Source organism: Plantibacter sp. T3, from assembly GCF_902506515.1.
Classification (GTDB): domain Bacteria; phylum Actinomycetota; class Actinomycetes; order Actinomycetales; family Microbacteriaceae; genus Plantibacter; species Plantibacter auratus.
Genome location: NZ_LR733286.1, coordinates 3,294,055 through 3,351,074, shown reverse-complemented (window position 1 = coordinate 3,351,074; position 57,020 = coordinate 3,294,055). Strand labels below are relative to the sequence as shown.

The following is a 57,020-nucleotide window of genomic DNA, read 5'->3' as shown; positions in this document are numbered from 1 at the left end:
GGTGAACCGGCTGCGTGGCGTCGCGCTCGGTACCGGCCCGGCCGGTCAATTGGCGTCAACGCTCTCCCGCTTCGGCGGGATCGAGGCGGCCGCGCTCCTGCCGGAGGACCAGCGGGTGGTGGACGCCGCGGTGATCGCGGGGAGGAGCCTCCGCGACCAGGCCCCGCGCGGGGCGCTTCCCGTCGCGTTGCGACGGTTCGTGTCCACCGTCCTCGACCAGGAGCCGGCGCCGGTGCGGGACCGCTCGCGGCGCTCGGCGGGTGGAGCACGCGGGCGTCGTGCGCGGAGTCGGTCACGCCGAGCGGAATAGTCTCGACGGAGTCATTCAATACAATTGGGTGATCAACCGAATATGCACTTGCTCGCCGATATATGCATCTGCATTCTTCTCCGACGCATCGCTATCCGTTGGGTGATGAATTACTCCGGTATCGTGTCGGTATTCAAATTCGCTTGGTGGTGTTCGATATGATCGGATAACCGTCGGACCCACCACGGATATCTTCAGGAGGACCCCCCCATGGCTCAGAAAGTCATCACCACATACATCGACGATCTCGACGGCAGCGAACTCGCTTCCGGTGCAGGAGAGACCGTACGGTTCGCGATCGACGGAACCGAATACGAGATCGATCTCGGGGCAGACAATGCGAAGAACCTCCGCGAGTCGCTGAAGCCCTACATCGGAGCCGGACGCCCGGTCAAGCGTGGGCGCCGCACCTCGAGCACCAGCACCCGCAACAGCGCCGAGAACCTCGCCGCGATCCGCGAGTGGGCCGCGAAGAACGGGCACGCCGTGTCGTCGCGCGGACGCATCCCCCAGGCGGTCCAGGACGCCTACCGCGCAGCCAACTGACCCATCACGTCCGGCGACGGCGCTCAGCGGCCCCCCACGGGCCGCTGAGCGCCGTCGCCGTTCCACGCCTGCCTGACAGTGGTCGTCAGGGCACGCTCGGCGCACTCGGTGTCGGCCGGCCGAGCCTAGACTGGAATCGTGTCGACGCTCAGTGATCTCGTTCTCGCCCAGGGCCGCTCCAGTGCGGCCGACGTGGAGTGGCTGCACATGCTGCTCGCGGACAGCCAACTCCTCGCGGATCTGGCGTTCGCCGATATCGTCATCTGGGTACCGACCGATTCCGGCAGTTTCATAGCGGTCGCGCATTCGCGTCCGTCGAGTGCCGCGACACTCTTCTATCGCGACTTCGTCGGGCAATCCATCAAGCAGGAATGGCGCAAGCAGGTCACCGACTGTTTCGAGAGTGGACGGATCATCGAGTCGTCAGCACCGGACTGGTACGAAGAGACCCCGACCAGGGTTCGTGCCGTACCCGTCGCCCGGCGGATATCTCCGACCGAGACGACCAATGCCGACGGACCGATCGCGGTCATCACCCGCCACACCAATCTCGGTGAGGCTCGGACGCCCAGCCGCCAGGAACTCACGTTCAACGACTGCGCGAGCGACCTGTTCGAGATGATCGCGGTCGGCGACTTCCCGGATCTCGGAGCGCCGACCGGACCGCGCCGGGGTGCGCCGCGCGCGAGCGACGGCCTGATCCGTCTCGATGTCGACGGCACCGTCACCTTCGCCAGCCCCAACGCGCTCTCGGCCTTCAACCGGATCGGATTCGCCGAAGAACTTGAGGGCGAGTCGCTCGCGGACGTCACGACCCATCTGCTCTCCGGGACGGGGACCGTCACCGTCGACGAGTCCCTGCCACTCGTCGTCACCGGTCGGGCGCCGTGGCGGACCGACATCGAGGACAAGGGCGTGACGGTCTCCCTCCGGGCGATCCCGTTGCGGAGCCGCGGCGAGCGGGTCGGCGCGATCGTGCTCTGCCGCGACGTCAGCGAACTGCGTCACCAGGAGCAGGAACTCATCACCAAGGACGCGACGATCCGCGAGATCCACCACCGGGTGAAGAACAACCTCCAGACGGTCGCGTCGCTCCTGCGGATCCAGGCCAGGCGGACCCACTCGGAGGACGCCCACGACGCCCTCACGCAGGCCATGCGGCGCGTGGCCGCCATCGCGGTCGTGCACGACACGCTGTCCGAGGGGCTCAATCAGAACGTCGACTTCGACGAGGTCTTCGAGCGCGTGCTCCTGCTCATCGCCGAAGTGGCGAGCTCGCACAACACCACGGTCCGCCCGAAGTCCTCCGGCTCGTTCGGCGTGCTCCCGAGCGAGTACGCGACGCCACTCGCCCTCGCGCTCACCGAACTCGTGACCAATGCGGTGGAGCACGGCCTGAACGGCCGCGACGGCGACGTGGAGATCACGGCCGACCGCACGGACGAGCTGCTGAGCGTGCAGGTCCGCGACAACGGCGTCGGGCTCCCGGAGGGGAAGGTCGGGTCCGGTCTCGGCACCCAGATCGTGCGGACGCTCATTCAGGGTGAACTGGGCGGGACGATCGACTGGCACACGCTCATGGGGAGCGGAACCGAGGTCACGATCGCGATCCCGATGCGCTGGGTCGCCAAGAGCTGAGGTCCTGGTCCGTCACGAACGGCCGCAGACGTGCGAGAACCCCGGGGCCGTTCGGCACCCGGGGTTCTCGTCTGCGACTAGGAGGCGCGGCGAGCGCGAGCAGCGCGACGCTTGAGGGCGCGACGCTCGTCTTCGCTGAGGCCGCCCCACACGCCGGAGTCCTGGCCGGTCTCGAGCGCGTACTGGAGGCAGAGCTCCGTGACACTGCAGGTGGCGCACACGGCCTTCGCCTTGTCGATCTGATCGACCGCCGGACCGGTGTTCCCGACCGGGAAGAACAATTCCGGGTCGACGGTCAGGCAGGCAGCTTTATCGCGCCAATCCATAGGGGAGCTCCTTTTATTGCATGGTGAGATTTCTTCAACCGAGTGAGGGGTCTCGGGAAGCGAAAGCCGAAATGCGAGGGGGATGATCGTCCGGGATTCGGGATCTGTCCACACCCTCGTGGACCTCATGTCGGCCTCAAACATGGTTTCATATCGGTAAGAGCAAATCAATAGTCAAGTTTGGGTGAACCCTGTGAGTACCGATCGAAACGCCGCCTCCGCTCCGAACCCGGAGGAGCGTCGTCGTCCGGCGGTGCTGGCCTTCATCGTCCTGCTCGTCGCCGAGGCGCTGCTCATGATCGGTCTCTCGGCCTGGTTCCTCTTCGAGCTGGTCGCGGCGACGCCGGCATCGTTCACGAGCGCGCTGGCGATCTTCGTGATCCTGCTCATCGCCACGGCGTTCGTCACGGCGCTCGCCCTCGGCGCGATCCGCGGACGGAGCTGGATCCGCGGGGGAGCGGTCACCTGGCAGCTCGTGCAGATCGCCGTCGCCGTCGGCGCGTTCCAAGGGGTCTTCGCGCAACCCGCGATCGGGTGGTTCCTGCTGCTGCCGTCGCTGGCCGTCCTCGGGCTCCTGTTCACGCCCGCGGTCGCCGCCGTGACCCGACGCGAGATCTGAGCGCGACGGGTCGGTCGTGATGGTCCAGCAGCGACGCGTCAGGCGTCGAGGCCGAGGGCCTTGCGGAGGCTCTTCACGTGGCCGGTGGCCTTGACGTTGTACCGGGCGAGGGTGAGGGTGCCCGTCTCGTCGATGATGAACGTCGAGCGGAGGACCCCCGTGACGATACGTCCGTACGAGTTCTTCTCACCGTAGGCTCCGTACGCCTGGTGGACCGTCAGCTCCGGGTCGCTGAGGAGCGGGAACGTGAGCCCGTCCTCCTCCTGGAAGGCCTTGAGCTTCTCGACGGAGTCCTTCGAGACGCCGAGCACCACGTACCCGGCACCGCCGAGCGATGCGAGGTTGTCGCGGAAGTCGCACGCCTGGGTGGTGCAGCCGGGCGTCATCGCGGCGGGGTAGAAGTAGAGGATCACCCGTCGTCCGGCGAAGTCGGACAGGGACACGCTGGCGCCGTCCTGGTCGGTGAGGGTGAACGCGGGGGCCGGGTCGCCGGCGGACAGACGGAGGGGTTCAGGCATACCCCAAGCCTAGTCAGGAGTACTGGTCGGCTTTGATCGTCGCGAAGGTGCCCAGCAGCCGCTGGAGCGAGTCGAGGCGTGCCGGGCCGTTCTCCCCGAGCCGTCCCTCGGCGACGGCCTCGATGATCGCGCAGTCGGGCGCGTCGGGCAGATGGGTGCAGCCACGCGGGCACTCGAGGGCGATCTCCGCGAGGTCGGTGAACGACTTCAGGATGTTGGCGGTGTCGACGTGTCCGAGACCGAACGAGCGGACGCCCGGGGTGTCGATGACCCACCCGGACCCTCCGGGCGCCTCGATGCGCAGCGAGACGGTCGAGGAGGAGGTGTGGCGCCCGCGCCCGGTGACGACGTTCACATGCCCTGTGGCGCGCTCAGCGGTCGGGACGAGTGCGTTGACCAGGGTGGACTTGCCGACGCCCGAGTGGCCGACGAAGACCGTGTCGTGGCCGATGAGGGCCTCAGTGATCTCGGTGAGCGGGACGTCGTCCTCCCGGCTGCGGAACACGCGCAGGCCGAGCCCGGCGAAGTTCGCGAGGAACTCGTCGGGGTCCTGGAGGTCCGTCTTCGTGATGCAGAGGATCGGGGTGATCCCCGCGTCGTAGGCGGCGACGAGGTAGCGGTCGACGAGTCGGGCCCGAGGCTCGGGGTTCGCGGCGGCGACGACGATGAGCATCTGGTCGGCGTTGGCGACCACGACGCGCTCCATGGCGTCGGTGTCGTCGCCACTGCGGCGGAGCAGCGTCGTGCGCGGCACGATCCGCACGATGCGCGACAGCGTGCCCTCGGCACCCGAGGTGTCGCCGACGACATCGACCCGGTCGCCGGTCACGATGGCCTGCTTGCGGAGTTCACGAGCGCGTGTCGACGTCAGGACGCGCTCCTCGGGCGTGCCCTCGTCGAGGAGCACGGTGTAGCGACCGCGGTCGACCGCGAGGACGCGTGCGGTCAGTGCATCGAGGTGCTCGGGCCGCGTCTTCGTCCGAGGGCGGTTCGCCTTCGGGTTCGGCCGCATCCTGATGCTCGACTCGTCGAGTTCCGGCTCGTCGTCGTCGACGCCGTCGTCCCACCAGCTCATCGGCTCAGCCCCCGAGCATCGCGTGCCACAGTTCGGTGAACTGTGGGAGCGTCTTCGCGGTCGTGGCGACGTTCTCGATGGTGACCCCGGGCACGACGAGACCGAGGATCGCTCCTGTGGTCGCCATGCGGTGGTCGTGGTAGCTCGACCACTCGCCGCCGTGGAGGGGGCGCGGCTCGATGCGGAGGCCGTCCGGCAGCTCCGTGACGGCGCCCCCGAGCTTGTTGATCTCCGTCGCGAGGGCCGCGAGGCGGTCGGTCTCGTGGTGACGGATGTGCCCGATGCCCGTGATGGTCGACGGTCCGTCGGCGAGTGCCGCGAGCGCGGTGAGGGCGGGCGCGAGCTCGCCGCCGGTGGTCAGGTCGAGGTCGACCGCGGTGATCCGCTCGCCGCCGGTGACGGTGAGGCGGTCGCCGTCCAGGGTGACCGTCGCGCCGAAGCGGGGCAGGAGGTCCGCCAGGTCGGCACCGACTTGCGTGGTGGAGGTGGGCCAGCCGCGGAGCGTGACGCTTCCGCCGGTGACGAGCGCCGCCGCGAGGAACGGTGCGGCGTTGGAGAGGTCGGGCTCGAGGTCGACGTCGAGCGCGGCGATCGTGCCGGGGGCGACGACCCACTCACCGACAGCCGGTTGTTCCACGGTGACCCCGCGGGCCGCGAGGGCCGCGATGGTCATCTCGATGTGTGGCAGGCTCGGCAGACGCTCGCCCTCGTGGACGAGGTGGAGACCCTGCTCGAAGCGGGCCGCGGCCAGCAGGAGGCCGGACACGAACTGGCTCGACGACGACGCGTCGATCGTGAGCTTGCCACCCGCGACCGTGCCTGTGCCGTGCACCGTGAAGGGGAGCGCCTTCCGCCCGTCGTCGCTGATGTCGACGCCGAGCGCCTGGAGCGAGCCGATCATGGTGGCCATCGGCCGGTTCCTGGCCGAGGGGTCGGCGTCGAACACGGTCGGCCCGAGGGCGAGGGCGGCCAGCGGCGGGACGAACCGCATGACGGTGCCGGCGAGCCCGCACTCGACGGTCGTGCTGCCGAACAGCTCGCCCGGCGTGACGAGCCAGTCCTTGCCGAACGCGCCCGACGCGGGTCGCTCGACGATGGTGGTCCCGAGTGCGCGGAGCGCCTCCACCATGTTGGTGCTGTCCATCGAGTGGAGCGGAGCACGGAGCAGCGACGGTCCGTTGGCCAGGGCGGCCAGGACGAGCTCGCGGTTCGTGAGGGATTTCGAGCCCGGGAGGGACACGGTCGCATCGACCGGCCCGTCCGCGACGGGCGCCGGCCAGGCGGCGTCGTCGTGCTCGGGTTCGGCATCGCCGTACACGTCGAAATCTGGTGCGGAATACGGATTGGTCAACATTGGTTCCAACAGTAGTCGGGGTCGAGAGCAGAAGGAGGAGCGGATGTCCACAGCGGTACTGGAACGACCGGTGACGGAGGCCGATCACGGCCGTCTGGCGCTGGCCGTAGACTGGCCGGTGATGACCTCCGTCGACCCAGAAGCCCTTCCGGCCGAGCCGGACCCCCGATCACTGTTCGAAGCACAGGCACTGCCGTTCATCGATCAGTTGTACGGCGCTGCCATGCGCATGACGAAGAACCCGTCGGACGCTCAGGACCTCGTCCAGGAGACGTTCGTCAAGGCCTTCGCCGCGTTCGCGCAGTTCGAACAGGGCACCAACCTCAAGGCGTGGCTCTACCGCATCCTCACGAACACGTACATCAACACGTATCGGAAGAAGCAGCGCGAGCCGTACCAGGGCACCATCGACGACCTCGAGGACTGGCAGTTGGGCGGCGCCGAGTCGATCAGCGCCACCTCCAGCCGCTCGGCCGAGGCCGAAGCGATCGATCACCTGCCGGACAGCGACGTGAAGAACGCGTTGCAGGCCATTCCGGAGGACTTCCGCCTCGCGGTGTACCTCGCCGACGTGGAGGGCTTCGCCTACCAGGAGATCGCCGACATCATGAAAACGCCCATCGGGACCGTGATGAGTCGTCTGCACCGTGGCCGACGACTCCTCCGCGACCTGTTGGCCGACTACGCCGAGTCCCGGGGGTTCACCGTGACGAAGCAGGGGAGCAAGAAATGAGCGACTGCGGCTGCGACAAGGCCAAGAAGGACCTCGAGGAGTACCTCCGTCACGAGGTGTGCACGACCGAAGCGGCCGACATCCGCGAGCACCTCGCGAACTGCCCGGAGTGTCAGAACGAGGCGCTCGTCGCGCAGACCCTCACCGAGGCCGTCCAGCGGGCGTGCAAGGAGACGGCACCCGAAGACCTGAAGAACCAGGTCCTGGCGTCGCTGCGGGCCACCCAGGCCACCCACGAGAGCGCCTGACGACGGACCGACCGCGTCACCCTGCGCCGTCGAGGCGTGACTCCTCGACGTCCAGCATCCGCTGCGCCTTCGCCAGCACCTCGGAGGAGTAGCTGCCGGTCGCCCGCGCATCGAGGAGCGCATCGCGTTCGGCGTCGAGCACTCGGCGTCGCAGTTGTCGGAACTGCTCGTGCGGGCCCACGCCGGCATCGGTGCGTTCCGCCGCCGACTCGACGCGGATGAGGCTGCTCGTGCGCACCCGGTCGACGACCGCGGAGTCGAACGGCTCCCCGCCGTCCGTGCGCAGCTGCGGGTCGTCGAGGGCGGCCACACCGACGGTCGAGATCTCCTCGACGAGACCGGCCAGCTCCGCCATCGCCGCCTGCTCGTCCGTCCCGCCGACCCGGGTCAGCCGGATGACGAACGGGAGGGATCCGCCCTGGAGCAGGAGGGTGACGATCGCGACCGTGAACGCGATGAGCACCAGCTCCGCCCGATACGGGGTGTCGAGTGGCAGCGACTGCGCGGCGGCGATCGTGACGACACCACGCATCCCCGCCCAGGCGAGCACCGCGCCGCCCCGCCACCCGAGTCCTTCACGTTGCAGGAAGTCCAGGTCGGCGCTCCGCCGGGCGATCGACCTCGAGAAGGCGGCCTTGCGCTTGGCCGATCGCGCGTTCTCCGTCGGATGCTCCTCGAGGCGTGCGGAGACCTGCTCCAGTCTCGGCCGCCGGGCGAGGGCCTCCCGTTCATCGCGTCGCAACGACCAGACGAGGACGCCGACGAACACGATGCGGACGACGATGAGGGTGATGGCGGTCAGCAACCCGAGGCCGATCGACGACCAGATGCCGAGGTCGTCCTGCTCCACCTGCGAGACGATGGCCTCGAGCTCAAGCCCCATGAGCAGGAACACCCCGTTCTCGAGGAGGAACTGCGTCGTCCGCCAGTTGATGCGCTCGCTGATGCGGTCCTGGGCGGTGAAGTACTTCGCGCTCTGATGCCCGGTGTAGAGTCCGGCGACCACGACCGACAGGACGCCTGAGGCGTGGAAGTGCTCTGCGGGCAGATACGCGATGAACGGCACGGCGAAGGAGATGACCGTCGTCAGGACCGGGTCGCCCAGGCGGGATCGGATCCGGACCGTGATGAACCCGACGACGATCCCGATCGCGATCGCGAGCGCGACGGCATAGGCGAAGTCGCCCAGGACACCCCACAACGAGACCGTGCCGGCGGTCGCGGCGATGGCGGAGCGCAGGAGGACGAGGGCAGAAGCGTCGTTCACGAGGCTCTCGCCCTCGAGGACGCTGACGAGGCGCGACGGCATGCCCAGTCGCTTACCGATGGAGGTCGCGGCGACCGCGTCGGTCGGGCTGACGACGGCACCGAGGGCGATGCCGGCGGCCAGGCTCAGGTCGGGGAGGATCGTCGACAGGATCCAGCCGATGAGGACCGACGACACCACGACGAGGACGACCGAGAGCCCGGAGATCGCCTTGAGGTTGCGGCGGAAGTCGACCAGGGGCACGTTGACGGCGGCCGAATAGAGGAGCGGTGGCAGCACGCCGGCGAGGATCCACTCCGGCTTGACCTCGACGTCCGGCACGAACGGCAGATAGCTGAGAGCGAGCCCGACCAGGACGAGGATGAGCGGGGCTGCCACGCGCAGCTTGTTCGCGAAGCGGGCCACCGCGACGATGGTCACCACCGCGACGACGGCGAGGAATGCGAAGTCCATGGCGTCAGCCTATTGGCGGTGGCTCACCGCCCACTCACGGATCGCTGTCGCCGTGCTGACCACCCGCGTCCGGACGACGACGCAGACGACGACGACCGCCTGTCGGAACAGGCGGTCGTCGGTCGTGCGGCTGAGGTCAGAGCGACAGCGCGGTGCGGAGGAGCTCCGCCTGCTCGGTGGCGTGACGCTTCGCCGAACCCGTGGCGGGGGAGGCGGACGCGGTGCGCGACACGTTGCGGATCGTCCGACCCTCGAGGTGCTTGGCGGCCTCCAGGCAGATGAACGGCCACGCGCCCTGGTTCTCCGGCTCGTCCTGTACCCACACCAGTTCGGCGTTCGGGTACTGCGCGACCACGGCGTTCAGCTCGGCCACCGGGACCGGGTAGAACTGCTCGACGCGGACGAGGGCGATCTCGTCGTTCGGCTGCTTCTGCAGCTCGCTGAGGAGGTCGTAGTGGATCTTCCCGGAGTGCAGGAGCACCCGCTTGACCGCGGCCTTGTCGGTGATCCGTGCGTCGTCGATCACCGGCTCGAAGCGGCCGGAGGTGAAGTCCGCCACCGGGCTGGTCGCGCCACGCAGACGCAGCATCGCCTTCGGGGTGAAGACGACGAGCGGCCGACGCGGGCGGGCGTACGCCTGGCGACGCAGGAGGTGGAAGTACGACGCGGGGGTCGACGGCCGGGCGACGGTCATGTTGTCCTCGGCGCAGAGCTGCAGGAACCGCTCGATCCGCGCGGACGAGTGGTCGGGGCCCTGGCCTTCGTAGCCGTGGGGGAGGAGGAGCGTGACACTCGACCGCTGCGACCACTTCTGCTCGGCGGAGGAGATGAACTCGTCGATGATCGTCTGCGCGCCGTTGGTGAAGTCGCCGAACTGCGCCTCCCACAGCACGAGCGCGTCGGCACGTTCGACCGAGTAGCCGTACTCGAAGCCCATGACCGCGTACTCGCTGAGGAGCGAGTCGTAGATCCAGAAGCGGGCCTGGTTGTCGCTGAGGTTCGCGAGCGGCAGCCACTCCTGGCCGTTGACCCGGTCGTGGAGGACGGCGTGACGCTGCACGAAGGTGCCGCGGCGGGAGTCCTGTCCGGACATCCGCACCGGGGTGCCCTCGATGAGTACCGATCCGAGTGCGAGCAGTTCTCCGAAGCCCCAGTCGATGTTGCCGTTGCGGCTCATGTCGAGACGCTTCTCGAGGAGCTGCTGCACCTTCGGGTGCACGGTGAACCCGGCGGGCTTGTTGTTGAACGCGTCGCCGATGAGCTGCACGACGCCCTCGGAGACGCCGGTCGTCTCGAGTTCGCCGGAGTAGCCGTCCTCGTCGAGGACCTCGGTCGGGATCGGCGTCGGCGAGGTCTGCTCGGCGTGCGTCTCCATGAAGGCGCGTTCGAGGCGGTCCTGGAAGTCGCGGTGCGCGGCCTCGTACTCCTCCTCGGTGATGTCGCCGCGGCCGACGAGCGCCTCGGTGTACAGCTTGCGCACGGAGCGCTTGGCCTCGATGAGGCTGTACATGAGCGGCTGCGTCATCGACGGGTCGTCGCCCTCGTTGTGGCCGCGTCGGCGGTAGCACACGAGGTCGATGACGACGTCGCGCTTGAACTCCTGGCGGTATTCGAAGGCCAGCTCCGCGACCCGCACGACGGCCTCGGGGTCGTCGCCGTTCACGTGGAAGATCGGCGCCTGGATGGTCTTCGCGACGTCGGTGTTGTAGATGGAGGAGCGGCCCTCGCCAGGAGGCGTGGTGAATCCGACCTGGTTGTTGATGACGACGTGGACCGTGCCGCCCGTGCGGTAGCCGCGCAGCTGGGACAGCTGCATCGTCTCGAGGACGACGCCCTGACCGGCCATCGCCGCGTCGCCGTGGATGAGGATCGGGAGGGTGCCGAACGCGCCGATCGGCCCGCGGTCCTGCTTCGCGCGGACGATGCCCTCGAGCACGCCGTTGACGGCCTCGAGGTGCGAGGGGTTCGCTGCCAGGTAGACCGGGATCTCGCGACCGTCCTCGGCCTTGAAGGTGCCCTCGGTGCCGAGGTGGTACTTCACGTCGCCGGAACCGTGGCTCGCAGGGTCCTGCGTTCCCTCGAACTCGCGGAAGATCTGACCGTACGTCTTGCCGGCGATGTTCGTGAGGACGTTGAGGCGGCCGCGGTGGGCCATACCGATCGCGACCTCGTCGAGCTGGGCCTGCGACGCACCCTGGAGGATGGTGTCGAGGAGGGCGATGGTGGACTCGCCGCCTTCGAGGCTGAAGCGCTTCTGACCGACGTACTTCGTCTGCAGGAAGGTCTCGAAGGCCTCGGCCTCGTTGAGCTTGCCGAGGATGCGCATCTGCTCGTCGTGCGTCGGCTTCTCGTACTTGCGCTCGACCTTGCTCTGGATCCACTTGCGCTGCGCGGGGTCCTGGATGTGCATGTACTCGATGCCCGTGGTGCGGCAGTACGAGTCGCGGAGGACGCCGAGGATGTCGCGCAGCTTGGCCGTGCGGGCCGAGCCGAAGGCGCCCGTGACGAACTCGCGGTCGAGATCCCAGAAGGTCAAGCCGTGGGTCTCGATCTCGAGGTCGGGGTGCGAGCGCTGCACGTACTCCAGCGGGTCGATGTCGGCCATGAGGTGGCCGCGGACGCGGAACGCGTTGATGAGCTCCTGGACGCGGGCGGTCTTGTCGACGGCGTCGGCGAGGTCGACGCTGATGTCGGGCGACCAGTGGATCGGGTCGTACGGGATGCGGAGCGCGGCGAAGATGTCCTGGTAGAAGCTGCGGCTGCCGATGAGCAGCTCGTGGACGACCTTGAGGAACTCGCCCGAGCCGGCACCCTGGATGACGCGGTGGTCGTAGGTGCTCGTGAGCGTGATCGTCTTGCCGATCGCGAGCTCGTTGAGCGTGCGCTCGGAGGCGCCCTGGAACTCGGCCGGGTACTCGAGGGCACCGGCGCCGATGATGCAGCCCTGGCCCTTCATGAGGCGGGGGACCGAGTGCACGGTCCCGATGCCACCGGGGTTCGTGAGCGAGATCGTGACGCCCTGGAAGTCGGCTCCGGTGAGCTTGCCCTTGCGGGCGCGGGTCACGAGGTCCTCGTAGGCCGAGAGGTACTCGTTGAAGGTGAGGGTGTCGGCGCGCTTGATGCCCGGCACCATGAGGGCACGGGAGCCGTCGGGCTTCGGGAGGTCGATGGCGATGCCGAGGTTGATGTGCGCCGGGGCGACGACCGTGGGCTTGCCGTCGGTCTCCTCGTAGTAGACGTTCTGGCTCGGGAAGTCCTTCAACGCCTGGATGAGGGCCCAGCCGATGAGGTGGGTGAAGCTGACCTTGCCGCCTCTGGCGCGCTTCAGGTGGTTGTTGATGACGATGCGGTTGTCGATCATCAGCTTCGCCGGGATGGTGCGCACGCTCGTCGCGGTCGGGACCGTCAGGCTCGCGTCCATGTTGGTGGCGAGCGACTTGGCCATGCCCTTCAGCACGGTGACCTTGTCGACGTCCTCCGGCGCGGGTTCGGTCTGGTCGCTCTTCGGCTGCTGGACCTGGTTCGGGCTCGTCATCGGGGCGTCGGCCGGGATCGGGGCCGGCTTCGCCTGGACCGAGGTGGTGCGGGCGACCGGCTGCGCGCCGATGACCTGGATCGGGGCCGTCGGCGGGTTGACCCGGGCCGCCTCGTCCGCCGCCGCAGGCGCTGGGGCCGACGCCGTGGTGCCGGCGGACGCCGCACCGCCGTCCGACTGGCCGCCCGTCGTTCCCTGGGCTGCGCCGTTCACCGGCCGGTAGTGCTCGAGGATCGGCCACCAGGAGCGGTCCACGGAATCCTTGTCGACGAGGTACTGCTCGTACATCTCGTCGACGAGCCATTCATTGGCTCCGAATTCGTTCGTTGCGCCGTCATCGGCGCCCACTCCGGTCATCTGGCTCGACACCGTCGATCGCCCACTCTCTCCGTTGAATTCTCACTGTTTGCAGGCAGGGAACATGCCCGCACGATCCAGTCATCAAGCCTAAACCCATTCCGTCGTCGGTGCGGCTCGGACGCCGGTCGGGATACGGTGTTCTCATGCGGTTCATCGGTGAGATTCCCAGCCACGACCTGACGTACTCGGACGTGTTCCTCGTCCCCAGCCGCTCCGGGATCACGAGTCGGCTCGACGTCGACCTGGCTCCGGACGACGGCACCGGCGCCACGATCCCGATCGTCTCCGCCAACATGAACTCCGTCACCGGGCCACGCCTCGCGGCGGCACTGGCGCGGCGCGGCGGACTCGGCGTCCTGCCGCAGGACATGCCGCTCCAAGAGCTCGACGCGGCGATCCGCTGGGTCAAGGAGCAGCCGGTCGCCTTCGACACCCCGCTGATCATGCGCGCCGATCAGACCGCGGCCGACGCCCTACGCCTCATCCCCGCGGTCGCCGGTCACGGCATCGTGCTCCACGACGAGCGCGACGCCTTCGCCGGCTGCATCCCGGCCGCACGTCTCGCCACGGCGCTGCCCGACGCACGGCTCGGCGACCTCGCTCGCGGGTCGCTCGCCTCGATCGACGCCGACGACGTGACCGGTGGCCGGGCCGCGTTCGACCTCATGGTCGCCGCCGACCTCGAGTTCGCGCCCGTGCTGCACCACGGCGCCGTCGTCGGCACCCTCAGCCGGACGAGCGCGCTCCGGTCGACCATCTACACGCCGGCGCTCGACGCGTCGGGCCGACTGCGGGTCGCCGCGGCGATCGGCATCAACGGCGATGTCGCCGTGAAGGCGCGGGCGCTCGCCGCCGCCGGGGTGGACGTCCTCGTGATCGACACCGCCCACGGGCACCAGGAGGGCATGCTCCGGGCGATCGCGGCCGTCCGTGCCCTCGGTCTCGGCCTCCCGATCGTCGCCGGCAACGTCGTGTCCGCCGTCGCGGTGCAGGACCTCGTCGACGCCGGTGCGGACATCCTCAAGGTCGGTGTCGGACCCGGTGCGATGTGCACCACGCGGATGATGACGGCGGTCGGGCGTCCGCAGTTCTCGGCCGTGCTCGAGACGGCCGCGACCGCCCGCGCGCTCGGCGCGAAGGTCTGGGCGGACGGTGGTGTCCGCTACCCCCGCGACGTCGCCCTCGCCCTCGCGGCCGGCGCGTCCTCGGTCATGATCGGTTCCTGGTTCGCAGGCACGATCGAAGCCCCCGGTGAACTGCAGCGCGCCGCCGACGGGTCGCTCTACAAGGAGAGCTGGGGCATGGCGTCGACCAAGGCCGTGCACGAGCGCTTCGGCCGACTCGACCCGTTCGAACTCGCGCGGAAGACGCTCTTCGCCGAGGGCATCTCGTCCTCCCGCATCACGATCGACCCGCTCCGGCCCTCGGTCGAGGACCTCCTCGACATGATCACCGCCGGGGTGCGCTCGTCGTTCACCTACGCGGGTGCCGACTCGGTCCCCGGCTTCCACGAGCGCGCCATCGTCGGCGTCCAGTCGGCCGCCGGGTACGAGGAGGGCAAGGCGCTGCCCGTCTCCTGGTGAGCCGGGGCGCTGGTGCAACACGCACGACCGCGGTGGGATGATGGGCCCATGGTGGTGAACGGTGGGACGCACGGGTTCGGTGTCGGCATGCAGGTCCTCGTGCTCGTGGACCCGGGATCCGATCCCTCGACGGGGGAGCGTGCCTCCGGGGTCATCGTCGCACCCGGCCGCCAGCGTGCTGCGGCGTTCATCTCGGTGTGGACCGAACAGCTGACGACGTGGATCGTCGAGTTCGACGAACCCTTCACGCCGCCCGACGGCAGCGGCCCGCACGAATCGGCCGAGGTCCGCGAAACCTACCTCATCCCCGCACCCTTCGCCGAGGCGTCGGAGTCCGTCGACGCCTGACCGCCGCGTGCTCGTTCAGGCGAGCGACCGGTCCATGATGGCCGAGGAGAGCGCCTCCACCGGGCCGGCCGCCGCCAACGGGTTCGCGAGCAGGGTGAAGTCGACGCCGCCCAGGGTCGGGAGTTCCAGCCGGTTGCTCAGCATGACGAGGTCGCTCGGGATCAGGCTGCGCGGGAAGACCGCGACACCGAGCCCGGCCCGCACCGCCGCGAGCACGCCGTTCACCTCACGGGTGCTGCAGGTGATCCGCCAGGTGCGCCCGGCGTCCTCCAAGGCGTCGATCGCCAGCTGCCGGGAGAGACTCGGGTCCTGATAGGCGATGAGGGGGACGGGCTGGCCCGGCTCGATCGTGGTCTTCTCGAGACCGACCCAGACCATCGAGTCGGTCCGCACGAGCTTGCCCTCGTTCTGGCCGGGGTGCATCTTGATGAAGATGAGGTCGAGGGCGCCCGCCTTCAGCCGACGGTAGAGCGGCCCGCTCTGGTTCACGGTGAGTTCGAGGTTCAGCTGCGGGTGACCCTGACGGAAGTGGCGCAGGATCCGGGGGAGCTGGGTCATCGCGAGGTCGTCGGCGGCCCCGAAGCGGAGGCGACCGCTCATCGCCGAGCCGGTGAAGTAGCTCTCCGCCGAGGCGTGTGCAGCGAGGATGGTGCGCGCGAACCCGGCCATCGCGTCACCGTTGTCGGTCAGGCGGACCGCTCTCGTGTCCCGGACGACGAGCCACCGGCCGGCAGCCTCCTCGAGCCGTCGGATCTGCTGACTGACCGTCGGCTGGCTCAACCCGAGCTGTGCGGCGGCGCGCGTGAAGTTCTTCGTCTCGGCGACGGCCAGGAAGGTGCGCAGCAGGGCGGGGTCGAACATGCGTGAGCCGATCATTCGGGAATCGAATAGGACTGATAGGGATCATCCTGCTCGGAAATGGTCGCGTCGGCAATAGCGTGGACGGGAGCCGACGGCCTCCGCGGCTCCACCCATACGACACGCACTCGACATACGAAACGCTGGCCCTCTCCGTGACCCCTCCATCCGACACCGCCGTCGCTCCACCACCGCCCACCGCCCCCATGCCGATCGTGGGGGAGCGTCCCGCCTGGCGGGACACCTTCTCCTCGCTCCGCGTCCCGAACTTCCGACTCTTCACGATCGGGCACATCGTCGCGACGACCGCGATCGGGATGCAGCGCATCGCGCAGGACTGGCTCGTCCTCGAGCTCTCCGGCAGCGTCGCCGCCGTCGGGATCACGGTCGCCATGCAGTTCGCGCCCATGCTGCTGTTCGGACTGCTCGGCGGCGTGATCGCGGACCGCTACTCCAAGCGCGTGCTGCTCATGATCACGCAGTCGCTCGCCGCCGTCCTCGCGGTCGCGCTGTCGATCCTGACGCTCAGCGGCGCGGTCGAGGTGTGGCACATCTACGTCATCGCCTTCATGCTCGGTCTCGTCACCGTCGTCGACAACCCGGCGAGGCAGGTGTTCGTGAACGAGCTCGTGGGCCCGGCGAGACTGCGGAACGCCATCAGCCTCAACTCCGCCGTCTTCCAGCTCGGCCAGCTCGTCGGTCCGGCCGTCGGTGGTGTCCTCATCACCGCCGTCGGTTCCGGGTGGTCCTTCGCGATCAACGCCCTCGCCTGCTCCGGCGTCGTGCTCACCCTGGCGCTCATGCGTGTCTCGGAACTCGTCCCGACGCCGGTCGTCGCGAAGGCGAAGGGCCAGCTCAAGGAGGGACTCGGGTACGCCATGCGGAAGCCGGCCATCCGGTGGACGGTCATCATGGTCGCGTTCATGTCGGTGTTCGCGTTCAACCTGCCGGTCCTGCTCGCCGCCTACGCCTCGGACGTCTTTGACATCGGCGCGAGCGGCTACGGGTTCCTCAACGCCCTCGTCGCCGTCGGCGCGCTGACCGGTGCGCTCGCGTCGACGAGGCGCGGGGGTGTGGACCTGCGCATCGTGATCGTCGCGGCGGCGGCGGTCGGCGTCCTGCAGGCGGCCGCCGGGGCGATGCCCGTGCTCCTCCCCTTCGCCCTCCTGCTCGTCGCGGGCGGGGTCGCGAACCTCCTCTTCATCACGGCGGCGAACTCACTCGTCCAGCTGTCGTCCAACATGGCGATCCGTGGCCGGGTGATGTCGCTGTACATCCTGGTGCTGCTCGGCGGACAGTCGATCGGCGGTCCGCTCATGGGGTGGCTCGTCGAGGTCGCCGGGGCACACGTGGGCATGATCGTCTCGGGTGGGGTCCCGGCGCTCGCCGCGGCGTGCATCGGCGTGCGGTTCCTCCTCCTGCGGCGTCGGAAGCGTCGCGCGGCCGAGGAGCGCCGGCGTCTCGCGGAGGCTGAGAAGAACCCCGGAAATCCGGGGTCCACAGCCGCGGATGTCCGATAGACTCGTCCGCACAATGGACGACCCTCCTTCAGACAGATCCCCCGGCCACCATCCCAGCCCCGTGCTGACCCGATCACGGGCGACGACCGCCCACCCGGGCGACGGAACCCCCACTCCGGCATCGACCGCTCAGCACGGACGGGATCGTCATGTCTGAGTGGATCATGCTCGGCGTCGGCCTCGTACTGACCATCGGGACGGGCTTCTTCGTCGCCTCCGAGTTCGCGCTCGTGAACCTCGACCGCGCCGACCTCGAGGCCCGCCGCGACCGTGGCGAGACCCGCCTGACGATGACGATCGCCGCGCTCAAGATCACCTCGACGCACCTGTCGAGCGCGCAGCTCGGGATCACCCTGACCACCCTCCTCACCGGGTACACCATGGAGCCGGCGCTGTCGTCGATGCTCGCCGGTCCGCTCGGCTCCATCGGGATCCCCGAGGGCGTCGTCGCCGTCGTGGCGACGATCGTCGCGATCACCCTCGCCACGCTGCTCAGCATGATCATCGGCGAGCTCGTCCCGAAGAACTTCGCGCTCGCGCTGCCCCGACAGACGGCCAAGTTCGTCGTCCCGTTCCAGACGGCCTTCACCTGGGTGTTCAAGCCCGCCATCGTCGTCCTCAACGGCAGTGCCAACGGCTTGCTGCGGTCGATGGGCATCGAGCCCAAGGAGGAGCTGTCGGGAGCCCGGACGGCCGAGGAGCTGTCGTCCCTCGTGCGTCGATCGGCGCTCGAGGGCACACTCGAGGCCGACACCGCGACCCTGCTCAACCGCACCCTCCGCTTCTCGAGCCACGATGCGTCGGACGTCATGACGCCCAGGCCGCGCATCGCGTCGATCCAGCGCGGCGAACCCGCCCAGGCGGTGCTCGCCCTCGCGAGGTCGACCGGCCACTCGCGCTTCCCGGTCACCGATGCCGACGTCGACGACATCACCGGTGTCGTGCATGTGAAGCAGGCCATCGCGGTCCCGCGCGACCGACGCGGCGAGGTGCCCGTCTCGGCCCTGCAGTCGCCGGCCCTGCGCGTCCCCGAGACGATGAAGCTGGACGTACTGCTCTCGCAGCTGCGCGGACGCGGCTACCAGATGGCCGTCGTGGTCGACGAGTACGGCGGCACCGCCGGCGTGACCACCCTCGAGGACCTCGTCGAGGAACTCGTGGGCGAGGTCGCCGACGAGCACGACCGTTCGCGTGCCGGGGTGGTCCGCGGACGCGACTCCACGACCTTCCCGGGCAGCCTCCGTCCCGACGAGCTCCTCGAGCGCGCCGGCGTGCGTGTCCCCGAAGACGGTCCGTACGAGACGGTCGCGGGCTACGTCATGAGCGAACTCGGACGACTCGCGGTCTCAGGCGACGAGCTCGAGCTCGAGGACGGCACGCTCCGCGTGGAGCGACTCGACGGCCGACGGATCGATCGGATCCGATTCACCCCGAGACCCGTCGTGTCGGAGGACGGTGGTGACGTATGAGCGACTGGGCAGGAATCGCCTGGCTCGTGGTGCTGCTGCTCGCGAACGCCTTCTTCGTCGGCGCCGAGTTCGCGGTCATCTCCGCGCGTCGGTCGCAGATCGAACCCCTCGCCGAGCAGGGGAGCCGGAGCGCCAAGACCGCGCTGTGGGCCATGGAACACGCCACGCTCATGTTGGCGACGAGTCAGTTGGGCATCACCGTCTGCTCGCTACTCATCCTGAACGTCTCCGAGCCGGCGATCCACCACCTGCTGGAGGTGCCGTTGGCGCTCACCGGCTGGCCCGAGGAGACCATCGGCACGGTGGCGTTCATCATCGCGCTGCTGCTCGTCTCCTACCTCCACGTGGTCTTCGGCGAGATGGTCCCGAAGAACCTCTCCTTCTCGATCCCGGATCGTGCGGTCCTGCTGCTCGCTCCGCCGCTCGTCTTCGTGGCGCGCGTCTTCCGTCCGATCATCGTGTCCCTCAACGCGACCGCGAACGCCGTCCTCCGTCTGTTCCGGGTGGAGCCGAAGAACGAGGCTGCCAGTGCCTTCACGCTCGACGAGGTGGCGACCATCGTCGACCAGTCCACCCGCGAGGGTGTGCTCACCGACTCGACGGGTGCGCTCGTGGCGGCGTTCGAGTTCACCGAGAAGAAGGTCCACGACGTGGCCCTGCCGCTCGGGAGCCTCATCACGCTGACGGAGGAGGCCACCCCCTCGGACGTGGAGCGCGCCGTCGCCAAGTACGGCTACTCCCGCTACGTGATCGTCGACGACGAGTCGGTGCCGATCGGCTACCTGCACCTGAAGGACGTCCTGCGGTACGACGACCTCGACGGCAGTGGCGACGAGGAGCGCCCGGTGCCCGCGAAGCACATCAGGCAGCTCGTGTCGGTGTTCGAGGATTCGGACGTCGAAGACGCACTGACCACGATGCGCCGCTCGGGAGCACATGTCGCCCGGGTGTTCGACGAAGCGGGCGCCACCACCGGGGTCCTCTTCCTCGAGGACATCATCGAGGAGCTCGTCGGCGAGGTCCAGGACGCCACCCGGCGTCGCTGATCGGACGCCGGAGCACGGACACGACGACGGCCCGCACGCGATCGCGTGCGGGCCGTCGTCGTGTCGGGGTCGCGCTCAGGCGCGCGGCTTGGCCCGCTCGTACTGGCCCGGCCAGGCCACCTCCACACCGAGCTCGGTGGCGGCGCGCAACGCGAAGTGCGGATCACGGAGCGCCTCGCGGGCGACCATGACCGCCTCCGCCTGCCCGTCGGCGACGATGGCCGCGGCCTGCTGGGCGTCGGTGATGAGTCCGACGGCGCTCGTGTCGACACCCGTCGACCCGATGTGCGCGGCGAACGGGACCTGGTACCCGGGGGAGAGCGGGATGCGGACGCCGCCGACGGCTCCGCCGGTGGAGATGTCGAAGAAGTCGGCCCCGCGCTCGGCGCACCAGGCGGCGACGGTCGCGGTCTGGTGTTCGTCCCATCCGTCGTCCACCCAGTCCGTGGCCGAGAATCGGACGAACAACGGCAGACCGGCCGGGAGGACCTCGCGCACCGCATCGACGACCCGCAGGAGGAGCTTGGCCCGGTTCTCGAGCGAGCCGCCGTAGCCGTCCTCGCGGTGGTTGACGAGCGGGGAGAGGAACTGGTGCAGCAGGTAGCCGTGCGCGGCGTGGAGTTCGATCACCTGGAAGCCGGCGTCGACCGACCGGACGGCCGCCGCCCGGAAGTCGTCGACGACGCGGTCGATGCCCTCATCGTCGAGGGCTTCCGGCACCGCGTAGCCCGGGAAGGCCTCGGGCGACGGGGCGACGGTCGACCAGCCGCCGTCCTCGATCGGGACGCTGCCCTGTCCGTCGGTGCCCCAGGGGGCGAACGTGGAGGCCTTCCGGCCGGCGTGCGCGAGCTGGATGCCGGGCACGGAACCCTGCTCGGTGATGAACGCGGTGATCCGTCGCCAGGCGTCGCGCTGTTCGTCGTTCCAGATGCCTGCGTCCTGGGGCGAGATCCGGGCCTCGGGGCTGATCGCAGCCGCCTCCGAGATGACGAGGCCGAAGCCGCCCGCCGCGAACTGGCCGAGGTGCACGAGGTGCCAGTCGGTCGGGACGCCGTCCTGGGCGGCGACGCTGTACTGGCACATCGGGGCGATCCACAGGCGGTTGGGGATGGTGAGGTCGCGGATGGTGATCGGATCGAACAGCTGGGGCACGGAACTCCTCGGGTCTCGGGGCGACGGGCGTCGCCACCCGGCCCAACGTTCCGGAATGCGTTCGGATTCCCGCCTGCAGGATGACCAACGATCGACGGCTCAGCGTCAGTCCGCCGCGACGACTGGCCTAGGGTGATGGCATGGCCGAACCGCGACTCTGGACCCCTGCCGACGCCCGCGACTGGATCGCCGTGCCCGACGCCGAATCGGACAAGTACTCCCGGGGCGTCCTCGGCGTCGTGACCGGGTCGGACCGCTACCCGGGTGCCGCCGTGATCGGCGTCGAGGCGGCGATCCGCACCGGCGTCGGCATGGTCCGGTACCTCGGTGCGGACCGACCGGCGAACCTCGTGCTGCAGCGCCGCCCCGAGATCGTGACGGCGGAGGGGCGCGTGCAGGCGTGGCTCATCGGCTCCGGCATGGACCCCGGCAAGCTGACCCGCGAGGAGAGCGCCCTGCTCGACGCCGCCCTGCACGGGGGCGAGCCGGTCGTCGCCGATGCCGGTTCACTCCGTCGCGTCGCCGCAGGTGCCCACCAGCGGGCGTTCGGTGTCGACGAGTCGTGGCGCATCGTGGCCACGCCCCACGTCGGTGAACTGGCGACCATGTTGAGCGGCCTGGGGAGCCCGGCCGAGGTCGAGGCCATCCGTGCCGACCCGGTGTCGTACGCGGCCGACGTTGCCGCCCGCCTCGGCATCGTCGTGGTGCTGAAGGGCGGCACGACCCACGTGGTCGCGCCGGACGGTGACGCCATCACGGTCTCCGGCGGATCGCCGTGGCTCGCGACCGCCGGCACCGGCGACGCCCTGGCCGGCATCATCGGTGCGCTCGTCGCCACGAACGCCGAGCGCGTGCTCGCCGACCCCGGCTGCCTGGCGAGCGTCGCCGCCAGCGGGGTGCTGCTGCACGCGGCTGCCGGGGATGCCGCGGCAGCCGAGGGCCCGCTGGCCGCGCTCGACGTGGCCGAAGCGGTGCGCGGTGTCGTCGGTGGTCTCCTGCGCTGAACGATCGTTCATCGGTGGACGAAGGACAACTCCCAGAACGCTCATAGCTCGCCCATAGGGAAGCTCAGGACACTGGTGCCACCGCGGCAGAGACCTCGCCACGGCGGCCGCCGCACCGCGGCCCACACATCGCCCGAGGAGATTGAACGATGCGCAACCCCACCACCACCCAGCCTCCCGTCCGCACGCCACGCCTGTCCGTGGCGGCGAAGAAGACGACCTTCGCAGCCCTGACCGGCCTCACCCTCGTCGGCAGCCTGGCCGGTTGCTCGGCGGCCGACGCCGGCAGCTCGACCACGACCACGTCTCCCGAGACGAAGAGCACGGCGGCGCCGGAGGCGACCACCTCCACCGATGCTGCAGCGGGCTCCGGCGCCACCGACTACCAGGACGGCTCGTACACCGCGGACGGCAGCTACCAGTCGCCGAACGGCACCGAGTCGATCACGGTGACCGTCACGCTCGCCGAGGACAAGGTCACGGCGGTCGACGTCGTCTCGCACGCCGAGAGCGCGAACAGCAAGCGCTACCAGGCGGAGTTCATCTCCGGGATCGCAGCCGAGGTGGTCGGCAAGGACATCGACAGCCTCAAGGTCTCCAAGGTCGCCGGTTCCTCGCTCACGAGCGGCGGCTTCAACGCGGCCATCGACACGATCAAGACCGAAGCGAAGGGCTGAGCCGCGGGGCCGGACCGACGATGAGCGAGACGACACTGCGCTTCGAGGCGATCGGCACCGGATGGGAGCTCGACACGGCTCTCCCGCTCGCGCCTGAGACCGCTGAGGCCGTCGCCGCGTGCATCGACCGGTTCGACCGGACGTGGTCGAGGTTCCGGGACGACGCGTTCATCGCGCGGTTCGCCGCCGGCCCGGTCTCGACCGCCTTCCCCGATGACGCGCGCGAGGATGCGGTCGCACTGCTCGACACGTACCGGCGTCTGCACGATGCCACCGCCGGGGCCGTGACGCCGTTCATCGGCACCTCGCTCGAACGGCTCGGCTACGACGCCTCCTACTCGCTCGTCCCCCAGGGCCCGGCGGTCGCCGCCCCGCACTGGGACGACGTGGCCCGGTGGGACGGCGAGGTGCTCGAGACGAGCCTCCCGCTCGTGATCGACATCGGTGCGGCCGGCAAGGGGCGGCTCGTCGACCTCGTCGCGGACCTCCTCCGCAGCCACGGCCACGAGTCCTTCACGGTCGACGCCTCGGGCGACCTGCGTCACGAGCACGGGTCCCGCCCGGCAGACCCGCTCCGTATCGCGCTCGAGCATCCGTACGATCCCAGGAAGGCCATCGGGGTCGCGACGATCGACGACGGAGCCCTGTGTGCCTCCGCGACCAATCGTCGTGCCTGGGGCGACGGCCTCCACCATGTCATCGACGGCCGGACCGGCGAACCGACGAGGACCGTCGCGGCGACCTGGGTCACCGCCCCGGACGCGATGGTCGCCGACGGACTCGCCACCGCACTGTACTTCACCGACCACGAGACCCTGGCGGAGGCGTTCACTTTCGAGAGCGTCCGTATGTTCACGACCGGTCTCACCGACCGGTCCGTCGGGTTCCCCGGCGAACTCTTCACCTGAGTCACGCGCCACAGGGCTTGAGCCCGGACGGCACCATCTCCCAGAAAGCAGACCGCACATGAACGGCCGCACCGGCTCCTTCTTCGGCACCGTCCTCGGGCGGGTCACCATGTACCGCCTCGTGACGCTGTCACTCGGCACCCTCGCGATCTACGCCTTCGTGCTGTCGCTGTTCGGGCAGGTGTTCTACAAGCCGCTCGAGCTCCTCGCCACCCTGGCGACGCTGCTCGTCGTCGGCTACCTGACGAACCGCCTGTTCGGCGCGCTGTTCCAGGTGCAGCCGCACAGCGAGTCGTCCGTCATCACCTCACTCCTGCTGTTCTTCATCCTGTGGCCGACGAGCGAGCCCACCGCGCTGGCCTGGATCGCCCTCGCCGCCACGGTCGCCTCGGCGTCGAAGTACCTGCTCGCGATCCGGGGCCGACACGTCCTCAACCCGGCGGCGATCGCCGCACTCGTGATGAGCGTGCTGGCGAGCTACGTCACCCTCCCCGGCGTGTCACCGTCGGTCTGGTGGGTCGCCAACCCGTGGCTGCTGCCCGGTGTCGTCATCCTCGGCGGCCTCGTCCTCATCCGGACGAAGCGACTCACGATGGCACTCGTCTTCATCGTGCTCTCCTGGGCACTCGTCACCGTCCGGCTCGTCACCGGTGGTCAAGAGCTGGGACCGGCACTGCTGGCTCCGCTCACGTCCTACCCGATCCTCTTCCTCGCCGCGTTCATGCTCACCGAGCCGCTCACGCTTCCACCGCGGCGCTGGCAGCAGCTCGCCGAGGCGGCGATCGTCGCGGCGCTGTTCTCCATCCCGTTCACGCTCGGCCAGGTGGCGTCGACCCCTGAGCTCGCGCTCATCGTGGGCAACGTGCTGGCGTTCATCGTCGCCCGTCGTCGGGGGATGCGACTGACGCTCGAAGGCACCCGCGCGCTCACCCCGACGGCGGTCGAGTACCGGTTCAGCTCGAAGCGGTCGATCCCGTTCGCGGCCGGCCAGTACCTCGAGCTGTCGCTGCCGCACCGCGGAGCCGACGTCCGCGGCTCGAGGCGCGTCTTCAGCATCTCCTCGCCACCCGACGACGACCGTACGATCCGCGTGGCCATGCGTGTGCCCGAGCGGGCCAGTAGCTTCAAGCGGGCGCTGAACGCGCTGCCGGTCGGCGCGAGCCTCTCGGCGACCGGTGTGTGGGGCGACTTCGTCCTGCCGAAGGACACGAGCAAGCCGATCCTGCTCCTCGCCGCCGGGATCGGGATCACCCCGTTCGTCAGCCAGCTCTCACGACTGCACCTCCGTGCCGACCAGCGCGACGTCGTCCTCGTCTACGTCGTGTCCGACCCGCAGGAGCTCGCCTACGCGGCCGAGCTCGAGACCTGGGGGACACCGGTGCTCGTCGTGGGACCGACGGACGACGTCCGGCTGCCGGACGGCTGGCGTGGTCTCGGACCCGGGCGCCTCGACCACGAGCGCCTCGCCGAGGCCGTCCCCGACCTTGCCGAGCGCGAGGTCTTCATCTCCGGTCCGCCCGCGATGATCGAGGCCCTGAAGCCAGCCCTGCGTGGGATCGGCGTCGGACACGTCCGCACCGACGCCTTCAGCGGGTACTGATCAGCAGGCTCGCGGACCCGACCCGCTCGGGCGTCGAGCGAGTGGCGGACCGGTTCCACCGGCGGCACGAGCCTAGGATGGTCCACGTGATGCGGCGTTGGCTCCTCTGGTGCGGGTTCGGCCTCGTGCACCTCCTCGTCGGCTGGCTGTGCCTCGTGGCGGAGGGCCTCCCGCTCGGCGACGTGGTCCTCGTGTACCGGCCGTGGGTCGAACAGGCGACGTCCGGCGGCCCGATCCCCGCCATCGACGAGCCCTGGGTCTATCCGATCCTCGCGATCGTGCCGATGCTGATCCCCCTGCTGCTCGGCAGCGCCGGGTACGGCGTCGGCTGGCTCCTGCTGGTGACCGCGATGAACGCCGGGGCGTTCGCGGTCCTCCTCGGCAACGGCCACTCGCGCCCACGGCTGATCGCGGCATGGTGGTGGCTCGCGTTCCTCCTCCTGCTCGGACCGATCGCGCTCGCCCGGATCGACTCCGTGACCGTCCCCATCGCGATCGTCGGGCTCCTCTGGGTCGCCGGCCGCCCGCGGGTCGCCGCCGTCCTCCTGACGCTCGCCGCCTGGATGAAGATCTGGCCGGCGGCCCTGATCGGCGCGATCGTCCTGGCGCACCGCCATCGCGGACAGGTCCTGGTCGCGGCGGCGGCGACGTCGGTCGTGGTCCTCGGGGTCGGCCTCGTGCTCGGCGGTGCGAACGCCGTCAGCTTCGTGACGGAGCAGACCGGACGTGGTCTCCAGATCGAGTCGCCCATCGGCAACGCCTACCTGTGGCTCGCCGTCCTGGGTGTCCCGCAGAGCTTCGTCTACTACGACCGCGACATCCTGACCTTCCAGGTCACCGGCCCGGGTGTCGACACGGCGATCGCCGTCATGACGCCGCTGCTCGGCCTCGCCGTCGCCGGGGCGGTGCTCCTCGGGGTGCTCGCGGTGCGGTCCGGACGCCCCCTCGTGCAGGTGCTCGCGCCGTTGTCGCTCCTCTTCGTCCTCACGCTCATCATCTTCAACAAGGTCGGGTCACCGCAGTTCGCGATGTGGTTGGCTGCACCGGTGATCCTCGGGATCGTCCTGCAGCGTCGGCGCTTCGTCGCGCCGGCCGTGCTCGCGCTGATGATCGCCGCGCTCACGCAGCTCGTCTACCCCTACCTGTACCTGTGGTTGCTCAACGTCGACCCGGTCCTCGTGACCGTGCTGACGGTCCGCAACCTCGCCTACCTGGTCCTCGCCGGCTGGGCCGTCCACGCACTGTTCACCCCGTCTCACCACGACGAGGACGTCTCGTCGGTGTCCATCCCCGTCCCCGCTCGAACCCACAAGGAGTGACCATGCTCGTCGCCTTCTCCGTCGCCCCAGCGGCTCCGGCAACTCGGACGGTTCCGTCCACGACGCGGTCGCCGCGGCCGTGCGGATCGTCCGCGAGTCCGGCCTGCCGAACCGGACCGACTCCATGTTCACGACCATCGAGGGGGAGTGGGACGAGGTGTTCGCGGTCATCAAGGACGCCACCGAGGCGGTCGGCGCCTACGGCAGCCGGGTCTCGCTCGTCCTCAAGGCCGACATCCGTCCCGGCTACACGGGTGAGCTGACCGCCAAGCTCGACCGCCTCGACGCCGCGCTCGAGAACGACGGCTGAGCCCACCCCCGAGCGGTCGTCCGGTTTCGCCGCTCGGGGACTCGAATCGATTCGAGGATTCCCGTACACTCGATCCATGCCCACCATCCTGGACGGGTCGACGCAGCTGTCGCCGACCCGTGTTCGTCTTGCCATCCTCGCGCTCGCCGTCGGGGCCTTCGGCATCGGTACGACCGAGTTCGTGGCGATGGGTCTGCTGCCGAACATCGCGACCGACCTCCTGCCCGAGCTGGCCGCTCGCAGCCAGGAGCAGGCGAACGCACAGGCCGCCTGGTTGATCACGGCGTACGCGCTCGGCGTCGTGGTCGGTGCGCCGACGATCGCCGCGCTCGTCGCGCGATATCGGCGCAAGACCGTCCTGCTCTGGCTGGGCGTCGCGTTCACCGTCGGCACGTTCGCGTCTGCGGTCCTGCCGAGCTTCGGCCTCGTCCTCCTGGCCCGGTTCGTCGCGGCCCTGCCACACGGCGCCTACTTCGGCATGGCCGCCCTCGTGGCCGCGAGTCTCATGGGGCCGGGGAAGCGCGGCAAGGGCGTCGCGCTCGTCATGACCGGGCTGACGATCGCCAACGTCGTGGGCGTGCCGTTCGCGACCTGGGTGGGCCAGGAGTTCGGGTGGCGCTCCGCCTACCTCATCGTCACCGGCATCTTCGCGCTCGCGACCGTGACCATCTGGTTCGCCGTGCCGGTGCAGGCGGGCAACCCGCAGCAGACGATGCGTCGGGAACTCCGTGTCTTCCGACGCGGCCAGGTGTGGTTCGTGCTCGGGTTCGGGTCCATCGGGTTCGGCGGGCTCTTCGCCGTCTACAGCTATCTCGCGCCCCTGGTGACCGAGGTCGCGGGGGAGTCGGCGACGCTCGTCCCGTGGGCGCTCGCGACCATGGGGGTCGGCATGACGATCGGCAACCTGGTCGGTGGGCATCTCGCGGACCGTGGGGTGAAGCGAGCCCTGATCGTCTTCTTCGCGCTCATGATCGTGGTCCTGACCGCCCTCGCGCTCACCGCGACATGGACCCCGACCATGTTCCTCTTCGTTTTCGCGGTCGGCTTCGCGTCGCAGGGCCTCGGTCCGGCCATCCAGACGAGGCTCATGGACGTCGCCGGCGACAGCCAGTCGCTCGCCGCAGCGCTCAACCACTCGGCGCTCAACATCGGCAACGCGCTCGGCGCCTTCCTCGGCGGTGTGGTCATTGCCGGTGGCCTCGGCTACCTCGCCCCGGTCTGGACCGGTGTGGTGCTGACCGTGATCGGCCTCGCGATCGTCATCACGAGCTTCTCCGTCGAACGCCGGCAGCTCCGGCGCGAACTCCTGCGGGCGAACGACGCCGAGGATCGCCGGATCGCGGACCGCAACCCGCCGACGGCACCGATCCCCGTCTGACCGACACCCGCGCGCTCGCGTCGGCGCACCGCGCTGCTAGTCGACGATGATGCCGTCGAGGATCGCACGCTTGCGCAGGGCGACCTTCGTGCCGACGTCGATGCCGGCGTTGCGGTACTTCTCGCGGATGCGCTTGAGGTAGCTCTTCGCGGTCTCGTCGGAGATGCCGAGGCTCTCGGCGACCATCTTCACGGGCTCACCGGCGGCGTACAGCGCCATGACGCGACGCTCCTGCGCGCTGAGGCGGGGGCCGGTCCCGGAGGCGCCGCTCGCGAGGGCGAGGTCGAGCTCGGGGGAGATGTAGGACTCACCGCGTGACGCCGCACGGAGGGCGTGCACGATGGTCTCGGCGTCCTCGCTCTTCGCGAGGTAGCCCAGGGCACCGGCGGCCAATGCCTCTCGGACGACCGCCGGGTCGCTGTAGGTGCTCATGAGGACGGTCGTGACGCCCGTGGTCTTCAGCGTCGCGAGCTTCACGGCGACCGGGACGTTGTCCTTGAGGTCGACGTCGAGCAGCAGGACGTCGACGGGGAAGGCGGGGTGCGTCAGCAGCTCCGGCCAGGACGGGGTCACGACGACGAGTTCGATGTCGTCGGCGACGCTCCTGATCCATTCGGTGAGCGCACCGAGCAGCATCCGGTGGTCATCGACGATGCCGACCCTGATGCGAGACTCCTGTGACGTCATTGACGTTCCCCTTTCCGCTGGCCCGCAGCAGGATTGTCGACGGTGCTGTCGATCTCGATCCTGATCCGGGATTTCTGGTACGTGTCCGTGGAGCTGCCCACTCGTCCGAGCGCTTCCCACACCGCGGGATCCACCTTGGCGCGTTGCACTCCGACCGCTTCGAGGACGATCGGGATGACGAGCGCACCAGATCGGCCCGGTCGTTCGGAGCGGTCGACCGGTCCGAGCGTCAGCACAGCTCTGGCACTCTGCGCATCTGCTTCCCCGAGGAGCAACCATACTGCAGAGAGCAGTCCATCCCGCTGATCCGTTGCGAGATACGTCGCAAGTCGCTCGGGGTCGCGCAGGGTCGCGCGGTCCGACAACACGGACGACTCCTGGAACGCGTGCTCGAGCCAGGACTCCTTGCCCTCGGACATCAGATGACGCCGGAGCTCGGTCGCGAGGCGGGAGGCGCGCGCCGCGAGCTCGGGGCTGAGCGGGAGGTCGACCGAGCCGTCGGCGACACCGACGAACAGCTCCTCCGCTTCGAGATCGAGGGTGACGAGTTCCTCCGAGTCGAAGAACCCGAGTGCGTCCCGGACGCTCGCGACCGTGGAGGCGACCATGACCCGGTCGAGTTCGAGGCGGACGATCCGGCGGTACTGGGAGACGATCGCGCAGGCGATGAGCGGGGGGACGACGGCGACCGCGGCGAAGAGCAACTCCGCCCCGAGCGTCGCGGTCTGGGTCCGCGTGACGGTGAGGATCGACCCCACGAGCATCAGCCCGAGCACCACGGTCGCGGCGGCGATGTCGCGGACCGGCCGAAGGGTGACGACCGCGAGCAGGACGCCGCCGACCGCCGCGGCCGCCGTCGGATAGACGCCGACGGCGTCGCGACTCCAGACGCTCGCCAGGTCGAGCGCTGCGACCACCACCAGCTGGATCAGCAGTGCGACGAACAGTCGATCCGAGAGGTGGAACGCGGAACGGCGGAGCAGGAGGAAGGTCGACGCGATCGCCGCGGTGAGCAGCAGCCAGGCGACGACGCTGAGCAGCGGCCGCGGGTAGTGGTGGACCGACCCGACGAAGCGGATCGCGGCGTAGACGACGAGGATGACGCCGGAGACCGAGAGGCCGATGCCGAGCTGTGTCGTTCCGAGTGAGGAGCGCTGCCGGTCGATGGTGCGCCGATGACGGTAGCGCCGGGTCGGTCCGGTGGTCTCCTCGAGGGCGTCGACACTCATGCCTGCGGGACCTCCAGGATGACGGTCGTCCCGGCCCCCGGGGCGGAGAAGACGCGCGCCTGCCCACCGACCTCCTGGATGCGCGCGACGACCGATTCCGCGACGCCGAGGTGGCCGTCCGGCACAGCCGACGGATCGAACCCGGTGCCGGTGTCGGTGATGAGGAGTCGGGCGGTCAGCTCGTCGATCGAGACCGTGACGTCGGCCGAGTCGACCCCGGAGTGACGCCGGACGTTCTCCAGGCACTCCCCGAGCGCGAGGAGGAACGCCTCCCGCACACGTGGGTCGAGGTTCGCCTGTCCACCGCCGTAGACGTTGACCGTGAGGCCGAGCCCGGCGAACCGGTCCGTCACGGCCTCGATGCCCTCGTCGAGGGTGAAGTCGGCACCTCGCTGGAGGATGTACGAGCCGGAGGAGACGGGGCTGAGCTCCTCGCCGAGGCGGAGGCTGCGGAGCAGATGCGCGTCGTTCCCGGCCTGCGAACGGAGGGCTGCGGCGTCGACGCCGCGTCCGGAGTGGGCGAGCATCGTGAGGGTCGCGAGCGCGGTGTCGTGCAGCAGTCGTGCGTCCTGGCGTCGCTGTGATTCGGCCTGGCTCGCGAGCCGCTCGGCGTTGTAGGCGTTGCCGATGGTGTCGACCCGGCGGATGAGCCGCGGGATGCTCGTGTCGAGCCACCCGCCGAAGGCACCGATCGCGACCCACACGACCGCTGTCAGGCCGATGGTCGGGACCGTGAGCGCGGTGGGCCCGGTGACGACGATGATGGTGACCGCCGTCACGACGAACGCGGTCAGGAGCAACGGCCAGGTGCGCCGGAGCGGCACGAGTCGGGCCGCGACGGCGCCCATGCCGAGGGAGGTGATCGCGGCGATCGCGCTCGCGGAGCCGACCTGGCCGGTGTTCCCGTCGGACAGACCGATCACGATGACGACCCCGACACCGACCAGGAACACCAGCACCACCCACCGACGGCCGTCGTACTGCTCGGCGGCCACGTGGGTGAGCGCGAGGGCGGCGACGAGGACGAGGAGGACGGTGTACCGACCTCCCGAGACGACGCCCGGGACGCTGAGGATCATCGCGGCCGTGACGCACCCCGCGAGTCCGAAGAGACGCGTCGTACGCAGCAGCAGCCGTCGCTGGGTCCTCGCCACCCGATCCATGCTCACGCTCCTCTGAGGAGTCACCCTATCGGGTGACACGACCGCCGCGGAACGGGTGTCGGACAGACGGGGCGCGGCTGTCAGACGGCGAGGAGCCGGCTGAGATGCGGGGCGACCACCGCGTTCTCGATGAGGAAGCCGTCGTGTCCGAAGTCGGACCGGAGGACCGACGGTCGTGTGCCGTCGAGGTTGCCGGGGAGGTGGAGCGCGATCTCCTCCTGCCCACTGACCGGGAAGAGCCGGTCGCTGTCGATCCCGAGCACGAGCGACGGACCGGCGTAGGCCCGCAGCGCCGCGCCGACGCCGCCGCGATCGCGTCCGACGTCGTGCGAGTTCATCGCCTCGACGAGGGTCACGTAGCTCCCGGCGTCGAAGCGTCGCGTGAACTTGTTGCCGTGGAAGTCGAGGTAGGACTCGACGGCGAAGCGTCCGCCGTGCCCGAGCGGGCTCACGCTCGACTGCCAGCTGCGCTCGAACCGGGCGTTCAGCTCACCCGGGCTGCGGTAGTTGAGCAGGGCCATCCGGCGGGCGAGCGCGAGGCCTCGGTGCGGGCCCTCGCCGTCCGGGGCGTCGTAGTAGTCGCCGCCCTGGAAGTGCGGGTCCGTGCGGACCGCTTCGAGTTGCACGAAGTTCAGCGAGATCTGGTCGGCCGTCGTGACCGGGGGCGCGGCGATCACGGCCAGTCGGTCGACGAGCTCGGGGTGGGTGGCGGCCCACTCGAGGGCGTGCATGCCGCCCATCGAGCCACCGATCACCGCGGCCCAGCGGTCGAGTCCGAGGTGTCCGAGCAGTCGGTGCTGGGCCTCGACCTGGTCGCGGATCGAGGTGTACGGGAACCGCGAACCCCACTCGACGCCGTCGGGCGCGAAGGAGGAGGGGCCGGTGCTGCCCTGGCAGCCGCCGATCATGTTCGGCGCGACGACGAACCAGCGGTTCGTGTCGACGGCGAGTCCCGGACCGACGATGCCGGCCCACCACCCGGCGGTCGCATGCCCGTTGCCGGCGCCTCCGAGGACGTGGCTGTCTCCGGTGAGCGCGTGGAGGATGAGGACAGCGTTGCCGCCGTCGTCGTCGAGCGTGCCCCAGGTCTCGTAGGCGAGTCTGGCGTGCGGGATGCTCCCGCCGTGCTCGAAGTCGAGGCGGCCGAGCGGGGCGAAGAGCCGGTCGCCCGGCCGGTCGCCGTCGCGCCAGGCGCCGCTCGAGGGCGGGTTCGCGAGGAGGGCGCCGACCTCGGCTTCGGTCACGAAGCGGGAGGGCACGCTGTCTTCCGGGGTCTGCCAGTCCATAGGTCTCCATTGTGGCGTGCCCTGGGGCGTCGACCGGCCGTGTTACGTCACCCGATCGGTCGAGGTCGGCGCGGTGCGCTGGCGCGAGTGCACTCCCGTCGGCTCCGGCGCACCGGAACGGGCTCGAGTGACGGGGAACGGGCCCGAGCGACGCGGAACCGGCCCGAGTGCGCAACGAACGACGCGAGCGCGGGTCTCTGGAGACCCGCGCTCGCGGTTGTGGGGTGCGCTCGCGTCAGCGCACCGCGCTGGCGCAACCCAGTAGGGGACGCCTCGGGACGGACTCAGACCCGGGCGGCCTCGACGACCTGCTTCGCGGCGGTCAGACCGGCCTGGAGGTCGGCCGTGATGTCGTCGATGTTCTCGAGTCCCACCGAGAGCCGCACGAGCCCGGGCGTGACGCCGGCCGTGAGCTGCTGCTCCGGGGTGAGCTGCGAGTGCGTCGTCGACGCCGGGTGGATGACGAGCGAACGGACGTCGCCGATGTTCGCGAGGTGCGAGAACAACTGCAGCGAGTTCACGAAGGCGCGGCCGGCGTCGACCCCGCCCTTCAGCTCGAAGGACAGAACTGCTCCGACACCCTTCGGGGCGTATTGGTTGGCCGCCGCGTACCAGGGGCTCGACGGCAGACCCGAGTAGTTGACGCTCGCGATGTCGGGGTGGGCGTCGAGCCACTCGGCGACCTGCTGGGCGTTCTGCACGTGGCGCTCGATGCGGAGGCTGAGCGTCTCGATGCCCTGGATGAGCTGCCAGGCGCTCGCCGGGGCGATGGCCGCACCCAGGTCGCGCAGGAGCTGCACGCGCGCCTTGATGATGTAGGCGAGCGAGTCGCCCACGGCGTCGGTGTAGACCGCGCCGTGGTACGAGGGGTCCGGCGTCGTGAGTCCCGGGAACTTGTCCGCGTGCCCGGTCCAGGAGAAGGTGCCGCCGTCGACGATGACCCCGCCGATGACCGTGCCGTGACCGCCGAGGAACTTCGTCGCCGAGTGGACGATGATGTCCGCTCCGTGCTCGAAGGGACGGATCAGGTACGGCGTGGCGATCGTGTTGTCGACGATCAGCGGGACGCCGGCCTCGTGCGCGACGTCGGCGACGAGGCGGATGTCGAGGATGTTGATCTTCGGGTTGCCGATCGTCTCCGCGAAGAACAGCTTCGTGTTCGGGCGCACCGCACGCCGCCACTCCTCGGCGTCGTCCTGGTTCTCCACGAAGGTGGTCTCGATGCCGAGCTTCGCGAGCGTGTACTTGAAGAGGTTGTACGTGCCGCCGTAGATCGACGAGGACGACACGATGTGGTCGCCCGCCTGCGCGATGTTGAGGACCGCCGAGGCCTCTGCCGCCTGCCCGGAGGCGAGGAGGAGGGCGCCGCTGCCACCCTCGAGCGCGGTCAGACGCTCCTCGACGACGGCCTGCGTCGGGTTCTGGATGCGCGTGTAGATGTTGCCGAACTCCGCGAGGGCGAAGAGGTTCTTGGCGTGGTCGGCGTTGTCGAACACATAGCTCGTCGTCTGGTAGATCGGCGTGGCCCGAGCCTTCGTGACCGGGTCGGGTGCAGCTCCGGAGTGGATCTGCTTCGTCTCGAACTTCCAGTCGTTCGTGGCATCGCTCATGGTGGATGGTCCCCTCTGCTCGGGTGGTCGGTGCTGCTCGGGTGATGGGTGCCGCCGGTGTGGCCGCTCGGTCCGACAGCGATGTCGCCGGGCGTGGCTCCGGGTGGTGCTCCGTCGTGACCCCGAGGCTACCGGCCCCACCTGCACGCGCCAACCACGCGGAAACACGGCGTAACGCCTCGGACCGGTGGCTACCCTGGAGGCATGACGACGAGACGTGTGGTGGTGACCGGTGCGAGTTCAGGGATCGGGGAGGCGACCGCGAGGCGATTCGCCGCCGACGGCTGGGACGTCGTGGCGGTGGCCCGCCGAGCAGAGCGGCTCGAGGCGCTCGTCGCGGACATCGGCGGTACGGCGGTCGTCGCGGACCTGACCATGCAAGCGGACGTCGACGCGCTCGCCGCCCGGGTGGAGGAGCTCGGCGGCGCCCAGGCGCTCGTCAACAACGCGGGCGGTGCCTTCGGCCTCGCGTCCGTCGAGGACGGCGACGCGGAGGACTGGCGGCGCATGTTCGACATCAACGTCCTCGGCACGAAGCGCGTGGTCCAGGCGCTCCTGCCGATCCTCCGCCGGAGCATCCCGGAGGGTGGTGCCGCCACCATCGTCGGTGTCACCTCGATCGCGGGCCACGTCGCCTACGTGGGTGGCGGCGGGTACAACGCGGCGAAGTTCGCCGAGCGGGCGCTCTTCGAGGTGCTCCGGCTCGAGCTCAACGGCGAACCGATCCGGGTGATCGAGGTGGCGCCGGGCATGGTCCACACGGAGGAGTTCTCGCTCGTGCGCTTCGGTGGCGACCAGGACCGCGCCGACGCCGTCTACGAGGACGTGCCGGATCCACTCTCGGCCGACGACGTCGCCGAGGCGATCGTCCACGCGACCTCCCTGCCGCCCCACGTCAACCTCGACCTCATCACGATCAAGCCGGTCGCCCAGGCCGCCCCGTACCGCCTGGCGAAGGGGCCGTTGCGCGTCGCGGAGTAGACCCTTCGACAGGCTCAGGGACCGGTCGGGAGTTCAGGGACCGGTCGGGAGTTCAGGGACCGGTCGGGAGTCCAGGGACCGGTTGCAGTCAGGGACGGGTCGGGAGGTCAGTGACCGGCCGGGTGCTCGGCAGCGGGATCGATGCGTGGCCCGGGTTCCGCGTCGACCGGGGCCGCGTCCGCGAAGGCGAGTTTCGGGACGAAGCAGAGCAGGACGGCGGCGACGAGCGCGCCCGCCCCGCAGATCGCCCAGACCGTGAGGTAGCCGGACAGGCTCGACGCCCCGGCCGTGACGGCCTGCGCGGCGCCGGCGAACAGCACCACGCCGAAGACGGCCGAGGCGAAGGAGCCACCGATCGTCTTCGTCGTGTTGGTCAGCGCCGATGCGACACCCGTCTGCCCGCGAGGTGCGGCAGCCGCAGCCGCAGCCGGCATGGCTCCGACGAGGGCGCCGGAGCCGAGCCCCGCGATCGCCATGTTCAGGAAGACCTGCCACGTCTCGAGGTGGAACGGGAGGAACAGCAGGTACCCGACCGCGACGAGTGAGGCGGCGATGATGAGCGCGATCCGAGGCGTCGCCCAGCGCGACACGAGTGGGAACAGGAGCGCACCGACGATCATCGAGATCAGGTAGGCGCCGATGAGCGTGGAGATGTCGCCGGCGTCGAGCCCGAGTCCGTATCCGTTCTCCCGGGGTGTCCCCGCATAGGTGCTGAGCGGGGCCTGGGCGCCGAGCAGGCTGATCCCGATGAGCCCGGCGGTCAGTTGCACCGGCCACATGTTGGGTTGCCGGAGCACCCGGAGGTCGATCGCCGGGTCGGGCTGCCGCAGTTCGTGTCGCCCGAACGGCAGGAACGCGAGCACGCCGATCGCGATGAGCCCCCACACCCACCACGTCTGCGGACCGTTGAGTCGCAGGAAGGTGAGCCCAGAGGTGATGAGCAGGAGCGCGAGGCTGAGGAGTACGAAGCCCGCGAGGTCCAAAGTCCTGCCCGGCAGGGGTTCGGACTCGGGGACGCCGAACAGGATGGCGAAGAAGACGAGGGTCACCGCGACGGCCGGCAGCATCATCGTGAGCGGGATGTCGCCGCCGAGGGCGGTGAGGATGCGTCCGCTCGACAGCGCACCGATGATGGCGCCGGCCTCGAGCGCCACGACGAGCAGGCCGGCGGCCCGGCGGGTCTGCGAGGCCCCGGTGCCGGAGCGACGGCCCCGCTCGAAGATGAGTGCGATCTCGAGTGGCAGCCACACGACCTAGAAGCCCTGCAGTGCCCAGGCCGCGAGGAACGACCAGAAGTCCCCGGCGACGACGAGCCACCAGCTGGCGCCGGCCGTCAACACGGTGGAGACGAGGAGGACCCGCTTGTGCCCGAACATGTCGCCGAGCTTCGCGAGGATGGGGACGACGAGCGCCGACAACAGCAGCTGCGCGGCCTCGAACCAGTTGAAGTCCGCGTCGTGGATGCCCAGGTGCTCGACGAGGTCCGGGATGAGCGGGACGTAGTAGCCCTGCAGGACGCCGCTCGTGATCTCGACGAGGAACAACCAGCCGATGAGTCCTGCGGTGATGCCGGCTGCCGACCCACGGATCGACGTCCGCCATCCGGTCGCCGAGGCTCCGCCTGTCGTCGTGCTGTCTCGCGCCATGTGGGGATGGTACAGGCGGCCCGGCCGGCAGGATAGCGTTGGAGGATGTCGACCGAGAACCCCAGCGCAGCGTCCCCGGAGCGAGAGGTCCTCGACTGGCCCACGTTCGGTGACGCGGCTCGCGAACTGTCCAGTGCGATCGTCGCGAGCGGGTTCCGGCCCGACTCCGTCGTCGCGATCGCGCGCGGTGGGCTCCTGCTCGCCGGTGCCATCGCCTATGCTCTCGACGTGAAGGCGTGCGGCGCGCTGAACGTCGAGTTCTACACCGGGGTCGACGCGCGTCTCCCCGAGCCCGTCGTGCTCCCGCCGCTGCTCGACGTGGCCGGGTTGCCGGGGAGCCGAGTGCTGCTCGTCGACGACGTGTCCGACTCGGGTCGCACGCTCGCGATGGTGCTGGAACTCATGCAGGCGAGCGGTGCGGAGGTCCGCACGGTGACGCTGTACGAGAAGCCGCAGACGGTGCTCCGCCCCGACTACGTGTGGAAGCGTGTCGACCGCTGGATCTCCTTCCCCTGGTCGACGCTGCCGACGATCACGGCCTGATCGTCCCCGCCTGATCCGGGGTGCCGGGTAGGGTCTCAGGGTGAGTGTTTTCCTCCTCGGCGGTCCGGCCGCCCCAGAGACCGAGTCGACCGTCTACGCAGCGTTCATCGCCGAGGCGGCCGCGCTCGCGGTCGTCGCCGGTCGGTTGGCCCCGCGCATCGCGATCGTCGTCGTGCACGACGGTGACGGGCTCGAGCAGTCCGCCGCCCTGGAACGTGCCGTCGCACGCTCCGGTGAGATCGAGGCGATCCGCGTGGTCGTCCGCGAGGGTGGCGTGGTCGCGCAGGCTCAGCTGGCCGAGGTCGACGGGATCGTCGTCGGCGGCGGGCTGCCCTCGGCCTACGCGGAGGCGGTCGCGCCGGTCGCCACCGACATCCGACGCCTCGTCGCGTCCGGTCTGCCCTACCTCGGCATCTCGGCCGGCGCGATGATCGCCGCCGAGCACGCGATCATCGGCGGATGGCGTGTCGGCGAGGTCCCCGTGAGCCCCGAGGCGGCGTCCGAGGAGCTCGACGAGGTCACGATCGGCGACGGTCTCGGGCTCGTCGACATCGCGGTCGAGGCGCATGCCGCACAGTGGGGCACCCTCGGGCGGCTCGTCGCCGCGACGGAGGCCGGGGTCGTCGACGGCGGGGTCGCGATCGACGAGAACACGGCGCTCGTCGTCGGGCAGGGGGCGCTCTCCGTCCTCGGTGGCGGCAGTGTCTGGCAGGTCTTCACCGCCGAGCACGGGGTCGTCGTCCGCACGATCGGTGCCGAGCAGCCGCAGCAGCAGTAGTCCATGACGAACGGGATCCTCGGCGGCACCCCGGCACAGCTCGCCGCGGCGGGGTCGATGGACGAGGGGTGGGCCGGCGCGCTCGCACCCGTCGCGGACGACCTCGCGACGATCGACCACTGGCTCGCGGCGCAGACAGCGGCCGGTGCCCGATGGTTGCCGGCACCCGAGCTCGTCCTGCGGGCCTTCCGTACGCCGTTCAGCGCGGTCCGGGTCCTCATCGTCGGGCAGGACCCGTACCCGACGCCGGGTCATCCGATCGGCCTGTCGTTCGCCGCGGACCGGGAGGTCCGCCCGGTGCCGCGCAGCCTCGCGAACATCCATCGGGAACTCCGCGAGGACCTCGGTGTCCCGACGCCGGAACACGGCGATCTCAGTTCGTGGACCGGACAGGGCGTGCTGCTCCTCAACCGCGTCCTCACGGTCGAGGCGGGTTCCGCCGGGTCGCACCGCCGACACGGCTGGGAGGCGGTCACGGAACAGGCGATCCGCGCGCTCACCGCACGCCCCGCACCGCTCGTGTCGATCCTCTGGGGCAAGGACGCCGAACGACTGGCACCGCTGCTCGAATCATCGGGCGACCCCGACCGCCACGTCATCGTCTCGGCGCACCCGAGTCCGCTCTCCGCCTCGCGGGGCTTCTTCGGCTCGAAGCCGTTCAGCCGCACGAACGACTTCCTCGTCTCCCGCGGCGTGGACCCGATCGACTGGTCGCTCGACTGACGACCGGGTCGTGGCGTCGGCCGCAAGGGCTGTCCGCCGACCCACCCCCTCGTTAGGCTTGGGGGATGCTGGAAGAGGAGTACGAGCCGAGGCGCCGGCTGCCGCCGCACCTGCGCAAGCCGCCGACCCCCGAGACGCCGTTCGCCTTCACGATGCGCGACGCCACTGCGGCCGACCTGCCCGACATCCGGGCGATCTACAACCACTACGTCGCCAACAGCATGGTCACTTTCGACGAGGACGCGATGACCCTCGCCGAGTGGCGCTCCAAGTTCGCCTACCTGCAGCGGCTCCAGCTCCCGTTCATCGTCGCCGTCAACCCGACCGGACAGATCCTCGGGTACGCACTGTGCGCGCCGTGGAAGCAGAAGCGCGCCTACCGATTCACCGTGGAGAGCTCGATCTACCTCGGAGCGGCGGCGACCGGCAAGGGCCTCGGCACCGATCTGCTCGGTGAGCTCATCGAGCGCTCGAAGGCCGCCGGGCTCAAGGAGATGCTGGCCGTCATCGCCGACAAGGGCGCCGAGTCGTCGATCGCCCTGCACGAGAAGTTCGGGTTCACCGAGGTGGGCCGCATGGGCCGTGTCGGGTTCAAGTTCGGCCGCTGGATCGGCACGGTCCTCCTCCAGAAGTCTTTGAAGCGCTGAACCGGTCGACACCCTTCGACAGGCTCAGGGACCGGAACGGCCGGGGAACGGGGACCACAGGAGAGCGCCGCCTCTAGGCTGGTCGCATGGCGGAACTCCACGAGCTGACGGCGCTCGAGCAGTGGCAGGCGTTGCAGCGGGACGAAGTCTCACCGACGGAGCTCGCCCGGCACTACCTCGACCGCATCGAGCGCCTCGACGACGCGATCGGCGCCTTCACCTCGGTCGCCGCCGGATCGCTCGCCGAACGCGTGGAGGCGGTCGAGGCACTTCCTCGGACCGCACCGCTCTGGGGACTCCCGATCGGCGACAAGGACCTCGTGTCCCGTGCCGGTCAGCCCGTCCGCTTCGGGTCACGGCTCACCGCGGAGGTCGTGGCGACGACCGACGACGAGCTGGTCGGCGTCCTCGACCGGGCCGGAGCGGTGAGCCTCGGGAAGACCGCGACCCCGGAGTTCGGGCTCTACGGCTACACGGAGCCGCTCGACGGGGTGCCGACGCGGAACCCCTGGGCCCTCGACCGCGGAGCGGCGGGGTCGAGTGGCGGGGCCGCAGCCGCCGTCGCCGCGCGGCTCCTCCCGTTCGCCCCCGGCTCCGACGGTGGCGGCTCCGTCCGCATCCCGGCGGCCGCCTGCGGGCTCGTCGGCCTGAAGCCCACGCGGGGGCTCGTCCCCGCGGGCTCCGGTGTCGACCGACTCGCCGGCCTCGTCGTCCCCGGGCCGATCGCCCGGACCGTCGCCGACGCAGCGCTCCTGCTCGACGCGATGATCGAGCGCGTGCACGGACGCATCGACCATCACTTCACGCTGCGAGCACCCGACGCCGATGACGGGCCCCTGCTCGGGCACGCCGTGCGCGGCGAGGGCCGGTTCCAGTTGGCGGTCCTCGACGGCTCACCCTGGGACAGCGCCTTCGAGCTGGCGGTGGACCCGGAGGCCCGCGCCGCCGTCGACGTCGCCACCCGGGCGTTCACCGCGATGGGGCACGGCCTGGAGGAGCTCACCCTTCGCGACGCCGAACGGTACCCGACCGACTTCACGACGATCTGGCAGGCCTCAGCGGCCGGTGTCCCGGCGTCCTCGGAGGCGGAGCTGGCGCTCCTCGAACCCATCACGAGGTCGCTCGTCGAGCGCGGTCGGGCGCTGCCGGCGACCCGGCTCATGGAGACGCTCGCCAGTCTCCACCGGTTCGAACGCAGCGTCCTCGCGCAGTTCGCGCCGTTCGACGCGATCATCACGCCGGCGCTCGCCCAGACACCACGGCCGATCGGGTGGTACGACCAGGACTCGCCTGAGCTGAACTTCGAGCAGCAGGTGCGCTACGCGCCGCACACCTCCTTCGTGAACGCGACCGGCCTGCCGGCCATCACGCTCCCGGTGCACGAGACGTCCGAGGGGCTGCCGATGGGCGTCCAGCTGATCGGGCGTCCCGGAGGCGAGGCCACCCTGCTCGCCCTCGGTGCGCAACTGGAGCGGCGACTGCGTTGGCAGAACCGCGTCCCGTCCGTCGCCCGCTGACCGATCGTCGCCCTCGCGTCGCCGGTGGCGTATGACGGGATGTGACACCGCGGCCGGACCTCGTCCCTCCCGCTGCGCCTAGGGTGCTGAGGCGGCCCGGTCCGGACGGACCGATCGCCGCTCCACCGGAGGAGTCGATCATCAGCGAACAGTCCAGCCCGACGCGGTCCAGCCCCAAGCAGCTCATCCTCAACCTGTTCGAGATGAACTGCGTGAGCCACATCACCCACGGCCTCTGGCGCCTGCCGGACAACCGACGCGACCAGTACACCGACATCCGGTACTGGACGACGCTCGCCCGGACGGCGGAGGCGGGCGGGTTCGACGCGATCTTCATCGCGGACGTGGTCGGCGCCTACGACGTGTTCCGTGGCGGCCCGGCCGACGCCCTGCGCGAGGGCCTGCAGATCCCGAACAACGACCCGCTGCTCGTCGTCCCCGCGATGGCCGCCGTGACCGAGCACCTCGGCTTCGGCATCACCTTCTCGACGAGCTACGAGCCGCCGTTCGCCTTCGCCCGTCGCATGAGCACCCTCGACCACCTGACGAACGGCCGTGTCGCGTGGAACATCGTCACCTCGTACCTGCCGAACGCCGCACGGAACTTCGGCCTCGCCGAGGAGATCCCGCACGACGAACGGTTCGCGATCGCCGAGGAGTACCTGGACGTCCTCTACAAGCTCTGGGAGGGCTCCTGGGACGACGACGCCGTCATCCGGGACCGGGAGGCCGGCGTCTACTCCGACCCCGACAAGGTGCGGTACATCGATCACATCGGGCGCTACTTCCAGGTCGCCGGACCGCACCTGTCCGAGCCGAGCGCGCAGCGGACACCGCTGCTCTACACCGCGACCGCATCGCCGGCCGGCATCGCGTTCGCCGGACGGCACGCCGAAGCGGTGTTCACGGGCGTGCGGGGGCCTGGTGGTGCAGGACCCCTCCTGAAGCGGTTCCGTGCGGCAGCGGCCGACAACGGACGCGACGGGGCCGCGCTGAAGATCGTCGTCCAGGCGGCCGTCATCGTCGCGCGGACGCAGGAGGAGGCCGAGGCCAAGGCCGCGCTGTACCGCGAGCACGCGAGTATCGTCGGCCGGTTCGTGCACGCCGGGCTGCCGTTCGACCCGCTGGCGCACCCGGAGGACCGGACCGTCGCCGAGGCGCTCGCCGCAGAGGGGGTTCCGGCGGACGCCCTCCCGCCCCAGGTGACGGCCGGCACCGTCGGCGAGTTCGTCAGCCGGGTCGGCAGCGACCTCGAACGGGACTTCTTCGCCGTCGGCACCTCCGAGGTCGTCGCCGACGAGATCGAGCGATGGTTGGACGAGGTCGGTATCGACGGGATCAACCTGCGGCAGTACCACAGTCTCGACACGCTCACCGATTTCGTCGAACTCGTCGTGCCGGAGCTGCGTCGCCGAGGGCGACTGCGCGACGCGTATCGACCGGGGGAGACGCTCCGTGAGCGCCTGACAGGCGGAGCGGCCCGGCTCCCGGACGACCACCCGGCCGCACGATACCGCGGAGGACGGAACCTCGGCGACCAGCACGAGGGGACCGTCGACGGTCACACGGCGTCATCGAGGGAATCCGCGGGAAACCTGTCGTAACAGAGCGGCGGGGCGGCCCGGTGCGCCGACCAGGATGGGCAACCACACCGGCACAGCACCGGACCACCCCGACCCACAGGAGTACCCGTCATGACCCGAACCACCAGACGGCGAGCACGACTCGCCGCCGTAGCACTCGTCGCCGTGAGCATCGCGCTGACCGGCTGCTCGGCGGCGTCGGCCTCGTCCGACGCGGACGGTGGCAGCCTCACCTACCTCGACGCGGAGATCCCCACCTCGGCGCAGGTGCAGGAGGCGGGCACGTGGCAGACCCGTGCGCTCCAGCAGAACATCACCGACCGACTGCTCTACCGCAACGCGGAGACGGGCGAACTCGAACCGTGGATCGCCGACTCCTGGACCGTCAGCCCCGACGGTCTCACGTATACCTTCGTGATCCGTGACGGCGTCACCTACAGCGACGGCACCGCCGTCGACGCCACGAGCGTCGCGAAGAACCTGAACTGGCAGTCGACCGGCGACGAGGCGAAGGGCACGACCCCGAACGCGCAGTTCCCGCCCGGTCTCGTCGCGACGCCGGACGACGCGACCAGCACCGTCACCGTGGTCCTCGCCGCGCCGTATGCACCCTTCCTCAACGTGCTCACCGGGTGGGGATCCGGGCTCGTCGCCGACGCCACGATCGACGCGAGCAAGGAGGAGCAGTCGAAGTTCGTGAACCTCATCGGTTCCGGTCCCTTCGTCGTCGCCTCCGAGACCTACGGCAAGGAGATCGTGCTCGACCGTCGTGAGGGGTACGCCTGGGCCCCGCCGTCCTCCCCGAACCAGGGCGAGGCGCACCTCGCCTCGGTCACGGTCATCCCTGTGCAGGAGGACAGCGTCCGGCTCGGCACCCTGAAGTCGGGCGAGGCGGACGTCATCCGCTACGTCCAACCGAGCGAGGAGCAGGGGCTCGTCGACGCCGGCTACGACATCGTGTCCAAGACGGGTGTCGGTCTCAGCAACCAGTGGTTCCTCCGCAGCCAGGCGCCGTTCCTCGACGACGTCGACGTCCGCAAGGCCCTGCTGCACGCGATCGACCGTGAGCAGATCATCGAGACGCAGTACACCGACAGCTGGACGCCCGCGACGTCGGTCCTGTCGCCGGGCACCTTCGGCTACGTCGACGAATCGGCGAAGTTCGCCTACGACCCGGATGCGGCGAACCGCCTCCTCGACGGAGCCGGCTGGACCGAGCGCGACGCGGACGGCTACCGCACGAAGGGCGGCGAGCGGCTCACGGTGAAGACCTACATCGACGTCTACGACAACACGGCGAAGAGCCTCTTCCAGCAGATCCAGAACCAGTTCAAAGACGTCGGGATCGAGCTGTCGCTCAACGAGCTCGACTACTCCACCTACTGGGCGACCGCGTTCGCGGACCCGGAGGTCGGGGCGCTCCGGGTCGGTTGGCCGCACCCTGACCCCTCGAAGGGCCTCAGCGAGTACTACAGCAAGGACGGCTCAGACCTCCTCGGTCTCGCCGGCTCCGACACGACCCTGCAGTCGCTGCTCGACGCGCAGAACGCCGCGACCGACGACGACACCCGTGCGGCGATCCTCGGCCAGATCCAAGACCACCTGATCGACCAGGCCTATGTCGTCCCGATCCTCAACGACAGCCAGGTGTTCGTCACCCAGCAGCGGGTGAAGGGCTTCTCCCTCACCGACGGCGCCCTGCCGGAGTTCTACAACACCTCGATCGAGGACTGAGCGAGCGGGAGGGCCGTCGATCGGCCGGCCCTCCAGTCTCCGGTCCCGTCCCTTCCGAGAGGAGGCCCCACATGTCCAACCAGCATCCGAACGCCAGCGCGGCGGACACGCGACGCCGGCAGTACCGCGAGTACGTGATCAGACGCGTCGCCCAGGCGCTCCTCGTGATCGCGCTCGTCTACACGCTCGTCTTCTTCACCCTCTTCGTCCTGCCCGGCGACCCCATCGAGAACAAGCTGACGAGCCCGCTCAACCCACTGCCCCCGTCCGCCGGCGAAGCACTGCGGGCCTACTACCACTTCGACCTGTCGCCGATCGAACAGTTCGCACTGACCGTCGGTCGGCTCCTCCACGGGGACCTCGGCTACTCGCTCGTGAGCGGTCGTGCCGTGTCGGACCTCGTCGCGCAGGGCTTCTCGGACACGATCGTGCTCGCGGGCGTGGCGTTCGTCATGACGATCGTGCTGTCGCTCGCGATCGCGCTCACCGCCGTGTACGCCCCCGTCAAGGCGATCAGGAGCATCGCGGCCTCGGCGCCCATCGCCTCGATCTCCGCGCCGAGCTTCCTCATCGGCTTCGTGCTCCTCGCGATCTTCTCCTTCCAGCTCGGCTGGGTGTCGTCGGTGCGCGATCAGGGCTTCGTGTCCTACGTGCTCCCGGCACTGACCCTGGCGCTCGCCGTCAACGGTCCGTTGACGCAGGTGTTGATCCAGGGACTCCGGAAGGCCGCGGACGAACCCTTCGTCACCGTGCTCCGCGCGAAGGGGACGAGCGAGGTCCGGATCGCCCTCGGCCACGTCCTGAAGAACGGTGCGATCCCGTCGATCACGATGCTCGCCCTCGTCGTCGGAGAGCTGCTGGCCGGTGCCGTCGTCGTGGAGGCCGTGTTCACCCGGACCGGCCTCGGATTCATCACCTTCGAGAGCGTGCGCGATCAGGACACCCCGGTGATCCTGGCCGTCGTCATCCTCATCTCCTCCATCTACGTCGGCATCAACCTCGTGACCGACCTCGTCTACCCCGTCCTCGACCCGCGCATCGTCCGCCCGGGGCATGGGCGGTCCCGACGCTCCCGCCTCGCCAGGCCTGCTGTCACGACAGCGGCGGCGACGGGGACGGCGGTGCCCGACGGTATCCCGACGAAAGCGAGCGTGGACGCATGAGCCTCCGACTCCAACCGGACCGCGACGTCACCGCGGCCGACGACGGACCTGACGCGTTCCGTCGACTCCTCGGCCGCCTCGGGGTCGCTGACGTCCTGGCGATCATCGTCGTCGGTCTCGTCCTCGTGTCCGTCGTCGCACCCGGCCTCCTCACGCCGTACGACCCGCTCGAGCCCGACGACGCCAACGCGCTCGCCGCTCCGTCGGTCGCGCACTGGTTCGGAACCGACTCCCTCGGTCGCGACCTGCTGTCGCGGGTGATCCACGGCACCGGTCGGACCCTGCTCGGCTCGGCGGTCGCCGTCCTCATCGGACTCGGCGCCGGCACGGTCCTCGGGCTCGTCGCCGCGTCGTTCGGCGGTCTCGTCGACGCCGTCATCAGCCGGATCGTCGACGTGCTGCTCTCGATCCCCGGGCTGCTCCTCGCGATGGTCGTCGTCGTGGCGCTCGGCTTCGGCACCCTGAACGCGGCCGTCGCCGTGGGGATCTCCTCCATCGCGGCGTTCACGAGGATCATGCGCTCCGAGGTGCTGACGGTGAAGGACCTGCCGTTCGTCGAGGCGAGTCACCATCTCGGCGGGTCGCGGGCGTACGTCCTCGCGAAGCACGTCTTCCCGAACTCGTACTCCGCGGTGCTGTCGCTCACGGCCCTCCAGTTCGGCCTCGCGATCATCTGGATCTCCTCGCTCAGCTTCCTCGGGTACGGAGCTCCGCCGCCCGACCCGGAGTGGGGCCTGCTCGTCTCCGAGGGTCGTCAGTACGTCGTGTCCTCGCCGTGGCTCGTCGTCGTCCCGGGCCTCGTGATCGCCGTCACCGTGCTCGCCATCAGCCGTCTCAGCCAGCTCACCCGCGAGAGGACCACCGCATGAACCAGGCAGCCCTACAGCACAGCTCACTCCACGTCGTCGATGCGGCTCCGGTGCCGTTGCTCGTCGACGGGCTCGCCGTCGGGTACCGGACACGTGGCTCGAGGGGGCCGACTGACACGGTGCGCGACGTGTCGTTCCAGGTCGGCCGCGGCGAGACGGTGTCGCTCGTGGGTCAGTCCGGTTCGGGGAAGAGCACGATCGCCCGGGCGGTCGCGGGACTCCTCCCGGGCAACGGCTCGGTCACCGCCGGTCGGGTCGCGGTCGCCGGACACGAGGTCGCCGACTTCTCCCGGAAGCAGTGGCGCCCCCTGCGCGGCTCGACGCTGGGTTTCATCCCGCAGGATCCGCTCAGTTCACTCGACCCGCTGCAGCGGATCGGCGTGCAGATCGCCCAGGCGGTCCAGGTGGCGGGCGACACCCCGCGCTCGGAGGTCCCCGCGCGCGTGATCGAGTTGCTCGAGCACGTGGGCATCCGTCAGGCCTCGGCCCGCGTGCGGTCCTACCCGCACGAGCTCTCCGGCGGGCAGTTGCAGCGGGTGCTCATCGCGATCGCCATCGCGGCGAGGCCCAAGCTGCTCATCGCCGACGAACCGACGTCCGCGCTCGACGTGACCGTCCAGCGGCGCATCCTCGACCTCCTCGACGGCCTCCGGCAGGAGCTCGGGCTCGGGATCCTCTTCATCACCCACGACCTGGCGCTGGCGCAGGAGCGCAGCGACGCGATCGTGGTCCTGCAGGACGGGAACGTCCGCGAGTCCGGTCCGGCCGAGGAGGTGTTGCTCGCACCGCAGCACCCCTACACGGTGGGGCTGCTCTCGGACTCACCCGCGTCGTCGCCGCTGCGCTACCGGGAACGCATCCGCGCTGCGGCCGAGCAGGTGCAGGCGGAGCAGCGCGGCGAGATGATCGTGCCACCCGCCGTGGTCGAGGTGTCGCACGTGTCGAAACGGTACGGGCGCGATCCCCAGACGCCGCCCGCACTCGACGAGGCTTCGCTCGTCCTCCGCCCGCGCTCGATCCACGCGCTCGTGGGCGAGTCCGGGTCGGGCAAATCGACACTCGCCCGCATCGTCGCCGGGCTCACCGCCTTCGACGACGGGTCGGTGCGGGTGGCCGGCCGGGAGCTGCCACGAGACAACGCCGTCGCCAACCCCTTCGCGCGCGACCTCCAGCTGGTCTACCAGAACCCGCTCTCGGCGGTCGATCCGCGCTACACCGTCGGACAGATCATCGAGGAGCCCCTGCGGATCCACGGGGTGCGGAGCGCCGACGAACGTCGCCGCCGCGTCGCGACCATCCTCGACCAGGTCGCCCTCCCCACGAGTGCGCTGGGGCGTCGTGCACGGGAGGTGTCGGGCGGTCAGCGCCAGCGGGTCGCACTCGCGAGGACTCTTGTCCTCGCGCCGTCGGTGCTCGTCCTCGACGAGCCCACCTCGGCGCTCGACGTCTCGGTGCAGGCGCAGATCGTCGAACTGCTCCTCGACCTCCGGGACGAGCACGCGCTCAGCTACCTCTTCATCTCGCACGACCTCGGTCTCGTCCGACAGATCGCTGACGAGGTGACGGTGCTGTCGACCGGGCGCGTCGTCGAGTCGGGTCCGGCCTCGGCCGTCCTCGGGCATCCGCAGCACGCGTACACTCGGGAGCTGCTCGACGCGGTGCCGCGGTTCGACGTCGAGCGGCTCGATCCGAGCCGGTTCGAGGCCGTCGGATGAGCGCACCGCCCACGGAGCCACGCACGGAGGGGACCATGTCACGATCGTTCGACGACCTCGTCGCCGAGGCCGACGCCGCCTCGGTCGACGGATGGGACTTCTCCTGGCTCGACGGCCGGGCCAGTGAGGAGCGCCCCTCCTGGCGGTTCTCCGAACTGCTGGGGAGACGTCTGGCCGACGTCCCGTCGTCGCTCGACCTCGAGACCGGCGGGGGAGAAGTGCTCGACACGGTGCCGGTTCTTCCGCCGCTCGCCGCCGCCACCGAGTCCTGGCCACCGAACCTCGCCCGAGCCGCCGCCCGCCTGCACCCGCGGGGCGTCGTCGTCGTTCGCGCGGAGGAGGGTGCTCCACTGCCGTTCGCGGACGGCTCGTTCGCGCTCGTGTCGAGCCGGCATCCCGTCGCCGTGGACTGGAGCGACGTGGCGCGGGTGATCGCGCCAGGAGGAAGCTACCTCGCCCAGCACGTCGGACCGGCGAGCGTGTTCGAACTCGTCGAGGCCTTCCTCGGCCCGCAGCCCGAAGCCGTCCGTCGAGCACGTCACCCTGACGACGAGTCCGACGGTGCCCGCGCCGCCGGACTCGAGATCGTGGACCTGCGGACCGAACGACTGCGGATCGAGTTCCACGACGTCGGTGCGATCATCTGGTTCCTGCGCAAGGTGATCTGGATGGTGCCCGGATTCACCTCCGCGCGGTACCTCGACCGCCTGCAGCAGCTGCACCGTTCCCTGCAGGAGGACGGCCCGTTCGTCGCGCACTCCTCCCGAACCCTCATCGAGGCCCGCAAGCCCGCCCGGTGAGCAGCCCTGCCGAAGCGCCCTTCGACAGGCTCAGGGACCGGGATGCAGGCTCAGGGAGCGGGACGCCTCAGGGATCGGGACACCTCAGGGACCGGGACAACTCAGGGACCGGGACGCGTGCAGGACCGGAGCACGGGAGGCGGTCCTCCTACGGGCGGGTGACGCGCGATCCCGACGTAGGCTCGTCGTGACAGCGGGCGGAGGACGATCGAGTGACGGACAGCGGTACCGGGCGGCGTCCTGTCTCCCGTCTGCGCACACGGCTGCTCGCCGGCCTCCGGGCGCGCATCCTCTCCGTCTTCGCCGTCGAGCAGGACCGTCCGCCGCAGTGGACGCTCGATCTCGAGGACGGAACCGACACCGGCCACTTCGCGCCCGAGTCTGCGGCCTGGGTCGTCCACGGCGGGGTCGAGACGATGGTCGCCGGTATCCGGGCGCTCCTGCTGCAGGCCGCCCACCCGGGCGCCCTGGCCGGTGTCCACGACTGGTCCCGATACCGGGAGGACCCCCTCGGTCGGCTCGACGGCACCATTCGTTGGATCTTCACCGTGACCTACGGCGATCGCGAGACGGCGCGGCGGACGAGCGACTACGTCCTGAAACTCCACGAGCGCGTGGTGGGCGAGTATCTTGACGCGCACGGAGTCGCCCGGCCCTACGCCGCCAACGATCCCGACCTCCTGCGCTGGGTCCACCTGGCCTTCACCGACGCCTTCCTGAGCGTCCGGCGGACCTGGGGTGGTCCGATCCCCGGCGGACCGGACGCCTACGTCTCCGACTGGGCGCTCGCCGGGGACCTCATGGGGGTCGTCGACCCACCTCGGTCCGCCGACGAACTGGCGGAACAGCTCCGGGGCTACCTCGATCGGGGCGAGCTCACCGGTGGTCCCCGGGTGACCGAGACCCTCGCCTTCCTCCGCCGACCGCCGCTCGAGCGGTCGCTCCTCCCGGCCTACTCGGTCCTGTTCGCCGGGGCGGTCGCGACGATCCCACCCGAATACCGACGCATCCTCGGGCTCCGCACCGCCCACCTCGGGCCGATCCCGCTGCCGGTCGTGCCGGCGACGCGCGTCGTCCTCTGGGTCATCGGGCTCGTCCTGCACGGTGAGTCCCCGAGTCAGCGGGCCGCCCTGCGCCGGCACCGGCGGGTCACGCGCGATGCCGGCTGAGACGGTCAGGACCGATGGGCGGTTCGTAGTCGACGGATGATGAGGAGCACTCCGCCGCCGAGAAGGGCGAGCAGGGCCGCCATGATGGCGCCGATGGTCCAGCCGGTGCCGGTGTCGGCGAGTCCGTTCGATGCTGCGGACGTTCCGATTCCGCTTCCGCCTGAGCCAGATCCCGTGTCGCCCGAGCCAGGTCCGCCGTCGTCGTCGCCGGGACCCTGGTCGACGACCGTGAAGGTCACGACGGCCGTCGTGTCACCCGCCACACCGTTGACGGAGAACGCGACCGTGGCTTCACCCGGGGTGGAGCCCGCAGTGAGCGTCGCGCCGTAGGTGCCGTCGCCGTTGTCGATGACCTCGGACAGTGCGCCGAGGGAGGTGCTCAGCACGACGGTGTCGCCGCCGACCTCCAGGGGGATGCCGTCGGACCCCAGCAGGGAGACGATGACCGAGGACTCGGAGGTCCCGTCGGCGGGTACTTCGACGGGCGTCGCCTCGATGGTCGACGAGGCCGCTGCGGCGGTGCGGATGTACTCGAACGCCTGAGGCGTCGTGTAGATGGGTGCCCCGCTCTGGACGCTGCTCGACCAGGCGGTCGTCACGATCACGTCGACGAGACCGGCAGCGTGGGGCGGGGTCGTGGCGGCGACCAGGCCGGGGGACGGCACGGCGATGTCGGTTCCTGCGATCCCGTCGAATGAGACGCCGACCGGGCTGAGCGGGACCGTGTCAGACCGTGTCGGTGTCCGCTCGGTGTTCCCGTTCACACCAATACCGAGCTGGCCCGACTGGTTGTTCCCGAAGCCGAAGAGCTCGCCGTCCGTGGTCAGCGCGAAGGAGTGCGACCGTCCGGCCGCGACAGCGATGACCGGAGCAGAGGAGAAGCCGGTGATGTCGGTGGGCAGGGGTCGCATCGCGGTTGTACCGTCGCCGATCTGTCCATTGCTGTTGTAACCCCACGTGAACACCCGGCCGTCGATCGTCCGAGCCAGGGAGTGTGCTTCACCGGTCGCGATCTCGTCGACGACGACGCCGTCCAATGCGGGCACCGGCGTCGGTTGCCGTCGCACAGTGTTCCCGTCGCCGAGGTTCGACCCGCGGCCCCAGGTCCAGACTGCACCGGCCTCGGTGAGGACGGTGGTGGCCTGGAAACTGGGATCGACATCCTTGACCGGGACGCCCGCGAGTGTCGTGACGTTCGTCGGGGTGGGCTGCCGCATCGCGGTACCCTCACCGACCTCGCCGTAGGAATTGTCGCCCCATCCCCACAGACTCCCGTCGACCCCGACGGCGAAGGAGGTGAGGTACTTCGATGCCACGCGGGACGCCGGCACCGGCAGGGGGACCTGGACCGGGAGGTTCTGTTGCTGCCGGTCGCCGGTCCCCAATTGATCGCCGAGTCCGGAGCCCCAAGCCCACACCGTGCCGTCGGACGCGACGGCCATTGAGTGGACGGACCCGGCTCCGACGTCGATGATGTCCCGGTCGGCGAGGGCGGTCACCTCGACCGGACGGGTCTGATTCGCCGTGTCGTCGATTCCCAATTGGCCCGATGAGCCGAGCCCCCAGGTCCAGACGGAGCCGTCGACGCCGCGGACGATGGCGAACCGGTCGCCGGCTTCGACCTCGGCGATCGGCGGGAGGCCCTCGACCCGGACGGGCGTGAGCTGCGCCCTCGTCGTCGTGCCATCGCCGAGTTCGCCGAGCGTTCCGTCGCCGAGGGACCACACCGATCCATCGGAGTCCAACTCGAGGGTGAAGTAGAGCCCGGATGCGATGGAGGTCACGGTCGAGGAGACTCCTGGTGCCGGGGTCTCGATCCGTGTGCCTCCCGTGTCGGGTCCGCTCGCCGGCGTGACCGCCTGCGCGGCAATGGGGGTCAGAAGGGCCGCGGTCACGGTGGCGACGGCCGCTATGGCAGCAGCACGACCGGCGAGGCGCGGACGGGGGAGAGTGGAGGTGCGCATGAGTTCCTGTCGGGGGAGGTGAGCGTTCTACCGCTTCGGATACCTCTAGTAAACCACAGATATATATTACGCTGACATGCTCTGGCATATTTCCAAGCTGAACGGCAGCGGTCGACACGGACCCGCCCCTCCGGTCCCGGCGGCTCCGCCGCCCGCTCGCGCGTCAGAGGCGGGGGACCGAGGCGAGGAGCTGCGTCGTGTAGGGGTGCGACGGACGACTGAGCACCCGCGAGACCGGGCCCTCCTCGACGATCGCGCCGTCACGCATCACGACCACCCGGTCGCAGAGGTGCTGCACCACGCCGATGTCGTGCGACACCAGCACGATCGCCAGCCCCAGTTCCTCGCGGAGACGGCCGAGCAGCTCGAGGATCTGCGCCCGGACGGTCACGTCGAGCGCACTGAGCGGTTCGTCGCCGACGAGGAGGCGCGGGCGGTGCACGATCGCGCGCGAAAGCGCGATGCGCTGGCGCTGACCACCCGAGAACTCATGAGGGAACCGATCAGCCGCATCGGCGTCGAGCCCGACGAGCCGGAGCACCCCTCGGACCCGGGAACGATGGTCGCCCTCGATGCCGAGCGCCGCGAGCGGCTCGGCGACGATCCGACCGACGCTCATGCGCGGGTCGAGCGACGCGTACGGGTCCTGGAACACCACGCCCGTCTGTCGACGGAACCAGTGCAGGCTCCTGGCGCTCGCCGCCGCGCTCACCGGGCGGCCGTCGAACTCCACCGTCCCGGAGCTCGGAGTATCGAGGGCGAGCAGGAGCCGGACGAGTGTCGACTTGCCCGACCCCGACTCGCCGATGATCCCGACCGCCTCACCCGGCGCGATCACGAGGTCGCTCGGGTGGAGCGCGACGGTGCGGCTCGGGCGCTGGAAGAGCGACTCCCGCGGGTTGGTGTAGACCCGTTCGAGCCCCTGGGCGTGGAGCAGCGGCTCAGTCATCGTCCTCGCCCTTCCAGCTCATGGTCTTCGCGGCGGCCAACAGCCGCTGCGTCACGGGCGACACCGGCATCGACAGCAGTTGGGCCACCGGCCCGGCCTCGACGACCTTCCCCTGCGCGAGCACCACGGCGTCACTGGCGATCCGGGAGAGGACCGCGAGGTCGTGGGTGATGAAGACGAGGGATGCCCCGGTCTCGCTCACGAGACGCTCGAAGAGGCCGAGGATCTCCGACTGGATGGTGACGTCGAGCGCCGTGGTCGGCTCGTCCGCGATGAGCAGGGAGGGTCCGCAGGCGAGGGCGATGGCGGCCGCGACCCGCTGGCGTTGCCCGCCCGACAGCTGGTGCGGGTATCGCCGGACGATGCGCTCGGGGTCGGGCAGACGGACCCGCGCGGCGAGTTCGACGGCCCGGTCGAGCGCCTCCCGTTTCGACAGCCCCTCGTGGATGCGCAGCGGCTCGCCGATCTGGCGTCCGATGGTGCGGATCGGGTTGAGCGCCGTCCGAGGTTCCTGGAACACGATCCCGATCTCACGCCCGCGGATCCGCGCGAGTTCGCGGTCGTCGCGGCCGAGGAGTTCCTCGCCCTGCCAGCGGATGCTGCCGCTCACCGCGGCGCCGTCCGGGAGCAGTCCGAGGATCGCCAGCGCCGTCAGCGACTTCCCGGATCCGGACTCGCCGATGAGGCCGAACCGTGCGCCCGCCGGCACGCTGAAGCTCACGCCGTCGACGACCCGGCGGCCGCCGAGCGTGACGACGAGGTCCTGGACGTCGAGACTCATGCGGTCACCCCCTGGGGCGAGGTGGGGGTCGAGGCGGGTCCCCGGCGACCGAGGGTCGGATCGGTCGCGTCCCGGAGGGCGTCGCCCAGCAGGTTCAGGGCGAGGACGGTGATGGTGATGGCGAGCCCCGGCCACAGCACCGACAGCGGGTGCACGGCGAGGTAGGTCTGCAGTTCACTGAGCATCCGACCCCAGGACGGGACACTGGAGGGGGCGCCGTAGCCGAGGTACGACAGGCCCGCCTCGGCGAGCACCGCGACCGCCATCGACCACGACAGCTGGACGATGAACACCGGTGCGACGTTCGGCAGCAGATGCCGCGTCAGGTTCCTCACCGGTCCGAGACCGGCGGCCTTGCCGGCGAGCACGTACTCGCTGTGCGAGACCCGGCGGATCTCGGGTCGGGTCACCCGGGCGATGTTCACGCCGAAGCTGATGCCCACCGCCCAGATGACGACCCACAGCGAGCCGCCGAAGACGGAGGCGATCATCATGGCGATGAGGAGGGTCGGGAACGCGATGAGGATGTCGATCAGCACCGCGACCGTCTCCCGGACCCAGCGCCGCGTGAGCGAACCGAGGGCGGCGAGGGCGACCCCGATGACCGTCGAGACGACTGCGGAACCGATCGCGACGGCCACGGTCACCCGCGCGCCGACGAGCAGCAGGCTGAAGATGTCGCGTCCGACCTCGTCAGTGCCGAGCAGATGGGCCGGCGACGGAGCCAGCCACTTCGCGAACGGATCGGTGAGCTGGGGGTCGTACGGCGTCCAGAGGAAGGAGACGCCGGCACTCAGGAGGAGGAGGGCGACGACGACGAGCCCGAACACGCCGGCCGGGCCGGCCACGAGCGTGCGGAGTCCGCCTGACGCCGCGCGCCGACGCGGGTGATCCTGACGGGCGGTCATGTGGTCCGCTCCCGTTCTCGGAGTCGGGGGTCTGCGAGACGGTGGACGACGTCCACGACGGCACCGATCACGAGGACCACCCCGGTGAGGACGAGGAGCTCGCCCTGCACCTTCACGAGGTCGCGGTTGCCGACGTCGGCGACGAGCATGCGCCCGATGCCTGGCAGGGTGAAGAGCTGTTCGATGATGACGCTGCCGACGATGAGCCCGGCGATCTGGAGCCCGAGCACGGTGACGACCGAGAGCGCCACGTTCGGCAGCCCGTGGCGGATGAGTGCCTGCGAACGGGTCAGGCCCTTCGCCGCCGCCGTCCGGACGTAGTCCTGGCCGATCGCGTCGAGGGCGGCGGAACGGACGAAGCGCAGCAGGACCGCGCCCTCGACGACGCCGATCGTGAGCGCCGGGAGGAGGAGGGCGCGGATCGCCGCCAGCGGATCGTTCCAGCCCGCGCGCGGGAAGCCCTGCGCCGGGAGCCAACCGAGTACGACGGCGAAGAGGAGCACGAGCATCATGCCGGCCCAGACGACCGGGACGGCGGCGAGCCCCTGCGACGCGAACGAGATGACGACGCCCGTCGCGCGGGTGCGCCGGACGGCCGCCAACACCCCGAGCGGCACACTGAACGCGAGGGCGATGACGAGGGCCATGATGCCGAGCGGGACGGTCACCTGCGCCTTCTGGGCGAGTTCGCTGGCGACGGGGGTGCCCGTGATGAGCGAGTTCCCGAGATCGCCGCGGAGCAACCCGCCGATCCAGTCGAGGTACTGCAGGAGGACGGGCTGGCCGAGTCCCAACTGTTCACGGATCGCGGCGACCGCTTCGGGCGTCGCGTCCGTCCCTGCGATGACCTGGGCGACGTCGCCCGGGAGCACCCTGATGGTGAAGAAGATCAGGGCGCTGGCGGCGAGGAGCCCGACGAGGAGGAGTACCAGCCTCGTCAGGATGAAGCGGGTCACCCGGTCACGGCGACCTTCGCCAGGTTGATGCGCGAGTTGACCGAGTCCACGGGGAAGCCGGTCACGCCGTCGCGCACCACCGTGAGGGTGATCGCGGTGTAGAGCCAGTCGGCGGCGTTGTCCTTCGACACGAGGTACGCCGCCTCCTTGAGCTTCTGGGCTGCGACGGCCGGATCGGTCGCCGCTACGGATTCAGCATAGAGCGACTGGACCTGCGCGTTGTCGTAGCCGAAGTAGTAGTTCGGGTTCGCCCAGTTCTGGAAGTCGCGTGCCTCGACGTGGTTCACGTAGCTGAGGTCGTAGTCCTGGTTCGTGTAGACGTCGTTCAGCCAGGTCGGGAACTCGACGCTCTTGACGGTGAGGGTGACGCCGATGGCTTTGAACTCGGACACCAGGACGTTGGCCACCGAGGTTCCGTAGAAGCTCGGGATCGTGAGCGTCAGGGACAGGTTCTCCTGGCCGGCCTGGGCGAGGAGCGCCTTCGCCTGTTCCGGGTCGTACTTCACGAGCTCGCTGAGGTTCTCGTAGCCCGGATCGAGCTCGGGGATCGGTCCGTACTGTTCGACCGCGGCACCGCCGACGGCCTCGACGATCGCGGCGTGGTCGATGGCGGAGCGGAGCGCCTGCCGGACGAGGGGGTCGTTCAGGGGAGCGCGCTGGTTGTTGAAGGCGAGGGTGTACTTGTCGGTCGTCTTGCCCTCGGTGATGCTGAACCCGTCGGCGCGGGTGATCTGGTCCTTGAGGTTCGCGTCGAGCGCCGTCTGCACGTCGAGTTCGCCGGCAAGGGTGGCGTTGACGGCGGAGGAGGCGTCGGGGATGTAGCTGAAGACGACCTCCCTGACCTTCGGAGCGTCGCCCCAGTACTTCGCGTTCCGGTCGAAGGTGATGCTGTCGCCCTGCTTCCAGGTCTTCAAGGTGAACGGCCCGGTGCCGTTGGCGGTCGTCGACAGGTCGTTGGTGGCGCCCGACTCCAGCACGAGTCCTGCGCGTCCGGTCAGGGTCCACAACAGGTTGGAGTCGGGCGAGGTGAGCTGCAACTGCACGGTCGAGTCGTCGACGGCCGTGATCGAGGCGACCTTCTGGAGCGCCACGTTGTCGACGAAGGTCGGGTCCTGCTGCACCTGGGTGATGGAGTCGACGACGTCGGCCGCGGTCAGGGCGGCACCGTCGTGGAAGGTCACGCCGTCGCGGAGGACGAAGGTGTAGGTGAGACCGTCGGCGCTGATGTCGTGGCTCTTCGCGAGCGTGTCGACGATCTGGTTGTCCTCGGTGCGGGACACGAGGCCCTGGTAGACGTTGTCGATGAGGATCTGGTCGAGCGCGGCGCCGGAGGTGGTGCGGATGTTGAGGTCGGAGGGCTCCAGGACGAGACCGACCCGCAGGGTCGCGTCGGCGTCGGGCGTCGGCGTCGCGGCCGGGCCTGCGCAGCCGGTGAGGACGAGGGCGGCGCCGGTGACCGCGATCG

General features: G+C 69.9%; 49 protein-coding genes and 2 pseudogenes (2 of these 51 only partly in view). 31 read left to right on the top strand and 20 right to left on the bottom strand.

Annotated elements, in window-relative coordinates; translation table 11 throughout:
* The 3 genes from GV015_RS15885 to GV015_RS15875 all read left to right on the top strand — a co-directional run.
* A protein-coding gene (locus GV015_RS15885) for a P-loop NTPase (RefSeq protein ID WP_159879285.1) crosses the window boundary here: on the top strand, window positions 1-310 show its end. Its footprint begins 956 nt before the window's first position; the window shows 310 of its 1,266 coding nt (coding positions 957-1,266); the start codon falls outside the window, past its left edge; it ends in the stop codon at window positions 308-310.
* A gap of 210 nt (window positions 311-520) precedes the next feature.
* On the top strand, window positions 521-856 hold the full coding sequence (locus tag GV015_RS15880; RefSeq protein WP_085513359.1) for an Lsr2 family protein: 336 nt from the start codon (window positions 521-523) through the stop codon (window positions 854-856).
* A 138-nt stretch (window positions 857-994) separates the two neighbouring features.
* Window positions 995-2,494, top strand: a complete 1,500-nt coding sequence (locus tag GV015_RS15875) for a sensor histidine kinase (RefSeq protein ID WP_079002802.1) — start codon at window positions 995-997, stop codon at window positions 2,492-2,494.
* 77 nt (window positions 2,495-2,571) lie between these two features.
* On the opposite strand, the gene GV015_RS15870 is transcribed toward GV015_RS15875, so the two are convergent.
* Window positions 2,572-2,820: a WhiB family transcriptional regulator gene (locus tag GV015_RS15870; RefSeq protein ID WP_056012627.1), complete on the bottom strand. Its 249-nt coding sequence runs from the start codon at window positions 2,818-2,820 to the stop codon at window positions 2,572-2,574.
* Between the two features lie 193 nt (window positions 2,821-3,013).
* Here GV015_RS15870 and GV015_RS15865 point away from each other — a divergent pair, with 193 nt between their 5' ends.
* Window positions 3,014-3,439: a hypothetical protein gene (locus tag GV015_RS15865; protein ID WP_137243338.1), complete on the top strand. Its 426-nt coding sequence runs from the start codon at window positions 3,014-3,016 to the stop codon at window positions 3,437-3,439.
* Window positions 3,440-3,477: 38 nt separating this feature from the next.
* On the opposite strand, the gene bcp is transcribed toward GV015_RS15865, so the two are convergent.
* From bcp to aroA, 3 genes are read right to left on the bottom strand one after another with little or no spacing between them, the layout of a single operon-like run.
* On the bottom strand, window positions 3,478-3,957 hold the full coding sequence (gene bcp, locus GV015_RS15860; protein ID WP_159879283.1) for a thioredoxin-dependent thiol peroxidase: 480 nt from the start codon (window positions 3,955-3,957) through the stop codon (window positions 3,478-3,480).
* A gap of 13 nt (window positions 3,958-3,970) precedes the next feature.
* A complete protein-coding gene (gene rsgA, locus GV015_RS15855; RefSeq protein ID WP_079707245.1) occupies window positions 3,971-5,032 on the bottom strand; it encodes a ribosome small subunit-dependent GTPase A in 1,062 nt (353 codons plus the stop codon).
* A gap of 4 nt (window positions 5,033-5,036) precedes the next feature.
* Window positions 5,037-6,386 (bottom strand): 3-phosphoshikimate 1-carboxyvinyltransferase, encoded by a 1,350-nt coding sequence (gene aroA / locus GV015_RS15850; protein ID WP_159879281.1) that lies wholly within the window; start codon window positions 6,384-6,386, stop codon window positions 5,037-5,039.
* Window positions 6,387-6,429: 43 nt separating this feature from the next.
* Between aroA and GV015_RS15845 the strand changes: the two genes are divergently transcribed.
* Both GV015_RS15845 and GV015_RS15840 read left to right on the top strand, forming a co-directional pair.
* Window positions 6,430-7,119, top strand: a complete 690-nt coding sequence (locus GV015_RS15845; RefSeq protein ID WP_079707243.1) for a sigma-70 family RNA polymerase sigma factor — start codon at window positions 6,430-6,432, stop codon at window positions 7,117-7,119.
* Window positions 7,116-7,367, top strand: a complete 252-nt coding sequence (locus GV015_RS15840; RefSeq protein ID WP_079707242.1) for a zf-HC2 domain-containing protein — start codon at window positions 7,116-7,118, stop codon at window positions 7,365-7,367. Before GV015_RS15845 ends, GV015_RS15840 begins: the two co-directional genes overlap by 4 nt.
* Before the next feature lie 16 nt (window positions 7,368-7,383).
* On the opposite strand, the gene GV015_RS15835 is transcribed toward GV015_RS15840, so the two are convergent.
* Together GV015_RS15835 and GV015_RS15830 are read right to left on the bottom strand one after the other, a co-directional pair.
* A complete protein-coding gene (locus GV015_RS15835) occupies window positions 7,384-9,087 on the bottom strand; it encodes a sodium:proton antiporter (protein ID WP_159879279.1) in 1,704 nt (567 codons plus the stop codon).
* A 136-nt stretch (window positions 9,088-9,223) separates the two neighbouring features.
* A complete protein-coding gene (locus GV015_RS15830) occupies window positions 9,224-12,991 on the bottom strand; it encodes a multifunctional oxoglutarate decarboxylase/oxoglutarate dehydrogenase thiamine pyrophosphate-binding subunit/dihydrolipoyllysine-residue succinyltransferase subunit (protein ID WP_201299400.1) in 3,768 nt (1,255 codons plus the stop codon).
* Between the two features lie 134 nt (window positions 12,992-13,125).
* On the opposite strand from GV015_RS15830, the gene GV015_RS15825 reads away from it, so the two are divergent.
* Window positions 13,126-14,565, top strand: a complete 1,440-nt coding sequence (locus GV015_RS15825; RefSeq protein WP_159879275.1) for a GuaB1 family IMP dehydrogenase-related protein — start codon at window positions 13,126-13,128, stop codon at window positions 14,563-14,565.
* A 48-nt stretch (window positions 14,566-14,613) separates the two neighbouring features.
* The gene (locus GV015_RS15820; RefSeq protein WP_079707238.1) at window positions 14,614-14,913 is read left to right on the top strand and encodes a hypothetical protein; all 300 of its coding nucleotides are present in this window, start codon (window positions 14,614-14,616) and stop codon (window positions 14,911-14,913) included.
* A gap of 15 nt (window positions 14,914-14,928) precedes the next feature.
* Here GV015_RS15820 and GV015_RS15815 read toward each other — a convergent pair whose 3' ends face one another.
* Window positions 14,929-15,774 carry a LysR substrate-binding domain-containing protein gene (locus GV015_RS15815; RefSeq protein WP_124770211.1) on the bottom strand — a complete coding sequence of 282 codons (846 nt, stop codon included), beginning with the start codon at window positions 15,772-15,774 and terminating at the stop codon, window positions 14,929-14,931.
* A 203-nt stretch (window positions 15,775-15,977) separates the two neighbouring features.
* Here GV015_RS15815 and GV015_RS15810 point away from each other — a divergent pair, with 203 nt between their 5' ends.
* The 3 genes from GV015_RS15810 to GV015_RS15800 all read left to right on the top strand — a co-directional run bounded on the left by GV015_RS15810 (window position 15,978) and on the right by GV015_RS15800 (window position 19,806).
* Window positions 15,978-17,291, top strand: a complete 1,314-nt coding sequence (locus GV015_RS15810) for an MFS transporter (RefSeq protein ID WP_159880341.1) — start codon at window positions 15,978-15,980, stop codon at window positions 17,289-17,291.
* Window positions 17,292-17,440: 149 nt separating this feature from the next.
* Complete coding sequence (locus tag GV015_RS15805) at window positions 17,441-18,760, top strand: hemolysin family protein (RefSeq protein WP_137243333.1); 1,320 nt, start codon at window positions 17,441-17,443, stop codon at window positions 18,758-18,760.
* On the top strand, window positions 18,757-19,806 hold the full coding sequence (locus tag GV015_RS15800) for a hemolysin family protein (protein WP_064295254.1): 1,050 nt from the start codon (window positions 18,757-18,759) through the stop codon (window positions 19,804-19,806). The genes GV015_RS15805 and GV015_RS15800 overlap by 4 nt, the downstream gene beginning before the upstream one ends.
* A 75-nt stretch (window positions 19,807-19,881) precedes the next feature.
* On the opposite strand, the gene GV015_RS15795 is transcribed toward GV015_RS15800, so the two are convergent.
* Window positions 19,882-20,958: an NADH:flavin oxidoreductase/NADH oxidase gene (locus GV015_RS15795; protein WP_159879273.1), complete on the bottom strand. Its 1,077-nt coding sequence runs from the start codon at window positions 20,956-20,958 to the stop codon at window positions 19,882-19,884.
* A gap of 140 nt (window positions 20,959-21,098) precedes the next feature.
* On the opposite strand from GV015_RS15795, the gene GV015_RS15790 reads away from it, so the two are divergent.
* The 7 genes and pseudogenes from GV015_RS15790 (at window position 21,099) to GV015_RS15760 (ending at window position 28,154) form a co-directional block, all read left to right on the top strand.
* A complete protein-coding gene (locus GV015_RS15790; RefSeq protein ID WP_159879271.1) occupies window positions 21,099-21,962 on the top strand; it encodes an ADP/ATP-dependent (S)-NAD(P)H-hydrate dehydratase in 864 nt (287 codons plus the stop codon).
* 149 nt (window positions 21,963-22,111) lie between these two features.
* On the top strand, window positions 22,112-22,639 hold the full coding sequence (locus GV015_RS15785; RefSeq protein ID WP_139382578.1) for an FMN-binding protein: 528 nt from the start codon (window positions 22,112-22,114) through the stop codon (window positions 22,637-22,639).
* Between the two features lie 20 nt (window positions 22,640-22,659).
* On the top strand, window positions 22,660-23,547 hold the full coding sequence (locus tag GV015_RS15780; RefSeq protein WP_159879269.1) for an FAD:protein FMN transferase: 888 nt from the start codon (window positions 22,660-22,662) through the stop codon (window positions 23,545-23,547).
* 58 nt (window positions 23,548-23,605) lie between these two features.
* A complete protein-coding gene (locus GV015_RS15775; RefSeq protein ID WP_159879267.1) occupies window positions 23,606-25,147 on the top strand; it encodes an FAD-dependent oxidoreductase in 1,542 nt (513 codons plus the stop codon).
* An 89-nt stretch (window positions 25,148-25,236) separates the two neighbouring features.
* A complete protein-coding gene (locus GV015_RS15770) occupies window positions 25,237-26,466 on the top strand; it encodes a glycosyltransferase 87 family protein (RefSeq protein ID WP_079707400.1) in 1,230 nt (409 codons plus the stop codon).
* A 2-nt stretch (window positions 26,467-26,468) separates the two neighbouring features.
* A pseudogene (locus GV015_RS15765) lies at window positions 26,469-26,776 on the top strand (MTH1187 family thiamine-binding protein).
* 76 nt (window positions 26,777-26,852) lie between these two features.
* On the top strand, window positions 26,853-28,154 hold the full coding sequence (locus GV015_RS15760) for an MFS transporter (RefSeq protein ID WP_159879265.1): 1,302 nt from the start codon (window positions 26,853-26,855) through the stop codon (window positions 28,152-28,154).
* 36 nt (window positions 28,155-28,190) lie between these two features.
* Here the strand turns inward: GV015_RS15760 and GV015_RS15755 are convergent, their stop codons facing one another.
* The 5 genes from GV015_RS15755 to GV015_RS15735 all read right to left on the bottom strand — a co-directional run bounded on the left by GV015_RS15755 (window position 28,191) and on the right by GV015_RS15735 (window position 34,129).
* Entirely contained in the window at window positions 28,191-28,841 is a 651-nt protein-coding gene (locus GV015_RS15755; RefSeq protein ID WP_056012577.1) for a response regulator transcription factor, read from the bottom strand.
* The gene (locus GV015_RS15750) at window positions 28,838-30,070 is read right to left on the bottom strand and encodes a hypothetical protein (protein WP_159879263.1); all 1,233 of its coding nucleotides are present in this window, start codon (window positions 30,068-30,070) and stop codon (window positions 28,838-28,840) included. Before GV015_RS15750 ends, GV015_RS15755 begins: the two co-directional genes overlap by 4 nt.
* On the bottom strand, window positions 30,067-31,233 hold the full coding sequence (locus GV015_RS15745; RefSeq protein WP_137243324.1) for a sensor histidine kinase: 1,167 nt from the start codon (window positions 31,231-31,233) through the stop codon (window positions 30,067-30,069). The genes GV015_RS15750 and GV015_RS15745 overlap by 4 nt, the downstream gene beginning before the upstream one ends.
* An 80-nt stretch (window positions 31,234-31,313) precedes the next feature.
* Window positions 31,314-32,519, bottom strand: a complete 1,206-nt coding sequence (locus GV015_RS15740; RefSeq protein ID WP_159879259.1) for a homoserine O-acetyltransferase — start codon at window positions 32,517-32,519, stop codon at window positions 31,314-31,316.
* Between the two features lie 284 nt (window positions 32,520-32,803).
* Window positions 32,804-34,129, bottom strand: a complete 1,326-nt coding sequence (locus GV015_RS15735) for a bifunctional o-acetylhomoserine/o-acetylserine sulfhydrylase (RefSeq protein WP_079707226.1) — start codon at window positions 34,127-34,129, stop codon at window positions 32,804-32,806.
* A gap of 204 nt (window positions 34,130-34,333) precedes the next feature.
* Between GV015_RS15735 and GV015_RS15730 the strand changes: the two genes are divergently transcribed.
* The gene (locus GV015_RS15730; RefSeq protein ID WP_201299399.1) at window positions 34,334-35,110 is read left to right on the top strand and encodes an SDR family NAD(P)-dependent oxidoreductase; all 777 of its coding nucleotides are present in this window, start codon (window positions 34,334-34,336) and stop codon (window positions 35,108-35,110) included.
* A gap of 107 nt (window positions 35,111-35,217) precedes the next feature.
* On the opposite strand, the pseudogene GV015_RS15725 reads toward GV015_RS15730, so the two are convergent.
* Window positions 35,218-36,756, bottom strand: a pseudogene (locus GV015_RS15725) (MFS transporter).
* Window positions 36,757-36,801: 45 nt separating this feature from the next.
* Between GV015_RS15725 and GV015_RS15720 the strand changes: the two are divergent.
* From GV015_RS15720 to GV015_RS15665, 12 genes are all read left to right on the top strand, one after another.
* Entirely contained in the window at window positions 36,802-37,299 is a 498-nt protein-coding gene (locus GV015_RS15720) for a phosphoribosyltransferase (protein ID WP_071262460.1), read from the top strand.
* Between the two features lie 40 nt (window positions 37,300-37,339).
* Complete coding sequence (locus GV015_RS15715; RefSeq protein ID WP_064295268.1) at window positions 37,340-38,077, top strand: Type 1 glutamine amidotransferase-like domain-containing protein; 738 nt, start codon at window positions 37,340-37,342, stop codon at window positions 38,075-38,077.
* A 3-nt stretch (window positions 38,078-38,080) separates the two neighbouring features.
* On the top strand, window positions 38,081-38,800 hold the full coding sequence (locus GV015_RS15710; RefSeq protein ID WP_159879257.1) for a uracil-DNA glycosylase: 720 nt from the start codon (window positions 38,081-38,083) through the stop codon (window positions 38,798-38,800).
* Between the two features lie 65 nt (window positions 38,801-38,865).
* Window positions 38,866-39,447 (top strand): GNAT family N-acetyltransferase, encoded by a 582-nt coding sequence (locus GV015_RS15705; RefSeq protein WP_079707223.1) that lies wholly within the window; start codon window positions 38,866-38,868, stop codon window positions 39,445-39,447.
* 86 nt (window positions 39,448-39,533) lie between these two features.
* Window positions 39,534-40,964: an amidase gene (locus GV015_RS15700; protein ID WP_159879255.1), complete on the top strand. Its 1,431-nt coding sequence runs from the start codon at window positions 39,534-39,536 to the stop codon at window positions 40,962-40,964.
* Between the two features lie 203 nt (window positions 40,965-41,167).
* Window positions 41,168-42,568, top strand: a complete 1,401-nt coding sequence (locus tag GV015_RS15695) for an NtaA/DmoA family FMN-dependent monooxygenase (protein ID WP_159880337.1) — start codon at window positions 41,168-41,170, stop codon at window positions 42,566-42,568.
* 90 nt (window positions 42,569-42,658) lie between these two features.
* Window positions 42,659-44,281 (top strand): ABC transporter substrate-binding protein, encoded by a 1,623-nt coding sequence (locus GV015_RS15690; RefSeq protein WP_159879253.1) that lies wholly within the window; start codon window positions 42,659-42,661, stop codon window positions 44,279-44,281.
* Between the two features lie 71 nt (window positions 44,282-44,352).
* Window positions 44,353-45,444, top strand: coding sequence for an ABC transporter permease (locus GV015_RS15685; protein WP_201299398.1), 1,092 nt, complete (start codon window positions 44,353-44,355; stop codon window positions 45,442-45,444).
* Complete coding sequence (locus tag GV015_RS15680) at window positions 45,441-46,313, top strand: ABC transporter permease (RefSeq protein WP_159879251.1); 873 nt, start codon at window positions 45,441-45,443, stop codon at window positions 46,311-46,313. Before GV015_RS15685 ends, GV015_RS15680 begins: the two co-directional genes overlap by 4 nt.
* Window positions 46,310-48,028: an ABC transporter ATP-binding protein gene (locus tag GV015_RS15675; protein WP_159879249.1), complete on the top strand. Its 1,719-nt coding sequence runs from the start codon at window positions 46,310-46,312 to the stop codon at window positions 48,026-48,028. The genes GV015_RS15680 and GV015_RS15675 overlap by 4 nt, the downstream gene beginning before the upstream one ends.
* Before the next feature lie 35 nt (window positions 48,029-48,063).
* A complete protein-coding gene (locus GV015_RS15670) occupies window positions 48,064-48,828 on the top strand; it encodes a class I SAM-dependent methyltransferase (protein WP_159879247.1) in 765 nt (254 codons plus the stop codon).
* Between the two features lie 212 nt (window positions 48,829-49,040).
* A complete protein-coding gene (locus GV015_RS15665; protein ID WP_236555500.1) occupies window positions 49,041-49,997 on the top strand; it encodes an oxygenase MpaB family protein in 957 nt (318 codons plus the stop codon).
* 5 nt (window positions 49,998-50,002) lie between these two features.
* On the opposite strand, the gene GV015_RS15660 is transcribed toward GV015_RS15665, so the two are convergent.
* From GV015_RS15660 to GV015_RS15635, 6 genes are all read right to left on the bottom strand, one after another.
* Window positions 50,003-51,961 (bottom strand): invasin domain 3-containing protein, encoded by a 1,959-nt coding sequence (locus tag GV015_RS15660; RefSeq protein WP_159879245.1) that lies wholly within the window; start codon window positions 51,959-51,961, stop codon window positions 50,003-50,005.
* Window positions 51,962-52,124: 163 nt separating this feature from the next.
* Window positions 52,125-52,910, bottom strand: a complete 786-nt coding sequence (locus GV015_RS15655; RefSeq protein WP_159879243.1) for an ABC transporter ATP-binding protein — start codon at window positions 52,908-52,910, stop codon at window positions 52,125-52,127.
* Window positions 52,903-53,691 carry an ABC transporter ATP-binding protein gene (locus tag GV015_RS15650; protein ID WP_079707219.1) on the bottom strand — a complete coding sequence of 263 codons (789 nt, stop codon included), beginning with the start codon at window positions 53,689-53,691 and terminating at the stop codon, window positions 52,903-52,905. The genes GV015_RS15655 and GV015_RS15650 overlap by 8 nt, the downstream gene beginning before the upstream one ends.
* Window positions 53,688-54,599: an ABC transporter permease gene (locus GV015_RS15645; protein WP_159879241.1), complete on the bottom strand. Its 912-nt coding sequence runs from the start codon at window positions 54,597-54,599 to the stop codon at window positions 53,688-53,690. The genes GV015_RS15650 and GV015_RS15645 overlap by 4 nt, the downstream gene beginning before the upstream one ends.
* Complete coding sequence (locus tag GV015_RS15640) at window positions 54,596-55,555, bottom strand: ABC transporter permease (protein WP_079707217.1); 960 nt, start codon at window positions 55,553-55,555, stop codon at window positions 54,596-54,598. Before GV015_RS15640 ends, GV015_RS15645 begins: the two co-directional genes overlap by 4 nt.
* Window positions 55,552-57,020, bottom strand: the 3' portion of a protein-coding gene (locus GV015_RS15635) for an ABC transporter substrate-binding protein (protein ID WP_159879239.1). It continues 40 nt past the right edge of the window; 1,469 of the gene's 1,509 nt are visible here — the last part of the coding sequence; its start codon lies off the right edge, out of view; its stop codon occupies window positions 55,552-55,554. The genes GV015_RS15640 and GV015_RS15635 overlap by 4 nt, the downstream gene beginning before the upstream one ends.

Excerpts from the sequence above, each read along its gene's own strand:
- GV015_RS15880 (WP_085513359.1), top strand. The coding sequence starts at position 521 with ATGGCTCAGAAAGTCATCACCACATACATCGACGATCTCGACGGCAGC.
- GV015_RS15870 (WP_056012627.1), bottom strand. The coding sequence starts at position 2,820 with ATGGATTGGCGCGATAAAGCTGCCTGCCTGACCGTCGACCCGGAATTG.
- bcp (WP_159879283.1), bottom strand. The coding sequence starts at position 3,957 with ATGCCTGAACCCCTCCGTCTGTCCGCCGGCGACCCGGCCCCCGCGTTC.
- rsgA (WP_079707245.1), bottom strand. The coding sequence starts at position 5,032 with ATGAGCTGGTGGGACGACGGCGTCGACGACGACGAGCCGGAACTCGAC.
- aroA (WP_159879281.1), bottom strand. The coding sequence starts at position 6,386 with ATGTTGACCAATCCGTATTCCGCACCAGATTTCGACGTGTACGGCGAT.
- GV015_RS15845 (WP_079707243.1), top strand. The coding sequence starts at position 6,430 with ATGTCCACAGCGGTACTGGAACGACCGGTGACGGAGGCCGATCACGGC.
- GV015_RS15840 (WP_079707242.1), top strand. The coding sequence starts at position 7,116 with ATGAGCGACTGCGGCTGCGACAAGGCCAAGAAGGACCTCGAGGAGTAC.
- GV015_RS15835 (WP_159879279.1), bottom strand. The coding sequence starts at position 9,087 with ATGGACTTCGCATTCCTCGCCGTCGTCGCGGTGGTGACCATCGTCGCG.
- GV015_RS15825 (WP_159879275.1), top strand. The coding sequence starts at position 13,126 with ATGCGGTTCATCGGTGAGATTCCCAGCCACGACCTGACGTACTCGGAC.
- GV015_RS15820 (WP_079707238.1), top strand. The coding sequence starts at position 14,614 with ATGGTGGTGAACGGTGGGACGCACGGGTTCGGTGTCGGCATGCAGGTC.
- GV015_RS15815 (WP_124770211.1), bottom strand. The coding sequence starts at position 15,774 with ATGTTCGACCCCGCCCTGCTGCGCACCTTCCTGGCCGTCGCCGAGACG.
- GV015_RS15810 (WP_159880341.1), top strand. The coding sequence starts at position 15,978 with ATGCCGATCGTGGGGGAGCGTCCCGCCTGGCGGGACACCTTCTCCTCG.
- GV015_RS15805 (WP_137243333.1), top strand. The coding sequence starts at position 17,441 with ATGTCTGAGTGGATCATGCTCGGCGTCGGCCTCGTACTGACCATCGGG.
- GV015_RS15800 (WP_064295254.1), top strand. The coding sequence starts at position 18,757 with ATGAGCGACTGGGCAGGAATCGCCTGGCTCGTGGTGCTGCTGCTCGCG.
- GV015_RS15790 (WP_159879271.1), top strand. The coding sequence starts at position 21,099 with ATGGCCGAACCGCGACTCTGGACCCCTGCCGACGCCCGCGACTGGATC.
- GV015_RS15785 (WP_139382578.1), top strand. The coding sequence starts at position 22,112 with ATGCGCAACCCCACCACCACCCAGCCTCCCGTCCGCACGCCACGCCTG.
- GV015_RS15780 (WP_159879269.1), top strand. The coding sequence starts at position 22,660 with ATGAGCGAGACGACACTGCGCTTCGAGGCGATCGGCACCGGATGGGAG.
- GV015_RS15775 (WP_159879267.1), top strand. The coding sequence starts at position 23,606 with ATGAACGGCCGCACCGGCTCCTTCTTCGGCACCGTCCTCGGGCGGGTC.
- GV015_RS15770 (WP_079707400.1), top strand. The coding sequence starts at position 25,237 with ATGCGGCGTTGGCTCCTCTGGTGCGGGTTCGGCCTCGTGCACCTCCTC.
- GV015_RS15760 (WP_159879265.1), top strand. The coding sequence starts at position 26,853 with ATGCCCACCATCCTGGACGGGTCGACGCAGCTGTCGCCGACCCGTGTT.
- GV015_RS15755 (WP_056012577.1), bottom strand. The coding sequence starts at position 28,841 with ATGACGTCACAGGAGTCTCGCATCAGGGTCGGCATCGTCGATGACCAC.
- GV015_RS15750 (WP_159879263.1), bottom strand. The coding sequence starts at position 30,070 with ATGAGTGTCGACGCCCTCGAGGAGACCACCGGACCGACCCGGCGCTAC.
- GV015_RS15745 (WP_137243324.1), bottom strand. The coding sequence starts at position 31,233 with ATGGATCGGGTGGCGAGGACCCAGCGACGGCTGCTGCTGCGTACGACG.
- GV015_RS15740 (WP_159879259.1), bottom strand. The coding sequence starts at position 32,519 with ATGGACTGGCAGACCCCGGAAGACAGCGTGCCCTCCCGCTTCGTGACC.
- GV015_RS15735 (WP_079707226.1), bottom strand. The coding sequence starts at position 34,129 with ATGAGCGATGCCACGAACGACTGGAAGTTCGAGACGAAGCAGATCCAC.
- GV015_RS15730 (WP_201299399.1), top strand. The coding sequence starts at position 34,334 with ATGACGACGAGACGTGTGGTGGTGACCGGTGCGAGTTCAGGGATCGGG.
- GV015_RS15720 (WP_071262460.1), top strand. The coding sequence starts at position 36,802 with ATGTCGACCGAGAACCCCAGCGCAGCGTCCCCGGAGCGAGAGGTCCTC.
- GV015_RS15710 (WP_159879257.1), top strand. The coding sequence starts at position 38,081 with ATGACGAACGGGATCCTCGGCGGCACCCCGGCACAGCTCGCCGCGGCG.
- GV015_RS15705 (WP_079707223.1), top strand. The coding sequence starts at position 38,866 with ATGCTGGAAGAGGAGTACGAGCCGAGGCGCCGGCTGCCGCCGCACCTG.
- GV015_RS15700 (WP_159879255.1), top strand. The coding sequence starts at position 39,534 with ATGGCGGAACTCCACGAGCTGACGGCGCTCGAGCAGTGGCAGGCGTTG.
- GV015_RS15695 (WP_159880337.1), top strand. The coding sequence starts at position 41,168 with ATGAACTGCGTGAGCCACATCACCCACGGCCTCTGGCGCCTGCCGGAC.
- GV015_RS15690 (WP_159879253.1), top strand. The coding sequence starts at position 42,659 with ATGACCCGAACCACCAGACGGCGAGCACGACTCGCCGCCGTAGCACTC.
- GV015_RS15685 (WP_201299398.1), top strand. The coding sequence starts at position 44,353 with ATGTCCAACCAGCATCCGAACGCCAGCGCGGCGGACACGCGACGCCGG.
- GV015_RS15680 (WP_159879251.1), top strand. The coding sequence starts at position 45,441 with ATGAGCCTCCGACTCCAACCGGACCGCGACGTCACCGCGGCCGACGAC.
- GV015_RS15675 (WP_159879249.1), top strand. The coding sequence starts at position 46,310 with ATGAACCAGGCAGCCCTACAGCACAGCTCACTCCACGTCGTCGATGCG.
- GV015_RS15670 (WP_159879247.1), top strand. The coding sequence starts at position 48,064 with ATGTCACGATCGTTCGACGACCTCGTCGCCGAGGCCGACGCCGCCTCG.
- GV015_RS15660 (WP_159879245.1), bottom strand. The coding sequence starts at position 51,961 with ATGCGCACCTCCACTCTCCCCCGTCCGCGCCTCGCCGGTCGTGCTGCT.
- GV015_RS15655 (WP_159879243.1), bottom strand. The coding sequence starts at position 52,910 with ATGACTGAGCCGCTGCTCCACGCCCAGGGGCTCGAACGGGTCTACACC.
- GV015_RS15650 (WP_079707219.1), bottom strand. The coding sequence starts at position 53,691 with ATGAGTCTCGACGTCCAGGACCTCGTCGTCACGCTCGGCGGCCGCCGG.
- GV015_RS15645 (WP_159879241.1), bottom strand. The coding sequence starts at position 54,599 with ATGACCGCCCGTCAGGATCACCCGCGTCGGCGCGCGGCGTCAGGCGGA.